Here is a 55,354-nt window from a genome sequence, read left to right as displayed (position 1 = left end):
GGCTTGTGCGCGCGCACGCGCACGCGTAGACGCACCTGGCGGGCGTGCGCGTGAAGTCCGTGAAACGCGTGAAATACGCGCCCGCACCCGTTACATTGCGTGACGGGTGCGGGCGCATTCGGGGGTGCGCAGGAGGCGGGGTCAGCCGGTGCCCATGCACTTGCGGCAGCTTCCGCCGAGCCGGTGGAACTGGCGCGGGCGGCGCCAGACGCGGCAGCGCGGACACCGGACCTTAACGATGCGGGCGGTGTCGCGAGGTGCGGGTCGCCAGGCGGCGGCCTGCCGGATCCTGGCGGTGAGGGTGGCGACGGTGGGCAGGGTCATGCGGCAGCCTCCTTGATGGTCGGCCGCTGGTGGGGTGGGGGCGGAAGGTCAGGCCGCGGGAGCGAGTGCGGCCGTGTCGTCGCCGGGCTCGGGTCCGACGATCTCGTAGACGCCGCGCTCGGCGGAGCGGCGCAGCAACGGGTTCGGTCCCTGGCAGAACTCGCCGAGGATCTTCGTGAGGGTGGGCGGTTTGAGCCCTTCCTCACCGACCACACCGACAACGGGTGCGAAGTTCGACGGCCGGACGGTGCGGATGCCGTTGCTGCGTGCGGTGAGGATGCCCTTTCGGATCATGGCGCGGATCTCGGCCGGGCTGTACTGCCGGCCACCCTCGCCGGGCAGGTCGAGGGCGATGCGCCGCCGGTTCGGTACCTCGATCGGCTCGTACGGGTCGGCGCCGTCCTCGTCCGGCGGGCACTCCGGATCATGGCTGGGCGGGGCGCACTCGACGTCCCGGCCGGCTTCCGGATCGTCGTCGTCCTCATCCGTGGCGGTGTCGGTGGCGGCGGTGCGGATCACCGGCGCCGCGGGTGCCGGACCACCGGTCGACGGCGCTTCGCCGATGCTGGCCAGGTAGGCCACAAGTTCGTCGATGACGCCGTCGCGGTCCGGCTTGTAGGTGCGGCCCGGTAGTGACCAGTCGTCGGGGTCGGTGCCGGGCAGCTCGACGTAGAGGGCGCCGGGCTTGCGGTTCTTCCAGCCGGGGTCGGCGCCGGCGTCGATGGTTTCTTCGGATAGCACGCGGGCGGCTTCGCCCACGTCACGGACTCCCATGCAGATCACTCCGCCGATCGTGGACTTGACCGAGGTGGGCAGCCGGTCACCGGTGGCCCGCTGGATGCCGAGCAGCATGAAGATCCCGACTGAGCGGATCGACTCGGCGAGCTCGACCAGGGTGTCCTCGGCCTCGATGAACTTGGACGCCTCGTCCACGATCACGACCTGGAACTTGGGGCACTTGGCGCATCCCTTGGTCCATTGGTCGTGGCCGTGCCCGCCGATCTGCGCTGCCCGCCGGGCGACCTCGGGGATCAGATTGTCGAGGTAGCGTTCGCCGTCGTCGGCGTTGTGGATCAGCAGGTGCATGGCGTCGCGGAACTTCTTCGGCAGTTGCAGACCCTTGCGGCCGTCGATGTAGACGACCTCCGCGTCACGCCGCGACCGTGCTTCGGCGGCCAGGTAGAGCTGCAACTCGGTCTTGCCGGACCCGGCCTGGCCGAGCAGGATCAGCACCCCGATCGCGTTACGGCCGGCGGCAGCGTCGCCGGGCAGCACGAGCGGGATGACCGATCCGGTCTGATAGACCGCCAGGCGGATCGGGTCGCCGATCGACCCGCCCGGCGCCGACAGGCCCGGCCACGGCGGCGGGTTCTCCAGCATGTCAACCGGCGAGATCTCGATCCGGCCGATCCGCGGCGTACTGCGGTCGGGCACCATGCGGACCCCGTTGACCGGGACGTCGTGCTGGGAGGCGATCGCGGTGCGGACCTCCTGCTTGGCCAGGTCACCGAAACTGGCGCCGGGCAGCATCTCCACCCCGGTCACCACCCTGCCGTCGAGCACCTTCGGCCGGGCGGTCTTGCCGATGTCCTGCAACTCGCGGACCCGCTCGCCGAGCTCACCGAACGCGTGGTGCCGGGCGTCGGTGCCGTCCCCACGCAGCAGTTTGGTGGTGGCGAGCAGGATCGACGCGGTGGCCATGACGATCAGGTAGACCATCACCGAATCGAGCGTCCAGCCGCGGAAGGTCAGCACGAACAGGCCGACACACGAGCCGGTCGACATGGCCAGGGACGCGACCCGCAGTTCGATCTTGCGGGCTCGGCCGACACCCCACGTGGTCCAGATGATCGCCGCCGCGCAGCCGACGATCAGCGCGGCCCGCCACGCGGCCTCCCACACGGTGGGCTGGGCGTAGGCGCCCCACATCAGCGACAGGATCCCGGACAGGATCAGGTTCACGATCGCGGCGACCGGCGGCACCACGTACGGCAGCGGGTTACCGCGGACCTCGTGGGAGGCGCCGCGGGCCAGATCACCCCCGGCGTAGCGCCGCATCTGGCGGGCCATCAGGCGGCCTTCCCGCGCTGCCGGCGACCGGTGACGGTGAAGTCGGTGTTCCCGCCGGGCTGTTCGTCGTCGAGGGCGATCAGGAACGCCTCGAACCGGTTGCGGCACACCCGCGCGAACGCGGCCACCACGAGCATCTCGTCGGCGGCGCGCACGAGCGGCCGGGCGACTTGCCGGCCCCAGAACTTTGCCCGGATCCGGGACAGGCCCTCGCGGCGGCCGTACCGTTCGATCTTCATTCGGATCAGGCCGGCGAATTCGTCGATCTCGTCGTGCGCGGCGATCCCGACCTGCCGAATCCCCTCCAGGAGGTTCAGCAGATCCTCATCGTTCTTGATCTCCATGTCGGGCATCAGACGGCGAGCCATCAGACAGAAGTCCTCTCTTCAGAGCAGGGCGGCCAGGGCCGCGGTCAGGGCGATGCCGGCCAGGCCGGCGAGTAGCAGATCCACGGCGGCACGGACCCGCCGGTACTTGGCGACCGCCAGCCGCGACAGCGCCACGAGCGCGGCGGCCTCGCGTCGTTCGTGGTCGGTACGCGACTGGCCGTCGCCCTGCTCGATACTGTGGAACTCCTCGCACAGCTCGGCCGGATCACGCCGGGCGTAGCGCACGAGGCCGTGGCCACCGGTCAGGTTCGGCCGGATCGCCAGGGCCAACAGCAGCACCGCTGTGGCGATCAGGCCGGCGGTCAGCCAGCCTGCGGCGACAGCCAGGCCGGGCAGTCTCGTGCGGGCCAGCAGGGCCAGCAGCACGGTCAACGCCGTCCCGGACAGCGCGAGCAGGGTGGATGCTTTCGTGTCGACGCGGGCCAGCTCCGCCCGCACGTGGGTGGTGGCGCCGCCGACCGGCGACGCCTCGGTCTGCACAGACATGCGGATCTTCTCCAGACGGAACAGCGGCAAGGGGTGACGGTGTGCGGCACCGCCGCGGCACGGCGCACCCGGCCGCGGCGGCGCGGGGATCAGCGCGGGAGGTACTCGCGGCCCTTGGCGGTCAGCGCAGCGTCGAAGATCACGCCATACACGCCGGGGACCAGGGTGACCTCTTCGGGGTCGGCGGTGAATGTGACCTTGAGGTGCCCGAGTTTCTGGAGTTTGATCACGTCGTCCATGGCGATGTTGTTGCCGTCGAACAGCTTGGTCAGCTTGATCGGAGCGGCGTAATGGCCGAGCGTGTAGCGGATCTGGTTGAGAGGGCTGTCGAGCACGGTTGCGAGCCCGTGCGCGCTGAGCCGGATCCGGATCTTCTTCAAGACTGTCGGGCTGGTACGGCCGCGGCCCGGCTTGATGACCTTGTGCAGGTCGATGTCTTGGTCGCCGATCTGCGCCCAGATCAGGCCTTCGTTGTCGAGGTCGACGAAATGGTCGTACCAGACGTCTTGTGACTTGCTGACGTGCGTCAGGTACGGGCGGACGGTGTGTAGCGAGTGCTGGTAGAGGTAGTTCAGGACGCGCCAGTGAGTGGCCGGTCGCACAGTTCTGGTGTCCTTTCCGGAGGGTGGGATCACGGGTGTGCGACGTAGGAGGCGCCGAGCTTGGTTTGCACGGCGTAGGCCAGGCCAGGGATGGTCTGCACGTCGCGGATGTCGCTGACGGGGATGCCGTCGTCGACCAGGAACGTCTCGAACAGGAACCGCCCGGCCATGTCGGCCAGTTCGCCGAAGGTGATCCGGGGCGGGATCTTTCCGGGGGCCGGGGTCGGGCAGTGCGGTACATGCTCCAGGCGGTACATCAGGTCCCAGAGCGTGAACTGGCCACGAGCCGAGTGCCGCAGGGCACGCATGACGGCCAGTTGCGGGTCGGTGGAAGCCCGGTAGATCCCGGACTTGGTCAGCCGCAGGCGGATCGCTCGGTCAGGCAGCTTCTTGAGCAGGGCGTGAGCGCACTCCTCGCCGCCGAGCCGGGCCTGAACGAGGCCGCGTTCAGCGACCTCGATGACGTCGCTGCGGTCCACGGACTGCTTGTTGATGATCAGCGCGAGCGTCGGGCTGATACGGCGGCCGAACTGCTCAGGTTCGTACAGGTAGCTGATGATCCGCCACTGCGCGGCGGTGAGTTGGTGCCGCTTGCTCACGAGCGGTTTCTCCGATCATGGGTCAATGCCGGGGCACAGATCGGCCACCGGCGGCGGCCGGTCAGGGCGTAGATCAGAACGGCGGTTCGTCGTCGCCGGCGGTCGCGGTGGCGGTGCCGGCGGGCACCGACCACGGGTCGTCGTCGGCAGGCCGGGCGGCCGGTGTGGCGAAGCGGGTGCCGCCGGTGCGGGTCATCTTCTGGATCTTGGTGGTGGCGTAGCGCAGCGACGGGCCGATCTCGTCGACCTCCAGCTCATAGACGGTGCGTTTCTCCCCCTCTTTCGTCTCGTACGAGCGCTGCCGCAGGCGGCCCTGCACGATGACGCGGGTGCCGCGGTGCAGCGACTCGGCGACGTGCTCGGCGGCGTCGCGCCAGATGTTGCAGCCGAGGAACAGCGGGTCGCCGTCGCGCCACTCCCCGGACTGCTTGTCCAGGTAGCGCGGGGTGGATGCGATCCGGAACTTGGCGACGGCAGCGCCGGACGGGGTGAACCTGAGTTCCGGGTCGTCGGTGAGGTTCCCGACGATCGTGATGGTGGTTTCGCCGGCCACGATGGGTGGCCTCCTCTCGCACGGTGGGCGAGGCTGCCTCCTGGCAGCCACCGCACGAAACCGGGCTCAGCCGCGGTTTCGGCGGTGCGCCGTCAGGCCGCAGGCTGCCGCCGCGCGGCGCCCTCGGTGACCGTGCGCCGGTAGTCCTCAGCACGCGGATACTGCGCACGAGGGTCGGTGTAGGGCCGCGACTCGGAGTCGACCGCGGCCAACAGCCGCGCTGTGGCGAGGTCGGCGGGGCGGCGGCGCATCAGCGAGTCCGCGGCCGGTGCACGTAGCGCCGATGGTCCGGCGTGCTATCGCAGCCGTGCGGACAGCGGGGCACGGTGGTGGTTTGCGGGAGCAGGGCGGTGTGCCCGCAGCCGGCGAACGTGGTCTCTTTGAGGGGTCGGGTCGGGGTGGTCTCGGCTGCCATACTGGGCGCCTCCAACGGTTCCGAAAAGGGCTGGTGGGAGACCGGCGGCACGGCATCTGCTTGGCGGTAGGGGCCGTGCCGCCGGGCGGACTCACTGCTGTTCGGCGTGCATCAGGTGGGCCAGAGCGGCGCCCATGCCGAGGACGGCGACCGGGATGCAGGCGACGATCGCCGTGATCGGCCACGGGGCTGTGGTCCAGCCGGCCGAGGCCATCAGGTGGTAGGTGATCTGCCCGAGGCCGCCGAGCACGAGAGAAAAGATCGCCGAGCCGCGGGCGAACCGGCGTGCAGTCTCGTTAACCCGGCCGGACAGCCACACGTACAAGGCGTACGCGGCGTAGGTCTCGACGCCGATCGGCAACGTGATCGCGGTGTCGAGCTGGAAGTCCGAGATACCGGGCAGGAGCGTGACGACGCCGAACCCGGTGAACCTACCCATCTCGACCCACCCTCCCCAGATCGCGACGAACGCCGGCAGGCACAGAATCAGCACCGGCCAGACCAGCGGCTTGCGCCGCGTGGCGGCCGTTTCCGCCATGGCGACAGGAGCATCGGTCACGGCGACCGGGACCGGGTCCACAGCCGGGGTATCCAGTGGCGCGGTGGAAACTTGCGTGGTGTCGAAGTTCGACTCGACGGCCGATTCGGGTTCGGTCGGCTCGATCACCGGATCCGGGTCCGTGGTGAGTTCGTCGAGCGGCACGGGCGGGTCCGCCGGCGGGGCCGGGGTGATCGCTTCAAGCAGCGCCCTGGCCTTCGGGGCGCCGACACGTAGGGTCCGCTTGAGTTGGTTGCGCGACGGCAGCCTGCCGAGCTGAGCAGCCAGCTCGCGGGCGTGCGGGATCAGGTCTTCGACCGCCGCCGGGTACACGCGGTCAGGGTTGGTGACGGTCACGCGGCAACCTCCGAAGGTGCGCAGGAAAGGCACTCGCCGAGCGAGCGCGGGATGACATATGGCCGCTCGATGCGGCAGGTTGGACATGTGCGGCGTGCGCGCATCGCCGTGGCGAGCGCTGCCAGCACGGCCGGGGTAGCGGTCCGCTTCGGGCGTGCGAGATCAATCCGGTAGAGGTAGGCGACGCGCTCGCCGCCCACGCCGCGCCACAGGATCTGCGCGGCTACCGGCTGTCCGCCGGGGCGCAGGCCGCGAGCACGGAGCTGGCGACGGGTGGCGTAGCCGTCCGGGGCGCCGCGCCACCAGAAGGTGGGCAGGCTGTAACGCTCGCTGTCGGGATCCCAGTACGCGGCACGAATCCGACTCATCAGGCCACAGGTCGCAGCTCGACGGCAGGTCGCACGGTGTGGGTCGCGGTGCGGGTCAGCGCGGCCTCCGAGCGGCGGGTACGTCGCCAGTCCAACTCGCTCGGGCCGCGGTCGGCCAGGTTGAGGGCTCGGATCTCAGCATCCAGCTCGATCAGTCCGACCTCGATCTCGGGCCACTCGGCCTCGATCGCGGCCAGGTCGCTCAGCGACGGTTCGACGTCGCCCAAGTCGTCGTACAGCATGAAGTCGGGAATCCTTCCGGTGCTCACGCGGCCCGCGGGAGCCGGCGGCGCACAATGCGCTCCGCGGGCTCGGACCGGCAGTCCGCGCACTGGGTCTCACCCGGCGCAAGCGGCGCCAGGTTCAGGCAGGTCGCGCACTCCGTCCACGTCGCGTTCGAGGCGACTGAGAGACGGACCAGGGAAGCAAAAGTGGCCATGTTGATCACGCCTTCCGGCTCGATCGAATAGGCGAAGAGAAGGGGCACGCTGCGCGACCCCGGCCTCCTCGATCGAGGGGACGGCCGGCCGCGCAGCGCTACGAAGATCGAGAGAAGCGACGGGGTTCCGGTCTTGCTCGCCTCGCTCGCCCGGGACCTACCGAGGTCAACCGCCATGCGGCTCAATGCGAGGTAACTACTGCTCACGGCGAACCCTGCCGCTGTGTCGCTGGCGCCGCCCTGATGCCGTCTCCCGACGAACCGGGTAGGGACGCCTGACCGTTCACGATGCAGAACCGGTCAACGCTGCCTCTGTGGAGTTCTCAAGTAACGAGCCCCGCCTTTGTGCGGTTAACCCCCCTCAACTCTTCAGTCGAGGGGGATGCACAGAGAACACCATGGACCGTGCCGCGCCGTCAACCCCCCTAAACAAACTCGTTCAGCCGGATCACCTACCCGCCGGAAGTGACCCCGGTGAACCTCCGTGCGCTACGATTAGCCCCCTTGACAGCGAAGGCGAGGCACTGCGTGGAAGACGTAGCCGCGATCGAGGCGCTAACTGACCCGCGCGAGCGGGCGTTGACGGCACACCAGACCATCGACGGGTTGCAAGCGACCATTGGGGAGCTGTCACGCATCCGCCGTACAGCGCTGGAAGAGTTGCTGGCCGCGAACATGACACAGACTCAGATTGCTGAGATGCTCGACGTCTCCCGCTCGCGTGTTTCGCAACTTTTGTCCGCCGGCACCCGTCCCGAGCGTGCGTTCCTAGGCACAGGAAAACTGACCCTGGCAATTGGGGGGAAGTTCGAGGTAGGCAGAAGTGACCCCGGTGCCGTCTTGTCAGCGGAGGCCTTCGCGGCCTACGAGATCCTTGCTGAATTGGCGCGCACCGTGGGGCTCGACGCCGGCTACGAAGTTGTTCCTCCGCCCGGCCATGTCCACCTCAACCGCTCTAATCTCGTCGTGCTCACTAACCCTAGGTTGCTCCCCTTCTTGAGCCAGATCATGGAAGCCGATCCCCACCTGAGGTACGTAGAAGACGATCGCGGTTGGTTCATCAAGGAGCCTGACAGCGGAAAGGAATACCGGTCCCCGCGAGATGAAGGCGAGTGCGCCGACTACGGCTACCTGGGCCGCCTACCTCGACCGGACGGGAAGGGATCCTTTCTGTACATCGCCGGCACCCACGCGCAAGGAACATTGGGAACGGCACGGTATGTAGCCGACAATCTTCCCGAGCTGTATCGCGAACTCAAAACGCGTCGATTCTCCGCCGTCGTGCTGTGCAAGTATGATGTGAAAGACCGCCGGAAGATTCTCTCCGCAGAACGAGTAACGCCCCTCTTCAAGCACGAGAGCTGAGGCAGATGCGCACTACCGTCGCTTCATTGGCCTCGGACACCAATGGCGAGAACGAGGATTGGTACTCGGCGTCAGCACATCTACTTGTGGTTCTGGACGGCGCGACGGCGAGGACTGGCACCGGATGTCGGCACGGGATTTCCTGGTACGCCGCCCATCTCGGCGCAGCTCTCTCCGAAGGTGCACAAGATTCCACGCTAGATCTGCCTCAAATCCTAGCTAGGGGCATCAAGCGGGTCGCCGACCTTCATCCCTCCTGCGACCTCACACATGAGGGCACACCCTCTGCCGCCGTGGCGATCGTTCGCCGCACAGGTACGTGGATGGAGTATCTGGTATTAGGCGACGTCTCCATCGTGCTGGACGGCACTGATGGAGTCGTTGCAATCTCGGATGACCGCGTCAGCCAGACCGCGACCGCCGAACGTCGCGCCGCCGACGCTCTGCCGATAGGATCCTCCGAAAAGACAGCTGCAATGGTTCGGATGAAACGTGCAGAATTGGCGATGCGAAACCGCGAAGGCGGATACTGGATTGCGGCAGCCGATCCAGCGGCGGCGGAGCACGTAATTACCGGCCAGGTCAGAACAGAAGAAATTCGACGTTTTGCTGTCCTTACTGACGGGGCAGCTAGGATTGTAGACCCGTTCGGCGAAATATCCTGGACTGAGCTGCTTGATATAGCGGAGCACGATAGCCCGGAAGCAATTCTTCGACGGGTTCGCGCACTGGAAAGCGATGACCCGGCTGGCATACGGTGGCCCCGCAACAAGCGCAGTGATGACGCAACGCTGCTTCTTGCCGTCGATATCTAGCCCTGTTAGCGAAGTATCGTCGCCACGAGTGAGCAAGCCACCCGATGTTTTACTCCGGCCGCAACTATAAATAAGGCGTACTAATCCGCAGCTGTTATCGGCGCAAGCGGGCGAGGGTGACACTGGACACACGTTCGATCAAGACATCTACTGATGCGCCCTTGAGCGCCGACGCTGCTGTAAGGTGCCTCCAAGTCCCGAGGCGCACGGTGCGCTTGCGGGGGCGGGACAAGTGAATAAGTTGGGAGGTACCGGACGTGATCCGGTACGAGATCCGGAGAGGTTCTAGCCTCTACCAGCCGTACTACTGCCGGGCTGTTTCCACGGGTAACCACGCAGTCTTGATGACTAGCGAGACTTACCGGGCAAAGAGCGACGCGATTCGGGTAGCGAACCTGATGAAGCAGGGCAGCGTCGGGGCGACCCTCGTCGACCTGACGTAGTTAGCGCGGAGAACGAAACAGGCCCGCGGGTTCCGAGATGCTATCGACACCTCGGAGCCTCGCGGGCTCTGTCGTTCAACGACGTTTCCCGTGAAGCGGCACGCAAACCGTACGCACGTCCGGGTAAGTCGCCTTCAACACTAGGGGCGGGCGCGCCTTCCCATCAAGGCCCCACCGGTCACACTTTGTGTGAAGTCCGCTCAGTGGCACTCCGAACCCAACCGAGTCACGCAGTTGCTCACGGGTTGCTCACGCACGCGTTGGCAACGGACGACTCTGGGCGACAGTCAGCAACAACGCGGATTAGCCCTGACCTGTTGCGTTGCCACGTGCCAACCCAAAGCTGCCATCAGCCGACACGCACACTCGCGGCCTGAAAATCGGAAGGTCGGCGGTTCGACCCCGCCCCTGGCCACCAGGCCTCTCGCCGGGCTCTGAGCATCGTCCACCTGCGGAAACGCACGGTGGACGTTCTGCTTTCCGGGGTCTTTCGGTCCCCTCCAAGTGACCCGCCGTTGACCGCTTCGACGGGAAGGCGTGGGATGGGCCGACCAAGCTTGGCGCATCGCGGTTGAACCCATTTGTCAGCGGCAGCGGTGAGCGTCAGGCCGGGGACAGTTGCAGGAGGCTTTCGACGGTCCTGGCGACGCCGTCGGCGCTTGTTGTGCCGTCGACCGTGATGACCGGATAGCCGAGTACGCGTGCCTGGCCGCCCCCACCACGACGATCGGCTCGTCGGCATCGGCCAGGTCGCGCACGATCAGCGTCGCCTCGCTTCGAGCCCAGGGCATCTATGCGGTGAAGCCCAGCCCGCGCAGAAGGTCGAGCACCAGATCATTCCGTGGGTCGACGAGCGCGAGCGGGGTCTTCTTGTCGTTGTTCTCGGCGTTCGGGTTCGCCCCCGCGCGGAGCAGGATCTGGATGCAGGCCTTGCCCCGGTCCAGAGCCAGCGCATCATCGACATAGCGCACCAGATGATGCATGGCGGTCTCGCCGTTCATGTCCGTCGCACCCACGTCGGCGCCGTTCTCCACCAGCGCGGTGATCACGGACGGGCGGACGTCGAACGACGTGCCGATTCCCTTGACGGCCCACATCAGAGCCGTACGCGAGAACTCGTCCCGATCGTCGATGCGCGCGCCCGCACGGACCAGCGGCGCGATGTTCGCCGAAGTGTCCGATCCCCTGTGGAACTGGGGGTCGACCATCCACATCAGCGGCCGCTTCATGTCGCGGTCGCCGAGGTTGGGGTCCGCGCCGTTCTCGAGGAGCAGCAGGATCGACTCGCCGCCCCGGCCGCTCGCGGCGCAGATCAGGGCCGTCTCGCCCAGCGTGGCCTGCAGGTCGATCGAGGCGCCCGCGTTCAGCAGGACCTCCATGATCTCGATGAAGCTGCGCATCGACGCCGACATCAGGCCGGTCCGGCCGCCGGGGCTGCGCGCGTCGACGTCCGCGCCGGCCTCCAGAGCGGCTATCACAGCTTTGAGATCGAAGGCCTCAACGGCCGCCAGCAGTTCCTCGTTGTGAGCGGACATGGGTGCCTCCTTCGAGGAGTCACGAGTGTGACCAGCGTGACAGAGGGAACCGCCCGGCCAGTCCACTTCGTCTCGAAGCCGACGGTCCACCCGGCGGGATAACCTGCGTCGAAGCCGCGGGGATCGGAGGGGTCGATGGACGACGTGCTCGGATATTTCGAGACATTGTCGAACTGGGGACGGTGGGGCGACGACGATCAGCTCGGCACCCTGAACCACCTCACCGACGACGTCCGGCTTGCCGCGGCGCGGGCCGTGCGCCACGGCCGGAGCGTGTCGTGCGCGTGGGAGATCGCCGCACCGGCGGACATGGAGCGGTCGACGACGACGTGCCCGTACGCGGTCGACATGCCGGGCGCCGAGAACATGCCGGCCGCCTTCCACGCCGACCGGCGCTGGGGCTTCTCGTCCGAACGCCTCGGCATCACGTTCCACGGCAACACGCTCACCCACCTCGACTCGCCGTGTCACATCTTCTGGGACGGCCGGATGTACAACGGGCGGTCGCACTCGCTGGTCGACGCCGAGACGGGATCGGCGTGGGCGGCCGTCACCGCGGCGGCGGACGGGATCATCACGCGTGGTGTCCTGCTGGACATCGCACGGGTCCGCGACGTGCCGTGGCTGGAGCCGGGCCAGGGCGTGTTTCCCGACGATCTCGAGGAGGCCGAGCGCCGCCAGGACGTGCGGGTGGGAGCCGGCGACGCCGTACTTCTGCGAACCGGCCACGGCCGCGCCCGGCGCGAGGGCGCCGCGGCCGGCGGCATCGCGCAGCCGGGCTGGCACGCGTCCTGCCTGCCGTGGCTGCACGAACGCGGCGTCGCGCTGATCGGCGCCGACTCACCCCAGGACGTGCAACCTTCGGGGTACGAGGACGTGCTCATGCCGGTCCACGCCGTGAGCCTCGTCGCGATGGGCCTCTGGATGCTCGACAACTGCGACCTCGAAGCGTGCGCGAAAACCGCCGCCGAGCTCTCCCAGTGGGACTTCCAGCTGGCCGTCGCTCCGGTGCGCCTCGCCGGCACCTCCGGCAGCCCGGTCAACCCGATCGCCACGTTCTGACACGCCGAGGTCAGGCCGGAAGCCAGTCTTCCGTCTCCCGGTGGCGGCCCAGCCCCACCGCGTCGAACTCGTCCGAGTCCCCGACGGGTTCGACGCCGAGACGCCGTAGCAACTGTGAGATCGGACTGCCCTCGAACAGCGGCCCGAGCACCAGCTCACCCGCGTCCCACAGGACAGCCCGCTGGCTACCCACACCCCCGAAGTATTCCGCCTCGACGTAGCCGACCGGCCCCGCTGACGACCACGACGCCAACTCCCGGTCGAACCCGGGCGGCAGCTTCCAGAACCCCAGCGGCCGCTCCGCCGTTCCGTCCGTGACGGCGTCGAACAGTGGGTCCGTCATCGGCACCATCGCGAGATCAGACCGGAGCGGCACGATCACAGCGGCCGGCAGCAGTCGCCCCGCCGCCTGCAGAGCGTTGGGGACACCGATTACAGCCTCAAGTGTGTAGCCCAACAGTGTTCACACTCCTTGCGACGAAGCAAAGGAGGCCCGCGCCGTCACGGGGGAAACGGCGCGGGCCTCGCGATCAACGATAGCCACCGAACCCACCACATTCGATGAAACCATGCGAATCCATAGCGAACACACAGGAACTCAGCAGGCCAATTCGGCCCCGTAACGGCTGGGCGTAGCCCGCATCACGATCCACACCCGCTCCACCCCGGCCATCTCCCGGATCCCCGGGACCGAGCCGCAGTCGAAGCCGCGCCCGGCCGCCACGAACCGGAACGACTCCGACATGCTCTCGATCTGGATGCCCTCGACCCGATCAGGCTGGTGCTTCCACGTCTCCTTGAGCCGCGCCAGCGCCTCGTCCCGAGTCTCCAGGCGCACCTCGCCGGCGTCCGGGAACGTCGAGAGTTCCGCGAGGATCGTCTCCTTCTCCGACTCCGACACCTCGGGCTCCAGGAAGACCGCGACCTCGAACTTCCGCTCCGGGGTGTAGCGCCACCCGGCGAACAGCATCACGGACGTCGAGGCGACCGCACCGAGGGCCAGCGCCGCCGCCGTGATCGCCAGCGTCTGGACGAATCGCCGCGACGGCTCGGTGGGAGAAGACACAGGCGCGAAGCTATCTCAGGTACTCCACTCCTCAGTAGAGGGAGAGCAGCCCCACTCCGCTCAAACCTATGCCCGACCATGCCATGGCACGCCCGCCGCTCTGCCGAAGACCCGCGATGCCGCAGATCAGCGCGCCGGCCGACGCGAGCAGCAGCGGATTGGCGATCAGCGCCACCAGACCGAGAATCATCGCGAAGAAGGCGGGACCGTTCGATCCGGTGAAACCCCATGTCGATCCGGCCGCTGGCACCGGGCGGGCGAGCGACATCTCGAACGGCGGCGGCTGCACGTGGCCGGTCCACCGCAGGCCGTCCCACCAGCGCTGTCCCCGCACGCCGGACGGGTCCGCGTACCAGCCGGCCGGAATTGTCGTCTCGTTCATCGTGTCGGTGATCGGACGCCACCCACGTCACTTGAGGAAAGAGCCGAGGAAAGAGCCCTTGAAGGGTGCCGCCGCGTCAATCAGAGTGTTATCGAGATCGGCCAAAGGAGGCGACGTCGTGCAGACCTTCACGAACGAAGCGGAGCAGGCGGCCTACACCCTCGCTGAAGCTCTGCTGGACAAGGCGATGTCCTGCATGCGCCACGCCGAGGAGGCCGCGGAGGCGTTCCGTTCCGGCCGGATCGCGATGCGCCGGCAGTTCAAGGCGCGGGGACTGTCCGAAGCGGAGGCTGACATCCGCTGGTCCGGCACGTCACAGGCGGCCCGGGCGATCGCCGACAACGGCTTCTTCATGTCGCAGGCCTCGATGTACAACAACGCCGCCGCCGCGCAGTACACGAAAGCGCTGTACCTCAAGAATCGGTGACCGCGACGCCGCCCAGATCGGCGTTCTGACCGGCGCGGTATCCGCGAGTCCGGCCGCTGCCCTGCAACCGGCGCGGCGGCATCTTGGCAAGCTGGGGATAGAGGTCGTCGCGGCGCCGTTCGACCATGTCGGTGCGGTCCACGAGAACCAGCTCGGCGCCGGGTGTCTCGGCCACCGCCGACCGTTCCGCCTCCCAGAGCCGGGCGCTGATCGCCTGGCTGTACCCCACCAGCCACGACCTGCGATAGGCGGCCGGATGCTCACCCCACGGCACCGGGCTGCCGACCAGACCGTGCGCCGCCTGCACGAGCAGCGAGGTGAAGAGCAGCTCGACCCGTTCGAGGTCGGCCGCGTGCCCGAAGAGGTGGCTGCGCGCGAGGCTGCGGCGTTCCAGGTGCACGACGCGGCAGCGCAGCGGTGCGGCGACAGCGGCGAGCAGACCGGCCTTGTCGCGGGCGTAGGGCGGGTCGATCGTGACGACGCGGTCGCCGATCGGATCGGCTGCGGGGTCCTTGACGGCAAGCATGGCCTGGTCGACGCCGTATTTGGCGATCAGCTCGGTGGCTTTCGCGGTGAACGCCTCGGCTTCGCCGGGCGTGCAGGCCGGGTCCTCGGCCATGGCGAGCAACTTACGCACGCGTGCGAGCAGGGCTTCAGACATTTGAGATGTACGCCGAAAGCAGCTCAGGCGGCCCGATGACGCAGTGTCGCGACCGTGGATCCAGCGAGTGCGAGCAGGCAGTCCGGCAGCCGGCCGTCCGCGATCGCCGCACCGAACAGCGCCTCACCGGTCGGGAAGTCGCCGTTGACATAGGCGCTGACGAACCGCGCCACCCACCTCTTGTCGTAGCGCGCGTCGTCGATCTCGGGGAACTCCAGCGTCCACGCACCGCCCGGCGGCACCTGACCGACCATGGTCGCTGCGAGGCACCAGGCCACATCCCACGCACCGACCACGCCGACCCGGCTGACGACCGCGTCGAAGGTGTCGGCGACGGCCGCGCTGTCGCCGTTGAGGGCGCAGCGCAGGATCTGCGCGGCGTCTTCGAACGCGTCCTGTGGAACTCCGGTCACGTCAGAAAAGGTACGTCCAACCGTCAAGGAACGCTCGCCGACGTGGGGTTTTTCAGGCTCCTCGAAGAAGGCAGGTAATCCTTGCGGTGCACACCCGGTCGCCACCCTCGTCCTCGATGACCACCTCATACGTCGCCACGGCACGCCCGCGGTGAACTGGCACAGCGATTCCCGTCACCAGCCCGGAGCGCGCGGCCTTGTGGTGCGTGGCGTTGATGTCGACGCCGACCGCGAACGGCCGGTCCACCGTCTGGCCGTGCAGGACCGCCCCGACCGAGCCGAGCGTCTCCGCGAGCACGCAGGAGGCACCGCCGTGCAACAGCCCGTACGGTTGGGTGTTGCCCTCGACCGGCATCGTGCCGACCACCCGCTCAGCCGTGGCCTCGGTGATCTCGATGCCCATCCGCTCGGCGAGCGCACCGCCCCCGCTGCTGGTGAACAGGTGCTGCATGCCGTCTTCCGCGATATCCACGTCGGCGTACGTTACCGGCGCGTCACGAGCAGACCAGCGACATCCGTCACAGCGGGGTTGACTGACACGGCGATCATTCGGGTACAGACGGGCCGTCGGGCCGGACCGACCGGCCAGAGGAGGAGCATCGTGAGCGAGCCGCAGGAGATCATCGAAACCCGCGGTGACCACCGCGTGGACCTGGTGACCAGCGACGCCAACGGCGACGGACGTACCGATGTCTGGGTCTCCGACACCGACGGCGACGGCAAACCCGACCTGTTCCAGTTCGACACCGACGGCGACGGCCGGGTCGACGTGACCATGGTCGACCTGGACGAGGACGGCAACCCCGACCTGATCGTCGACGGCGACGGAGGCCTCCCGCCGGCGTAACTAGCCGTTCCCCAGGAAGGACAGGGCCGCCCAGAGCACCGCGACCGCGACCACCGTCGTACCCACCGTGGAAACGGTGTGCCGCCACGACGGGTCGCCCTCGACGGCCTCCGGGTGGCCCAGTTCCGTCAGGGCCGTACGCTGCCTCTGCACTTCGGCGGAATGCCGCAGGTCCGGGTCCGCGTCCCGGCTCAGCTCGACCGCCAGGCGCGCCTGCGCCCGCTGCAGCCGGCGCACCGCCGCCCGGCCGCGCCGCCCGGCCCGCGCCGCCGCATGCCGCCGTGCCGCCGCCCGGCGGGTTCCCGAGCCGAGGACGCGCAGTTCCCCGTCGGTGATCAGAACCGGATCGCGCAGATCCGCCAGCTTGGCCACGTAGTAGGCCGCCTCGCTGTCGTGCGCGCGCCGGACCAGGTACAGGATCAGCAGCAGCGGCGGCAGCCCTTTGAAGACGAGCACGGCGAGCAGGGCCACCGCGCCGTCGCCGAGCCCTTCGCGGAAGAGCGGCGAGTTCCAGAGCACGTGTGACGCCCACGCGCCAAACAGCGCCAGCCCGGCCATCGCGAGCCGGTGCGCGCGGGTGCGGTCCGGGTTGACCACGAGGTATCCGATGCCCGCGCCGGCCAGCGCGCCGAAGAGTGTGTGGCTCCAGACTCCGGCGAGGAAGCCGCGCACGAGGAACGTCGTGATCACCGGCTGAATCTGATCACCCTGTCCCGCCTGGGCGACCGCGCCGACCGCGAACACCACGTCCTCGACGATCTGGAATCCGAGTCCGACCAGGGCGCCGTAGACGACGCCGTCCAGCACGCTGTTGACCTGCGGCCGGGCGATGAGCACGATCGCCACCACGCCGAGTGTCTTGGCGATCTCCTCGACCGTCGGCCCGGCCAGCGCGGCTCCCCAGTCCGCCGCGAGGTTGGGCGAGCCGAGCTTGGCGATCAGGTTCTCCAGCGAGTTGCTCCCGGGGATGGAGACCGAGGTGGCGACGAGACCGCCCCAGGCGAATGCCAGGATGCGCAGGCTGGCGGGCTCACGCTCGAGGAAGTCAAGTTCAGAGAGAAAGAGCCAGAAGGGTACGGCGAGGAGCGCGAAAAGCAGCATGGCCGTGACTGTCGCGAGCGGGTAGACGCCGAGGAACCTGCCGGTGATCTGTGCGATCCGCACCGCGCCGGCGGCCAGCAGCGCGGCCACGACCCAGAAGGCGGGCTGGCGGGTCAGCGTGGCCGCCCGGACAGCGCCGGGGCGGACCGGGTCGCTCACCGGCCACCCTCGAAGCGGAGGGTTCGGATGCTGGCGTCGATCGCCGGCAGGGTGTTCCCGAGTTCCTGGTCGTCGCCGCTGACCGTCACCTCGATGGTGAAGCCGTGCGCCACGAAGACCGTGTAGCGGCCGTCCCGGTCACCGGCTGAGTAACCGCCCTGCAGACCGGCCAGGCCACCCGCTGTCGAGGCGGCGAGCTGAGTGCCGTTGACCTGGTATCCGGAGGTGCCGGTGATGCGCTGTCGCAGCCGCACGGCAGCCGCGGTCAGGTCGCCCTTGAAGGGCTGGACGGCGATGGCGTACTGAACCGGCCCGAGCCGGAACAGTGCCGTGCCGCGCTCCCTGCCCGGGCGGGTGCCGGTCAGGTCGAGTGTCGCTCCGTGCGGCGGGACGATCGTGACGCCCGCACCCACCTCGTAGGGCTCACCGGACGGCACAGCGCGCTCGGCCGGCACGGACTGGTCCAGCACCGGAAGGCCGAAGGCGAGACCGGCAAGGATCAGTGCGATGAGAAGCGCGACGGGCAGACCGAGTGCACTGGGGAGATCGGTGAGCTGACTCCGTGTAACCCTCCCCATCCGTCCAAGCTAACGGCGGTTCCGGGCTGCTGTCCGGAGAACCGATCGCCGCCCACAGTGGATGGTCGATCAACCTGGCAGATTACGGATTTGTCCGTTTTACCGAAAGATGCGCGGGTGGCACGGAAGTGGTCAGCCACACCCCGTTGTCGCTGCGGTGGAAGACGTGGCCCTGGCCGGCAAGCACCCCGGCGGCCACCGTGAGCACCACGACGTCACCGGACCGCCGGTGGCCCACCCGCAGAGCGGTCGGCACGTCGGCCGACAGGTGTACGTGATGCCGGCTACGCGGGCGCAGCCCGTCACGCAGGATCGAGTCGAGGTTCGCCCGGGGCGTCCCGTGGAACAGCTCGGCCGGCGGATCGGACGGCGGCAGGTCCAGGTCGACGGCCACCCGCCGGGAGTGGCCCTGGCTGGCGCGGATCCGGTCCACGCCGTCGGGCCCGGTGACGATCGCGAACCGGGACTTGTCGTTTCCGGCCACGACCACGTCGAGCTCGGCCCGGTTGACGCCGAGCGCGGTGAGCAGCGTGTCGACCGGCACCCAGCCGTTCGCGTCGAGGATCAGACCGGCCGTCTCGGGCCGGTGCCGCAGAACCAGGGAGATCCGCTTGCTGAGGCGGACCTGGTCGCGGGTCAGAGGGGTCATATGTCTAGCTCCATGACCGCAACGTAATACGGGTGGTCTTTGCCGTCGATCGATTTCACCCGCCAGCCGGTGCCCTTCACCAGGTCTTCCAGCTCGTCCGTGGAGCAGTTCAGGTAGTCGAACCAGTCGGTGGCCAACTCCCGGTACCGCAGCCGCAGCCGCAGCTGGCCACCGAGCCGCCCGCGCTCCCGGTTGCGCTGGTGGTAGGCCACGTGCAGCGAGTCACGCGTACCGTAGGGATCCGCTCCCTGAGCCACGATCCGCGCGCCCGGTGCGGCGAGCCGGGACAGCGCGGCCAGGAACACCGGCGCCCGCTCCGCGCTCTCCAGCAGGCCGAGGTTGTTGCCGAGCAGAAGGAACGTGTCGTACCGGACGCTGGCCCGGGAGAACTCGTCGACCGTGTTGAGCACCGTGTCCCGCAGACCCCGTTTACGCGACACCTCGATCGCACCGGCCGAGGTGTCCAGCCCGGTGACCGCGACGCCGCGGCGCTGCAGTTCGAGCGCCACCCGGCCGGCACCGACCCCGATGTCGAGCACCCGGCCCCGGCACAGGCGCAGCGCCCGGCGGTCCCACGGCTGCCAGTCGCCCGGCTCGTCCAGGTAGTGGTCGGCGGGCGCTCCGTTGATCAGCCCGTCGTCCCGTTCGATCACCTCGATGACCGGCCGGGGCAGTCGCCCGCCGGCCAGCGGCCGCGGCCCGATTCCGGTGCGCACCGCGTACGCGTCCCGGATCATCTCGCCGAAAGCGTCGCCGATGCTGGGCTGATCCATGGTCCTTACTCTTGAGGACGCGACCTCGGCCCAGCAACTCGGAGCGCGAGGCGGCGCCCGAAAAAGATCAAAGAAAAAGCCGGCACCCCGATCACCTGGTGCCGGCTTGATCGTTTCTTCTAGTAGGAACGAAGAAGGGGCGATCGCCTTCCCCGACGCTCGCCCCTTACGACGTTCTCAGTCGACTCGCGGTCAGTCGCCCTGACGCTGCGTGGGGATCTGCCCCTGCAGCAGGGCGCGGACCTCCGACTCCCGGTAGCGACGGTGGCCACCCAACGTGCGAATAGCGCTGAGCTTGCCCGCCTTTGCCCACCGAGTAACGGTCTTCGGGTCGACACGGAACATCGACGCCACCTCGGCCGGCGTTAGTAGCGGCTCAGGATCGTGCGTACGCGATGCCATCGGTCACTCCTCCACAGGTACCTAAAAACATCGGCCGGGGTCCCGCCGGCCGGTGCGTCTCTCATGGTCCGGCTAGTCCCCGATGTCCGACATGGGCCGAACGGACGAACGTCCCCAGATAGACGGATGAAGCATGCCCGATTTTTGCGCGTTTTATACGCCAGATAGTGTCTCGTTTAGTCCGATTATCACGCTTCGCCGGTCGCCGATTACGAAGAGTGTTCGCTTCGGGAGCGCTCTCCGAAGCTGAGATACGGACGGGTCTGTCCTATTTCCCCAGGTCAGTTGCATCGCTCCAGAAGCTGCACCACACGCCACCGCGCGACCAGCTTCTCGTACGCCTCACTTGCTGACTCAGCGTCACCACGGGAAAGTGCCGAAAGTCCGGCTGCCACCAATCCGGGGGAATCGTCCTCTGCGAGGTTGTCCTCCGGAAGGAGGTTGACCAGGCCGCCGTAGTCGAGTTCGACCACTGACCGTGGATGAAACTCCTCCAGCCAGCGCGTTCCCTCCTCCACCGCCTCGGTGATCGGGGCGTCGCCGAGCGACTTGCGCAGCACCGAGACCGCGCGGTGAGCCCGCCGGCGCGCCTTGGAGATCTCCGTGCGGTACCGCAGCACCCGCCGCCGGCTGGAGAGCGAGATCTCCCGCTCGTCCAGGTCCACGAACGCGAACCACCGCAGCGGCACACCCCAGGTGGAGATCTGCTCGTGCACCCTCGGCACGCCCTGCTCCAGCACCTTGGAGCCGCTGCGCCAGTCCTCCACGACCGCCTTGGCCTGACCGGCCAGCACCGGGGGCACGAACGCGTCGGCCAGCACCGCGGGCACGCCGTCGCGGGCGTTGAGAGCCGCCTCGGCCACCCGCAGGCGCAGGTTCCACGGGCAGACCAGTACGGCGTTGTCCCACTCCAGCACGTACGCCTCGTCGGGCAGGTCGGGCAGCCGGGTCCACCCGGCTCCGAGCGCCTCGAGCACGGCGGTGCGCTGGCGCGCGGGGCCCTCGACGAGGCCGAGATCGCGGCCCTCGCTCGCGTACTGGCGCCAGAAAGTCTGCCGCTCACGGTCGAAGGCGGTCAGCGGTTCGTAAACCCGTAGGTACGACGCGAACAGTGACGGCACGGCGCGATCCTTTCACGAATTCGCCCGGGTGGAACTTCCCGCGCGGACGTAATCGCCGTGGCATTCACACGACTACGCTCGCAGTGTCCGGCTCACCCCGCCGGGCGCTTCCAGGCCCCACGAAGGCCACCAAGATCAGGAGAACAAACGATGGGTGTGTTCGACACCGACGGCAACGACGCCACCGGGCACGAACAGGTCGTCTTCTGCCAGGACCGGGCTTCCGGCCTCAAGGCGATCATCGGTATCTACTCGACGGCGCTCGGGCCCGCTCTGGGCGGGACGCGCTTCTATCCGTACGAGAGTGAAGAGGCCGCACTCGCCGACGTGCTGAAGCTGTCGCGCGGTATGGCGTACAAGAACGCGATCGCCGGGCTGGACCTCGGCGGCGGCAAGGCGGTCATCTGGGGCGACCCGGTCCGCGACAAGAGCGAGGCGCTGCTCCGGGCGTACGGCCGGTTCGTCGAGTCGCTCAATGGTCGCTACTACACCGCCTGTGACGTCGGCACGTACGTGCCCGACATGGACGTGGTGTCCCGGGAGACCCGCTACGTGACCGGCCGCAGCCGGCAGAACGGCGGCGCCGGCGACTCCTCCGAGCTGACCGCCTGGGGCGTCTACCAGGGAATGCGCGCGGCCGCCGAGCGGACCTGGGGCAGGCCGTCGCTGTCCGGCCGGACGGTCGGCGTGGCCGGCCTCGGCAAGGTCGGCAAGTACCTGGTCGGTCACCTGCTCTCGGACAGCGCCACGGTGGTCGCCACCGACGTCAATCCGACAGCTCTCGACTGGGCCCGCACCTACCACCCCGACATCACCCTGGTGGCCGACACCGACGCGCTGATCACCTCCGACATCGACGTGTACGCGCCGTGCGCCCTGGGCGGCGCGCTGAACGACGACATCGTGCCGGTCCTGCGCGCCAGGGTGGTCGCCGGCGGCGCCAACAACCAGCTCGCCCACTCCGGGATCGGCAAACTCCTGGAGGACCGCGACATCCTCTACATCCCGGACTACGTGCTCAACGCGGGCGGCGTGATCCAGGTGGCCGACGAGATCCGGGGCTTCGACTTCGAGCGGGCCAAGCTGCGGGCGACCGGGATCTTCGAGACCACCGGGCGAATCCTTCAGCTCGCCGCCGACGAGGGCGTGCCGCCGGCCGTCGCGGCTGACCGTCTCGCCGAGCGCCGGATGGCCGATGTCGGCCGCCTTCGGTCGATCTACCTCGGCTGAGACGGTTAAGCGACAGGGCCGGACGGGGAGCACCGAGACCCATAACGCCCGGTTTGATGGCTGCCGCGCGGCGCCGGAGAAAATGAACCGCGACGCGCGGCAGTGTCACACGCAACCCGAGGTGCCGAACGCGCCGTCGTCCATGTACCGTAAGACCCACGAGAGATGCCTGACGTCATCGGGGCCCGCCTTCGGGCTGCCCCGAATTCTGTGCGAGGGGGTCGAGCCATGGGGCGCGGCCGTGCTAAGGCCAAGCAGACGAAGGTGGCCCGGGAGTTGAAGTATCACTCCCCGAACACCGACCTCACCGCCTTGCAGCGCGAATTGGCGGGTGCCCGTCAATCCGACCGTCATTTCGACGACGACAACGATGAGTTCGTCGACGATGACGAGGATGACGCTGAAGACGACCAGGATTCCTGGTCGCCGACAAGGCGGCATTGACCCGTTCTGCACAGAGCACGCGGACTGACCGCGTGCTCCCGTGTGTCGTGGTCACTCACGTCCTACGGTTACGACGTTGAGGCCCACGCGGGCACTCTGCCGCGTGGGCCTCGACTCGACCGGGTACGCCCTTCAGCGTGGCCGGTTGTTCCAGTTGTAGAACGTGGGAATGTTTTCGAAGTGGTTCCAGGCGCAGACCGCGGAGCCGCCGTCCTGCGGCGTCTCCTCGGCTCGTCGCTGTCGCGCCACTTCCGCCTCCGCGATGAGCGCGGCCAGGCCGGCCCGGGCGTCGTGCACCCGTGCCGTCACCGGATCCGTCTCCACGCCGTCAGACAGCCGTGGCTTCGTGATCTCGGGCATGGTCCAGCACTCCCTCCAATAGGCGAATCTTGCTGTTACGGCAGTGGTCCGTCTCGGTGACGTCGAACCGGCCGTGTTCGAAGTAGCGGTTGGCCGCGTGAGCGCCGCCACAGAATCCGAAGTAGGGGCAGGTCTCCCGGCACGCCTCGATGCCGCGCAGGAACTCGCCGATCCACTGGGTGTTCGCGGCACCTGCCAGGATCTCCGGCAACGGTGTGCTGAGAACGTTCCCACTACTGAAGTCGCCGTACCGGGGATCGCGGAAACCGGCCAGCTCGGGTGAGAGCAGCACGACCGAACCGTCGTACGCGATCGTCGGTATCGGGTCGAGCTGGCGCGGAAGCAACTCGTCCGCGGTGCCGTCGAGGACTGCACCCGCATATCGCAGCGACCACTCCACCTCGCGCAGGTGGATCCGGGGGTCGCGCCGCCAGGCGGCCACCAGCTCGGCCCAGAACGCGCTCACCGCGGCCGGATCGTGGCGGTTGAGGCGGGTGTTGACGCCCTCCAGCTCCTCCACGTTGATGCCGAGCACCTCGCAGCCGAGGTCGAGAAAATACTCGTACAGCTCGGTGGCCACGCCTGGTCGCGGGTCGCCCACCACACAGAGTGTGGAGAACGGGATGCCGTGCCGTCGCAGCGCTTCGACGCCCTTGAGGATCTGGTCGTAAGCCGGTTTGCCGCCCCGGTCCACCCGCTCGCCGTTGCGCTCCCTCGGGCCGTCCACGCTGACGCTGACCCGCACGTCGTGGGCGGTGAAGAACTCGCACCAGGCGTCGTCGATCAGAGTCGCGTTCGTCTGAACGTGATGCTCGACACCCGGGCCGAACGGCGCGAAGAGCTCGCCCAGATAGGAGAGGCCCGCCGCCAGCGGCTCACCGCCGTGCCACACCACGGAGAACCTGCCGTTCTCCGCGAAGCTGGCCACCCCGTCGGCGACTGCCCGGGCGACCGCCACCGGCATCTTCTGGTTCTCCCGGCGGAACGGCAGATAGCAGTAGTCGCACGCGAGATTGCAGAGGGTAGTGGGCTGCATGACGACGTAGCTGGGCACCGGCGAGATGCCCCGCATCCCACTCCACGCAACCGTCATGTCACGCACACTCCCGTCCTGGATGCGACTCAGGTCAGGCTAGGCCCCCCGATCCACACGAAAGATCCGCATGTGCCGGACATCGACACACACGGATCATTTCACGTGGGGTCTATTGCGAACCAGAATCACTTTTCCGGTTGGTCGCCCGTCTCAGCCCCGGGTGTAGGAACCCATCATCTGGACCTCGCCGGAACCCTCCAGGACCTCGCCGACCTGCCACGCCTCGACACCGCGACCGGTCAGGTACGCCATGGCGCGGTCCGCGTCGTCGGAGGAGACGATGGCGAACATGCCGACGCCCATGTTGAAGGTGGCCTCCATCTCGGAGTCCTCGATCCGACCCTTCGCCTGGATCAGGTCGAAGATCGGCTGCGGGCGCCAGGTGGAACGGTCCACGACGGCGTCCACGTGGTCCGGCAGGATCCGCACCAGGTTGCCCGGGATGCCGCCGCCGGTGACGTGTGAGAACGCGCGGACGTCGGTCTCCTCGATCAGGCCGAGGCAGTCCTTGGCGTAGATCTTGGTGGGGGTGAGCAGTTCCTCGCCGAGAGTGCGCTGGGTGCCGAAGTCGTCGACCACGGTGTCCAGCCGCATCCGGCCGGCGCCGAGCAGCACGTGGCGCACCAGCGAGTAGCCGTTGGAGTGCAGGCCCGACGAGCGCATCGCGATCACCGCGTCGCCCACCTCGACCCGGTCACGGCCGAGGATCTCGCTCTCCTCCACCACGCCGACACCGGTCGCGGACACGTCGTACTCATCCGGGCGCAGCACGCCGGGGTGCTCGGCCGTTTCGCCGCCGAGCAGGGCGCACCCGGCGTACCGGCAGCCGTCGGCGATGCCGGCGCCGATCTCGGCGACCTTGTCCGGCACGACCTCGCCACAGGCGATGTAGTCGAGCAGGAAGAGCGGCTCGGCGCCGCAGGCCACCAGGTCGTCGACGACCATGGCGACCAGGTCGATGCCGATCGTGTCGTGGATGTCGAGCTGCTGCGCGATCACCAGCTTGGTGCCGACACCGTCGGTCGACGAGGCCAGGATCGGGCTCTTGTACTTCTGGGTGTTGAGGCGGAACAGGCCGGAGAAGCCGCCCAGGTCACCGATCACCTCGGGCCGGGTGGTCTTCTTGACCTTGGACTTGAGCAGCTCGACGGCGCGGTCACCCGCGTGGATCGAGACACCCGCGTCGGCGTACGTGACGGACCGCTTGCGCGTGGCCCCACGGCCGGAACCCGCCGTCCACAGCTGACGGTCGGCGCCGCCTTCGGCGCCGTTCGACCCGGCACTGCTGCGCTCGGACACGTGCGTCACGGTTCTCCCCTTAGTGGTTCTGCGAAAACGTCGAAGTCACGGGTGGTGCAGCGCGTTCGCGCCGCCCGGGCTGGCGACCAGCGGCGCCGGTGCCGATCGGTCGTCGTCGGTGTACTCACGTGCCTCGTAGTCGGACTCGAGCTCGGCGACCGCGGCCGTTGCGGCCTCGGCCGAAGCGCCCGGCATGGCCGCGCGGCGGCCCACACCCTCCAGTACGTGCTTACCGATCAGGTCGCCGGCCGGCAACTCGATCGGATACTGCCCGTCGAAACACGCCATGCAGAGCCGGGTCTTCGGCTGCTCGGTGGCCTGGACCAGCCCGTCCAGGGAAACATAACCCAGGCTGTCGGCTCCGATCGAGCGGCGGATGCCGTCGATCTCCAACCCGTTCGCGATGAGCTCGGCGCGGGTGGCGAAGTCGATGCCGTAGAAGCACGGCCACTTCACCGGCGGTGACGAGATCCGGACGTGCACCTCCAGGGCGCCGGCCTCGCGCAGCATCCGGATCTGGGCGCGCTGGGTGTTCCCGCGGACGATCGAGTCGTCGATCACCACGATGCGCTTGCCGCGGACGACCTCGCGCAGCGGGTTCAGCTTCAGCCGGATGCCGAGCTGCCGGATCGTCTGCGACGGCTGGATGAAGGTCCGTCCCACGTAGGCGTTCTTCATGAAGCCCGCGCTGTACGGAATACCGGAGGCCTCCGCGTACCCGATCGCGGCCGGGATGCCGGACTCCGGAACGCCGATCACCAGGTCCGCCTGGACCGGGTGCTCCTTGGCCAGCTTGCGGCCGACCTCGACCCGGGCCGAGTAGATGTTGCGGCCGGCGATGGTGGTGTCCGGGCGGGCCAGATACACGTACTCGAAGAGGCAGCCCTTGGGCTCCGGCGCGGCGAACCGGCTGGAGCGCAGGCCGTGCTCGTCGATCGCGATGATCTCGCCGGGCTCGACCTCGCGGACGAAGTTCGCCCCGGTGATGTCGAGCGCGGCGGTCTCACTGGCGATCACCCATCCGCGCTCCATGCGGCCCAGCACCAGCGGGCGCACGCCCTGCGCGTCGCGAGCCGCATAGAGGGTGTTCTCGTCCATGAAGACGAAGCTGAAGGCACCGCGCAGGGTCGGCAGCAGCTCGAGCGCGGCGGCCTCGACCGACAGGTCGGGGCGGCTGGCAAGCAGCGTGGTGACCAGGGCGGTGTCGGAGGTGGCGTCACCCACCTCGAGGCCGCGGTCGGCGACCTCCTTGGCAAGCTCGGCCGTGTTGACCAGGTTGCCGTTGTGTGCCAGCGCGATCGTGGTGCCGGCCGGGGTGGCGCGGATCGTGGGCTGCGCGTTCTCCCAGTTCGACCCGCCGGTGGTGGAGTAGCGCGCGTGGCCGATCGCCAGGTGGCCGCGCAGGCTCGCCAGGGTCGGCTCGTCGAAGACCTGGGAGACCAGGCCGATGTCCTTGTAGACGACGACTCCGGAGCCGTCGCTCACCGCGATACCGGCTGCCTCCTGGCCCCGGTGCTGCAATGCGTAGAGACCGAAGTAGGTGAGCTTGGCCACCTCTTCCTCGGGGGCCCAGACTCCGAAGACGCCGCAGGCATCCTGGGGGCCGCGTTCCTGGGGGTCGAGATCGTCGGTCAACCGGCCGTCGCCTCGGGGCACCTGGTTGCTCCCTCATTATCCGAACTGCGCTGCCAGATCTGCATAAACGGCTCGAAGCGCTGATCTGCTCGAAACTCGCTGGTCCGCTCCGACCGCCCAGTGTACGCGAGCCGCCGGGTACCCACCCTGGCTCATCATCCGCTCAGCGGCAGGTACTCGCTCAGATCGGTGCGGATTCCGCTCGCCCGGAGACGCCCGTCACGGAGTGCCTCGTTCCAGTCGACGCGGCCGGTGGCCACGAGCAGCCACGTCACCGGATCCGTTTCGACCACATTGGGCGGTGTGCCGCGCGTGTGCCGAGGACCGGGTACGCACTGAATCGCACCGAAAGGTGGAATACGAACCTCCACCGAACGGCCAGGTGCGCGTTGGGACAACTCGGTCAGCAGGGCTCGGACGGCGTCTCGCAGCACCGGACGCTGGGGTTCCTCACCCCGGTCCAGCGCGTCCAACGCCTCGGACACCGACTCGGATTTATTGTGCGCAGGGGACACGTCGGGACGATACGACCCCCTCTGCCGACATCGGCACACGGCCCTGGGTCGCGCAGAGGACGTGTGGCAAGGCATAGTGGCCGACGGTGTAATAGTCGCGGGGTATCGCCGGTCGCCGAATCCGGGGACCGCGACCGGAAGGCGGTGGATTTTGACAACGCACCTACGAGCCCGGACCACTCAGGCCGGTGCGTTCCTGGCGCTGGTCGCCGGCCTGGTGGCCGGTGTGCAGACTTCTGCTCTGGCGGCTCCACCGAACGTGAACATCGAATCACTGTCTGCTTCCGAGGCTACCTCGGGAAGTACTGTAACCATTCGGTACACGGTTAGTAACCCCGGGGGCGAGGGCGGCGAGGGGCAGAACCGGGTGAGCATCCGGGTCAGCGGCATCGACTGCCGTGACGGTTGCACCCCGGTCGAGAACATCCAGGATTCCGCGAGCTTCAACGCGACCCTGGTCGCGCCGAACGTGGACGCCGGGCAGAGCCGGCAGTTCACCATCACGGTGACCGCCACCAACGTGGCGACCAACGAGGCCAACTCGGCCACCGAGAACATCACGGTGAAGGGCCCGGACGCGCCGCAGACGGTGCGCCAGGTCTCCGGCCGGATCAAGAGCAGCGACGGCGAGCGCCTCTCGGGCGTCCAGGTCGCGATGACCGACAGCGCCGGCCACCAGTACAGCACCACCACCGGCGGCGACGGCGGCTACGCGTTCAGCTCCTCGGACGCCCAGCCCATCGCGCCCGGCAACATCACGGTCGGCGCGGTGAAGGACGGCTTCCAGGCCAAGACCGTGAACGCGCAGGCCGGCGCCGGCAAGTCGGTGAACGTGCAGATCACGCTGAAGAAGCTCGCCACCGAGTCGCCCTCCGCGTCGCCCTCGGCCTCCGTCTCGGCCAGCACCGAGCCGCTGGACGAGGAGCTGACCGACGAGGAGACGCCGACCGACGAGGAGAGCAACGCCGCCGGCGCGCCGGACACCGACAACGCGTCCGACGACAGCGGCACCAACTGGCTGCTGATCATCATGGGCGTGCTGCTGGTCGCGGCCGGTGTCGGCGCCTTCGCGCTGGTCTGGCTGCGCCGCAAGAACGAGGACGACGAGCCCGGCACCGCGGCCGCCACTCCCGGGTTCGGCGGTCCGAGCCCGGCGGGCGCGGGCGGTTTCGACGCGACCCGGGTCGCCTCTCCGGTGGGCGCGGCACGCGGCGGCGACGCCACGATGGTCGCCCCGGCCGGCCGGATGCCCGGTGGCATCGGCGACGCACCGACGATGGTGCACCGGCCCGTCGAGGACGAGTTCCCCGATCCGTACGGTGCTCCGCCCCCGCCGCAGGGCGGCTTCGGTGGCGGCCAGGGCCAGTGGGACAACCAGGGCAACAACGGCTACGGCGGTCAGCAGTACGGCCAGCAGGGCGGATACGGCGCTCAGGGCGGCCAGGGCGGCTACGGCAACGAGCGGTACGACGAACACACCAACCTGTACCAGCCCGACCAGCCGCAGCGGTACGACGAGCACACCAACCTGTACCAACCGGACCAGGGCGGCGGTGGTTACGGCGCTCCGCAGGGCGGCGGCACCTACGGCGGTCAGGGTGGCCAGGGCAACCAGGGCGGCTGGGGCGGTCAGGACGACGGCTACGGCCCGCAGGGTGGCTACGACCAGCAGGGCGGCGGCTACGGCGGCTACGACCAGCAGCAGGGTGGCTACGGCGACCAGGGCGGCTACGGCGGCGGCAACCAGTACGGCGGCGGTCAGTACGGCGGTCAGGGTCAGGGTCAGCCCGGCGGTTACGACCAGCAGCAGGGTGGCGGCTACGGCGGCTACGACCAGCAGCAACAGCAGCAGGGTGGCTACGGCGACCAGGACGGCTACTACGGCCCGAACAACGGACCGCAGGGCCAGCAGCGTCCCAACCGCAACAACTGGGACGACTGAGCTCCGCCGCAACGACAAGAAAGGGCCCCGCGCGATTCGCGCGGGGCCCTTTCTTGGTATCGGGGTCAGGACCCGATCGGCCCGCCCGGCTTCTTCGGGTCGGTCAGCTCCAGCGTGACCGAACGGCCCGTCTCCGCCGAACCGGAGAACAGGTCGTGCATCGTCGCCGACCAGGCCTCGCGCAGTTCGGCCAGCGGGATGGTGAACTGGTCCCGCACGTCGAGCGCCGCTTCCTCGGAGGTGGTGCCGATAGCGGTGCACGGCACGCCGAACTCCGCCGCGAGGGCGGTGAACGCCTTGTCGTGCCCGCGCGGCACGGCGACGAGCGCGCGGCCGGCCGACTCGCTGAACAGGTAGACGAACGGCGACGTGCCGTCCTCCGGGAAGGTCACCTTCGCGCCGACCTCACGCCGCAGGCAGCTCTCCACCAGGACCTGCGACAGGCCGCCGTCGGATAGGTCGTGCGCGGCGCTGACCAGGCCCGACTTGGAGGCGCGGGCCATCAGCGCGGCGAGCGCCTGTTCGGCCGCGAGGTCCACCTTGGGCGGACGGCCACCGAGGTGCTCGTGCGTCACCCAGGCCCACTCCGAACCGGACAGCTCCTGGCGCGTCTCGCCGAGCAGGAAGAGCAGATCACCACCGGCCTTGGCGGGCGGCGGGAAGCCCATCGGGATGCGCCGGGTCACGTCGTCGAAGATGCCGAGCACGCCGACCACCGGGGTGGGGTGGATCGCCGCGGCGCCGGTCTGGTTGTAGAAGCTGACGTTGCCGCCGGTCACCGGGGTGCCCAGCTGCTGGCAGCCGTCCGCGAGACCGCGCACGGCCTCGGCGAACTGCCACATCACGGCCGGGTCCTCGGGTGAGCCGAAGTTCAGGCAGTCGGTCACCGCGACCGGCTCGGCACCGGTGACGGCTACGTTCCGGTACGCCTCGGCGAGCGCCAGCCTGGCACCCTCGTACGGATCCAGGCGCGCGAACCGGCCGTTGCCGTCCACCGACAGCGCCACGCCGAGCCCGGTCTCCTCGTCGATCCGCAGCACGCCGGCGTCCTCCGGCTGGGCCAGGACCGTGTTGCCGAGCACGTACCTGTCGTACTGCTCGGTCACCCAGGTCTTGTCGCAGAGGTTCGGCGAGGCGATCATCCGCAGCACGGTGGCCCGCAGCTCGTCACCGGTCGACGGCCGCGGCAGCGTCTCCGCCCGGTCGGCCTGCAGCAGGATCAGGTCACCCGGCTCACGCAGCGGCCGGGAGTAGACCGGCCCGTCGTCGGCGAGCGAGCCCGGCGGCACGTCGACCACCACGTGATCGTTCCAGGTGATCAGCAGGCGGCCGGGAGTACCGTCCGTCTCGGCCGCGGTGACCTCGCCGATCGCGGTGGCCCAGACGCCCCACTTCTCGGCGACGTCCAGGACCGCCTTCAGGTTCTCCGGCGTGACGATCAGAAGCATCCGCTCCTGCGACTCGCTGGCCAGGATCTCGGTCGGCGACATCGACGGCTCGCGCAGCGGCACCCGCTCCAGCCAGACCCGCATGCCGGTGCCGGCCGCCGCGGCGGTCTCGGTGAGCGCGCAGGTGAGGCCGGCGCCGCCGAGGTCCTGGATGCCGGAGACGAGCCCGGCGTCGTACAGCTCCAGGCAGCTCTCGATCAGCAGCTTCTCCATGAAGGGGTCGCCGACCTGCACCGACGGGCGGCGCTGCTCGGCCTCCTCGTCGAAGGTGGCCGACGCCAGCACCGACACACCGCCGATGCCGTCCCGCCCGGTGCGCGCACCGAGCAGCACGACGACGTTGCCGACGCCGGTCGCCTCCTTCTTCTGCAGGCGCTCGACCGGCAGCACGCCGATGCTGAGCGCGTTGACCAGCGGGTTGCCCTGGTAGCAGGGGTCGAAGACGATCTCGCCACCGATGTTCGGCAGGCCGAGGCAGTTGCCGTACCCGCCGATGCCGGCCACCACGCCGGGCAGCACCCGCGCGGTGTCCGGGTGGTCGGCCGCGCCGAAGCGCAGCGGGTCCATCACCGCGACCGGCCGGGCACCCATCGCCAGGATGTCCCGGACGATGCCGCCGACGCCGGTCGCCGCACCCTGGTACGGCTCGACGTAGCTGGGGTGGTTGTGCGACTCGACCTTGAAGGTGACCGCGAGCTTCTCGGAGATCTGCACCACACCGGCGTTCTCACCGATGCCGGCCAGCATCCGGGTGTTCGCCGGGACCTTCTCGCCGAACTGGCGCAGGTGCACCTTGCTCGACTTGTACGAGCAGTGCTCGCTCCACATGATCGAGTACATCGCGAGCTCGGACGCGGTGGGCCGCCGACCGAGGATCTGGCGGATCCGCTCGTACTCGTCGTCCTTGAGTCCCAGGTCCGCGTGCGGCTGGAGCTCGTCCGGCGTGGCCTCCGCGCGCTGCACGGTGTCCGGGCCGTCCTCGAACTCGTTGACCAGCACGTCGGTGGCGGCGAAGCCGCTCGGCTTGTTCGTCGGACCGGCGGCCGCCGCCGGCGGCTGGTTGGGCACGCCGCGCGAGGTCTCGGCCCCGGTGCTGGCGGCCGTCTCCGGCTGCGTGGTCATCGCTGTTGTCCCCCTGCGAGCTGACCGTCCGCGGACGCCCCGGCCAGGGCCTGCAGGACGGAGGTGAAGAAGCCGAGGCCGTCGAGCGACGGGCCGGTCAGCGCCTCCACGGCGTGTTCCGGGTGCGGCATGATGCCGACGACGTTGCCGGCCTCGTTGGTGATCCCGGCGATGTCGCGCTGCGAGCCGTTCGGGTTGCCGCGGATGTAGCGGGCGATCACCCGGCCCTCGGCCTCCAGGCCGTCCAGCGTCTTCTGGTCGGCGACGAAACAGCCCTCGCCGTTCTTCACCGGGATGAGGATCTCCTGGCCCGCGGTGAAGCGGTTGGTCCAGGCCGTATTGGTCGCCTCGACCCGCAGCCACTGGTCGCGGTTGCGGAAGTGCAGGTGCTGGTTCCGGGTCAGCGCGCCGGGCAGCAGATGCGCCTCGCAGAGGACCTGGAAACCGTTGCAGATACCGAGCACGGGCAGGCCGCCACGTGCCGCGTCGATGATCGACTCCATCACCGGGGCGAACCGGGCGATGGCGCCGCACCGCAGATAGTCGCCGTACGAGAACCCGCCGGGCAGCACCACGGCGTCGACTCCGTGCAGGTCCGCGTCGCCGTGCCAGAGCCGGACCGACTCCGCGCCGGCGATCCGGGCAGCGCGAGCCGCGTCCCCGTCGTCCAGCGAACCAGGGAAGGTGACCACACCGATGCGCATGGTCAGGCGACCTCCGCCGCGGCGTCCTCGACGATCCGGACCTCGAAGTCCTCGATCACCGGGTTGGCGAGCAACTTGTCGGCGATCTCGCGAGCCCGATCAAGGTCGGGTTCACCGGTGAAATCGATCTCGATCCGGCGACCGATGCGAACAGACGAGACATCGGTGACGCCGAGCCGGGGCAGCGCGTTCGCCACTGCTTGACCCTGCGGGTCGAGGATCTCCGGCTTGAGCATGACGTCGACCACGACGCGAGCCACGGGCACTCCTGACTGATAGGTGTAAGCACGCGAAGCCTACCTGGTAGGGCGTGTCCGCGAGCCACGGGCCGGTGTCGGCGAACCGACCCGACGCTTCCTGAGCTGGGCATCTCGGATGCGTCGCGGGGCCATCACACCGTGATATGTGTCGATTGAATGGTGGGCGGATCGCCGATCTTCCTCTAGGTTGCATCCATCGGATTCGATTTCCCGCGCGCGCAACTCGTCGACCCATCCCCAGAAAGGAATCTCGACGTGCGCATTCGACTTGTGGCCGCCCTGGCCGGCCTCGCGGCCGCCCTGGTGGTGCCGAACGCTGCCCACGCTGACGACGACGTCACGCCCTACATCATCGGCGGGAGCACTGTCTCCTCCGCGCCGTGGGCGGCTGCTGTCCTGAGCAACGGCAGTTTCACCTGCTCCGGGACGATCATCTCGGCCAACTACGTGCTGACCGCCCGGCACTGCATCAGCGGCACCATGTCGGTGCGCGTCGGTAGCGTCAACCGCACCTCCGGCGGCGTGACCCGGACCGTGGCCTCCACGTCCACCCGCTACGACCTCGCCCTGATGCGCCTGAGCAGCTCGGTGAGCACCAGCTACATGCCGCTGTCGAGTGCCTACCCGCCGGTTGGCTCGACCAACTCGATCTACGGCTGGGGCATGACCTGCTACTCGGGCTGCTCGGCGTCGACCACGCTGAAGACCGCCACCGTGCAGGTCACCTCGACCAACCAGACCGACGCGTACGGCGGACGCGCGATCGGCAGCACCCGGATCAACGGCAACGCCTGGCGCGGCGACTCCGGTGGTCCGCAGGTCTACAACGGCGCCCAGGTGGGCGTGGCGTCGACCGCCGACGGTTCGAGCCGTCAGTACTACGGCAGCGTGGCCTACAACCGGGCCTGGATCACGTCAGTCGCCGGCGTCTGATCCTCGCCGAAGAGCGCCCGCCCGTTCAGAGGAAGAGAACGGGCGGGCGCCACCATGTCCGGGGTCAGAGGATCGGCGCGGGCGCGTAACCGGCGGCCTCGGGGTGCCGCTCGGCGATCTCCGCGACCCGCGCGGCCACCGCGGTGACCTGGGCCGGCGCCGCACCGACGAAGGCGGCCCGGTCGGCGACCAGGGTGTCGATCTCGGCGCGGGACAGCCGCAGCCGCCCGTCGGTCGCGAGCCGGTCGAACAGGTCGTTGACGGCCGCGCCCTTCTCGCGCATGGCCAGCGCCACGGCGACCGCGTGCTCCTTGATCACCTCGTGCGCCACCTCGCGGCCGACACCCTTGCGCACGGCGGCGACCAGGACCTTCGTCGTGGCCAGGAACGGCAGGAAGCGGTCCAGCTCGCGGGCGATCACCGCCGGGTACGCCCCGAACTCGTCGAGCACGGTGAGGAACGTCTGGAAGAGCCCGTCGGTGGCGAAGAACGCGTCGGGCAGTGCGACCCGGCGAACCACCGAGCAGGAGACGTCGCCCTCGTTCCACTGGTCGCCGGCCAGCTCGCCGACCATCGACAGGTAACCGCGGACGATCACCGCGAGCCCGTTGACCCGCTCCGACGACCGGGTGTTCATCTTGTGCGGCATCGCCGACGAGCCGACCTGGCCCGGCTTGAAGCCCTCGGTGACCAGCTCCTGGCCGACCATCAGCCGGATCGTGGTGGCCAGCGACGACGGGCCGGCGACGATCTGGGCCAGCGCCGAGACGACGTCGAAGTCGAGCGAGCGCGGGTAGACCTGACCGACGCTCGACAGCACCCGGCTGAAGCCCAGGTGCCCGGCGACGCGCCGCTCCAGCTCGTCGAGGGCCGAGGCGGAACCGTCGAGCAGGTCGAGCTGGTCCGCGGCGGTGCCGACCGGCCCCTTGATGCCACGAAGCGGGTACCGCGCGATCAGGTCGTCCAACCTCTCGTACGCGATGAGCAGCTCCTCGGCGGCCGAGGCGAACCGCTTGCCCAGCGTGGTCGCCTGCGCCGCGACGTTGTGCGAGCGGCCGGTCATCACCAGGTCGGAGTGCTCGACGGCCAGCGCGGCGAGCCGGGACAGGGTGGCCACCACCCGGTTGCGCACCAGCTCCAGCGACGCCCGGATCTGCAGCTGCTCGACGTTCTCCGTGAGGTCGCGCGAGGTCATGCCCTTGTGGATCTGCTCGAATCCGGCGAGCTCGCTGAACTCCTCGATGCGCGCCTTCACGTCGTGCCGCGTGATCCGCTCGCGGGCCGCGATCGACTCCAGGTCGACCCGGTCGAGCACCGCCTCGTACGCCTCGACGGCACCGTCGGGCACCGCCACACCCAGGTCGCGCTGCGCCTTCAGAACGGCGAGCCAGAGCCGCCGCTCCATCCGGATCTTCTCCTCCGGGGACCAGAGCGCGACGAGGTCGGCGGAGGCATAGCGGGCGGCAAGCACGTTCGGGACGGTCACGGCACCGATTCTGTCACGGTGCGGATCAGCTGGTTGCGGGCGGGAAAGCACACGGCATAGCGCCCACATCCGCCAGCGCCAGAATTTTTGTGAGTGGCACACTGCACGAAAACGCGGCAGCCTCGCTAAAGTTACCGGCGAGTAGGTCTGATGCTAATCCCGAAAGGTCCACTGATGACTGATTTCAACCCCGAGGCGCTCTCGTCGATCGGCCCGAAGGAGTTCGCTCAGCTCGTCAAGTCCACGCCGGACGCGAAGATCGCCGAAGTCATGGCGTCGGACGCGCGCACCAAGATCCTCGACGAGGTCTTCAACCGGATGCCGTCGCTGTTCCGCGCCGACAAGGCCGGTGCCACCTCGGCCGTCATTCACTGGGTCATCACGGGTGGTGCCGACGGCTCGAACGACACCTACGAGACGGTGATCGAGAACGGCGCCTGCACCGTCACCAACCAGCCGGCCCGTGACCCGAAGCTGGCCATGACCATGGACGCCGTGACGTTCCTGAAGACCGTCTCCGGCGACGGCAACCCGATGATGCTGTTCATGACCGGCAAGATCAAGGCGAAGGGCGACCTGTCCCTGGCCGCCAGCATCGCCAAGCTCTTCGACATCCCGAAGTCCTGAACGACCCGGCGGGACGGCCGGGGTCTCACAGCAGACCCCGGTCCCTCGCATAGATCGCCGCCTGCGTACGGTCCCGCAGCCCGAGCCGCTCCAGGATCCGCGAGACGTGGTTCTTCACGGTCCCCTCGCTGACGTGCAGCCGGGCGGCGATCTCCCGATTCGTCGCGCCGCCGGCCACCAGCCGCAGCACCGCCTGCTCACGATCGGTCAGATCGACCCGCGGTGTCGGCGGCAAAGCTCGGTCCAGAGCCGCGAGAAGCCGCCGCGAGGCCGCGCTGTCGTGCTGGTCGACACCCTCGTTCACCAGCCGCACCGCCCGCGCCAGCTCCCGCGGCGGCAGATCCTTGAGCAGATATCCCCCGGTGCCCGCCCGCAGCGCCCGCACGACGTACTCCTCGTCGTCGAACGTGGTCAGCATCAGCACCCGGCAGGCCGGCAGCTTCTCCCGCAGCAGCTCGGCCGCGCGCAGACCGTCGAGCACCGGCATCCGGACGTCCATCAGCACCACGTCCGGGCGGGTCTGCACGGCCAGCGCCACCGCCTCCCGGCCGTCCGCCGCGGTGCCGACCACCTCGATGCCGGGCTCGATGCTCAGCAGCGACGCGATCCCCTCCCGGATCAGCGCCTGATCGTCCGCCACCAGGACGCGGACCACCTGGTCACTCATGCGACCGGCAGCCGGGCGACGACGCGGGTCCCGGCGCCCGGCGCGGACTCGACTCGCACGCTGCCACCCAGGGCGGCCAGCCGCTCGCGCATCCCGGACAGCCCGTTGCCGTCAGCGGACTCCACCGCGAAGCCCCGCCCGTTGTCGGCCACCTCCAGCACCACCGTCCCGTCCGCGCAGCGGAGAACCACCGACACCCGATCGGCGCCGGCGTGACGGCGAGCGTTCGTCAGTGCCTCCTGAGCCACCCGGTAGAGGGCCACCCGATCATGCTCGGGGACCCCAGCGTCGATCTCCAGGGTCACCCGGAAACCCGGGTCGTCGAGGTTCCGGGCGAGTGACTCCAGCGCCACGGCCAGGGAGAAGGGCTCCGCACGCAAACTGCCGACGGATTCGCGTACCTCTTGAAGAGCCCGGCCCGCAGCCGACCGTGCGTCGGCGACGGCCTGATCCGCCGCCGCCGCGTCCCGTTCCCGGAAGGCCTCCGCCTTCGCCAGCTGCACGCTGACCGCGGTGAGGTGATGTCCCACGCTGTCGTGGATGTCGCGGGCCAGCCGGTTCCGCTCGCTCGCCGCGCTCAGCTCGGCCACCTGCCGCTGCGCCAGCCGCAGATCCGTCACCAGCCGCTCGGCCCGCATCCGGCTACGCCGCTGCTCCGCGGCGATGGCCGCCGCCGCGACCGCCAGCACCATGCCGATGAAGAGCATCAGCAGATCCGAGACGATCTCCGGCTCGGTCCACCACCGGGGCACGAACGACGCCCGGGCCACCGCCGCCACCAGGTAGGCCGCCGCCAGTCCCAGCCCGGCACGCGGACCCAGCGAGAAGTACGCGAAGAACGGCACCAGCACGTAGAGCGCGCGAGCGAACCCACCCGGATCCGCCGCGTTCACCAGCTCGAGCAGCACCACGCGCGCGGCGACCAGCACGATCGCCCACATCCGCGCCCCGCGCCGGTCCACCTGCTCGACCACGAGCAGCCCGAGCAGCGCGACGACGAACACCGTCAGCCGCCCCGCCGACGTGTCCGGCGCCAGCCCGGCACCGGCGAAGTAGAGGCCGGTGATCAGCACCGCGACGTACAGCAGCGAGGCCATCCACCGCAGCGGCGGCGCATCCACAGCCATGCTCGTCAGGCTAGGCAAGCGACCCGGGATTTCCTACCCGCCGATGGTCATGTGCCGTTCGGCGGCCACCGGCCCGAGGTCTGGCCGCGCGGCACTGCCCCGCTCCCGCGCCGACCGGCACCTTGACGGCATGAACGATCGCGACCTCTACCGCCTCGCCGGCCTGGCCGGACTCATCGGCGGCCTGCTGACCCTCATCGCCGTCACCCGCCGGGCCGGCCTGATCCCCGAGAACGCCTTCACCCACGCCCTGGCGCCGCCCGCCTCCGCGCTGCTCCTGCTGACGCTGACGGCTCTCTACCTCTGCCAGCGACACACGGCCGGCCGGCTCGGCCTGACCGGTTTCGTGCTGAACCACCTCGGACTGAGCGGCCTGTTCGCCATCGAGTTCCTGACGCACGCGGTCCTGCAGTACCAGGACGCCGCCACCCGCGAGGCCGTGCTGACCGGCCCCGGCCGCCCCTACTTCCTGACGGTCGCGCTGATCTTCATCCTCGGCGTCCTGCTCTTCGGCATCGCGTCCTGGCGAGCCGGAGTCCTGCCCCGGCCCGCCCTGGTCCTGTACGTGGTGGGCCTCTGTGCCGCCGCGCTTCGAGCCGCTGTACCGGAAGCCGTCTATCTGACCGGTCTCACCCTGGGCAGCGCCGGCGTCCTCTACCTCTCGACGGCGCTGCTCCAGACCAAGGACATCCTGGTCAGATCGTGATCCGGCCCTCCACGGCCTTGAGGGCGATGTCCCGGCGGAACTGAGCACCCTCCAGGCGCACCTCGTCCACCAGCGCATATGCCGCATCCCGGGCACCCGCCAGGTCCGCACCCACAGCCGTCACGCTCAGCACCCGGCCACCGGCGGACACCAGCTCACCGGCGTCGTTGAGCGCGGTGCCCGCGTGGATGACGCCGGGACGCTCGCCGCCGGAGATCACGTCGCCGGTCCGCGGCACACCGGGGTAGTTGTGGCTCGCCACGACGACCGTGATCGCCGAGCCGCCCTTCCACCGCAGCGGGGGGTGGTCGGCGAGCGTTCCGGTGGCCGCGGCGTTCAGCAGCCCGGCCAGCGGCGTGTCCAGCAGGGCGAGGACCACCTGGGTCTCCGGGTCGCCGAAGCGCGCGTTGAACTCGATGACCTTGGGCCCGGCCGGGGTCAGCGCGAGGCCGACGTAGAGCAGGCCGGCGAACGGCGTACCGCGGCGGCGCATCTCGGCGAGCGTCGGGTGGACCGTCTCGCGCAGCACCCGCTCGACCAGGTCCGCGGGCACCCAGTCCAGCGGGGCGTACGCGCCCATGCCACCGGTGTTGGGGCCCTCGTCGTTGTCGGACAGGCGCTTGAAGTCCTGCGCCGGCATCAGCGGCGCCGCGGCGGTTCCATCGGTGACCACGAAGAGTGACACCTCGGGGCCGGAGAGGTATTCCTCGAGGACCGACGAGCCGCACGCCTCCGCGTGGATCAGTGCCTCGTCGAGGTCGTCGGTGACCACGACGCCCTTACCGGCGGCGAGGCCGTCGTTCTTGACGACGTACGGCGCACCGAGCTCGTCGAGTGCCGCGCGGACGGCGGCCATGTCGGTGCAGGCGAACGAGCGAGCGGTGGGAACGCCGGCGGCGGCCATGACCTCCTTGGCGAACGCCTTGGAGCCCTCGAGCTTGGCGGCGGCCGCGCTCGGGCCGAAGCAGGCGATGCCCTTGGCCCGGACCGCGTCGGCGACGCCGGCCACCAGTGGGGCCTCCGGGCCGATCACGACGAGGTCGGCACTCAACTCGACGGCGAGCGCCGCGACCGCGGCGGGATCGGTGGCCTTCACCTTGTGCAGCTCGGCGACCTGGGCAATGCCCGGATTGCCAGGCGCTGCGGCCAGGAAGTCGACGGACGGGTCGGCGGCTAACCCGACGGCGAGCGCGTGCTCGCGCCCACCGGAGCCGATCAGAAGTACGCGCACGACACCCAATCCTACCTAGCGTAAACTTCGGCAGTACCCGGGCTCCTCCAGGTACGACCTTGGGGAAAGGCATCACGCAAGTGCCGGTGATCGTGTTGGTCGGCGCCCAGTGGGGCGACGAGGGCAAGGGCAAAGCCACAGACCTGCTGGGTGACCGGCTCGACTACGTGGTCAAGTTCAACGGTGGCAACAACGCGGGCCACACCGTCGTCATCGACGGTGAGAAGTACGCACTCCACCTTCTTCCGAGTGGAATCCTCTCCCCGAACGTCGTACCCGTGATCGGCAACGGCGTCGTGGTGGACCTCAACGTCCTGTTCCAGGAGATCGACGGCCTGGAGGCCCGTGGCATCGACACGTCCCGGCTGCGGATCAGCGCGAACGCGCACGTGATCGCGTCGTACAACCGGTCGATGGACAAGGTCAGCGAGCGGTTCCTGGGCGCGCGGCGGATCGGCACCACCGGCCGCGGCATCGGCCCGACGTACGCGGACAAGATGAACCGGATCGGCATCCGGGTCCAGGACCTGTTCGACGAGTCGATCCTGCGGCAGAAGGTGACCGCCGCGCTGGCGTTCAAGAACCAGGTGCTGTCGAAGATCTACAACCGGAGCGCGGTGAAGGGCGAGGAGGTCGTCCAGGAGCTGCTCTCCTATGTCGAGCGGCTCCGGCCGTACGTCGCCGACACCGCCCTGGAGCTGTCCCAGGCCATCGACGGTGGGAAGGTCGTGCTCTGCGAGGCCGGCCAGGCCACCCTGCTCGACGTGGACCACGGCACCTACCCGTTCGTGACCAGCTCGAACGCGACGGCCGGCGGCGCCTGCACCGGCTCCGGCATCCCGCCGACCCGGATCGACCGGGTGGTCGCGGTGCTCAAGGCGTTCACGTCGCGCGTCGGTGAGGGCCCGTTCCCGACCGAGCTGCACGACAAGTTCGGCGACTACCTGCGCGAGGTCGGCCACGAGTACGGGACGACCACCGGCCGCCCCCGCCGGATCGGCTGGCTCGACCTGGTGATCGGGCGGTATGCGCAGCGCATCAACGGCGTCACCGACTTCGCGCTGACCAAACTGGACAATTACGACGGGCTGGACGAGATTCCGGTCTGTGTGGCGTACGACGTGAACGGTGTCCGGCACGACGAGATGCCGATCAACCAGACCGACTTCCACCACGCGAAGCCGATCTACGAGACGCTGCCCGGCTGGAAAGAGGACATCTCCGGCTGCCGCAAGTTCGAGGACCTGCCGAAGGACGCGCAGAACTTCGTCGAGTTCGTCGAGCAGCGGATCGGCGCGCGCATCTCGATCGTCGGCGTCGGCCCGGGCCGCGAGGCGGTCATCGAGCGGAACTCGGTTCTCTGACCGTGTTCGACGTCGTACTCCTCAGCCTGGCGGAGGGTGACTCCTGCAGCGGCCGCGCTCCGCGTACCCCGATGCTGGCCTGCGCCGACGCCTTGCGCGCGGCGGGCGCGAAGGTGGAGACCGTCGTGGCCTCCTCCGACCAGGAGATCGACGCGGTGCTCGCCCGGTTCGACGGCCCTGCCCGCCCGGACGGCCTGACCTGGCCCTCTCTCGACGAGGGCAAGCGGCTGGTGGTGGCCACCGCCACCGACGGGCAGTTGCGCGCCGTCGTGCGCCGGCTGGTCCGCAGGTACGCGCCGCCGCCGAGCAAGCGGCCGGCCGACCTGAACACCGACCGGACCGTGCCGGACCTGCCACCGCTGGCAATCCTGCCGCTCGACCCGGGCAACTCCGAGGACCTCGCCGCTCAGCTGGGCCTGCCCCGCACTCCGGCCGCCGTGGCCGAGGCCGTGCTGAACGGCACGGTCCGCCGGCTCGACCTGCTGCGCAACGACGGCGGCTCGATCACGCTGGACGGCGCGCTGCTCGGCGGTGCGAACGACGACGGCAAGGCGGTGCCGTGGCGCGGCCGGGTCGAGGTCGACGACGCGCTGCTCTCCGACGGCGAGGAGCCGATCCTCGCCTGCGTGGTGGGCAACGCGGCGGGTTACGCCGAGTTCGACGGGCTGCGGCTGCTGGCCGAGGGAGATCCGACCGACGGCCGGGTCGAGGTCGCGGTTGCGGTCCCGGTCGTGGTCAAGCAGCGTTTCAAAGGCACGAGGGTACGGGTGGAGGTGCGCCGCGCCCGGGGAAGGGCGGTGTCCGTGCTGCCCCGCGAGGCCGAGTTGCAGTTCCTCGACGACGGAGTGGCGGGTTCGACCAACCGTAAGCGAAGCTGGTGGACCGAGCAGGGCGCGTGGGCGGTGTACGCGGGGTAACCCGCTGGATGGGAGGTCACATCCGTGGAGGACGAGAACGCCGACCGCGTCCACGTCCCGAATGACTCCGGGCCCGCACGGGACGTGGAGCCGTTCTGGGCCGAGGACGAGCCGGAGGAGACTCCGGTGCACGGCCGGCCCGTTCCGCTTCCGCCCGCCGGGGTGGTCGAGGTCGAGCCGGGCGTGTTCCAGCCGCCCGGTCCGCCGGGGGTGCACGTCCCCCAGCAGCGGGTGACGTTCGAGGCGCCGACGCAGCCGTGGCCGGTGGTCGACGGCCGGCCGGTCTCGCCTGCCCAGCCGCCGGTGCCACCGCCGGTCCAGCCGGTCACCTTCCTGCCGCCTCACGGACAGCCGCCACCGCCTCACCAGGGCCAGCCGCCGGGGCAGAACCAGATGCCGCCGGACTCGCCGTGGGCCCAGCCGTTGCGGCGAGCGCCGGAGCCGCCGCTCCCACAGGTCACACCGCCTCCGGCCGAGCCGGGCGTCTATCAGGTCGGCGCGCAGCCGCCCGGGACGGTCTACCAGCCGCCGGAGGAGCCACCGCCGGCCGCGCCAGTCGACCCGTTCGAGGAACTCGCCCTGATCGCCGACGGCACGCCGACAGCGGAGGAGTTCGCCCGCCGCAGGCTGGCCCGGCCGATTCAGCAGAACGCGACCATGGGCCCGCGGGCGATGCTCAAGAAGGGCACCCTCGGCCTGGTCAAGCTCGCGCCCGGCAAGCGCGAGGTGGAGTACAAACAGGACGTCGAGAAGGTGCGGCGCAACTTCGGTGGCCTGCGCCAGGTGACCGTGGTCAACCCGAAGGGCGGCGCCGGCAAGACGGTCGCCGTGCTGCTGCTCGCGATGACGTTCGGCCAGAAGCGTGGCGGTTATGTGCTGGCCTGGGACAACAACGAGACCCAGGGCACCCTCGGGATGCGGGCGCAGCAGGACTTCCACGCGCGGACGGTCCGGGACATGATGCGCGACCTGCATCTCTTCCAGGGCGCGCAGGGCCGGGTCGGCGACCTCTCGCAGTACGTCCGGGCGCAGGGCGAGGGCATGTTCGACGTGCTCGCCTCGGACGAGTCCGCGACCGCCGGCGAGATGCTCACGGCCGGCGCGTTCGCCGAGATCCGCGACGTGGTGAGCCGGTTCTACAAACTGATCTTCGTGGACACGGGCAACAACGTGCGCGCCGAGAACTGGATGGCCGCCATCGACGCCACCGACCAGCTGGTGATCACGATGTCGGCCCGCAACGACTCGGCCGAGCCCGCCGCCCGCATGCTCGACCACCTGGAGCAGGCGGGCCGGCGCCGGCTGGTCCGCGAGGCGGTCACCATCGTGACCGTGCCGCCGACCCGCAAGGACATCGACCTGCCCGCCATCGAGCAGCACTTCGCCGCCCGCACCCGGGCGGTTCTGCTGGCCCCCTACGAGAGGCTGATCGACTCGGGCGAGCCGATCCGCTACGGCGAGCTCTCCGGCAACTCGAAGGACGCCTGGCTGAAGATCGCCGCAGCAGTCGCCGAGGGCCTCTGAAGAACAAAACAAACCCGTGTGTGGATTTCGGCCTCGGTACGAGCCCGAAATCCACACACATTGGTTGGTCAGGAGAGGGCGTCGGCGGCGGCCGGGTCGCTGTCGCGCAGGAACTGGGTGCACCGCGCGGCCTCGTCGGCCTCACCGATCGCGGCGGCAGCCAGCGCCAGGGCGTGCAGGCAGCGCAGGAAACCGCGGTTCGGCTCGTGGGCCCAGGGCACCGGCCCGTGACCCTTCCAGCCGTTGCGGCGCAGTGCGTCCAGGCCGCGGTGGTAACCCGTGCGGGCGTACGCGTACGCCGTGACCGGCTCGCCGGCGGCGAGCGCGTCGGTGGCCAGCGGCGCCCAGGCGGCGCTGTAGGCGGGGTGGTCGGCGGCGACCGCCTTGAAGGCCTCGACCGTGCTGGCCTCGGACAGCGCCTTGTCGGCGACGGCGTCGGCGGGCAGGAGGGTGGCCGGCGGCTCGGGAAGGAGGTTCTGCATGACCTCATTCAACCCGGCCGCCCGGGGTAAATTCCGTCGGACCCGCTCAGTCCCAGGCGCGGCCCAGACGGAAGAGCCGATCGGCGTACTCGATCTGGGTCTGCCACTCGTCCGGCCACGCACTCAGGCCCAGTGACGCACCGGCGAAGGCACCCGCCAGGCACGCGATGGAGTCGGAGTCGCCGGAGGAGGCCGCGCCGCGGCCGAGGACCGCGACCGGCTCGTCCGGGGAGATCAGATAGACGTAGAGCGCGGTGGCCAGCGCCTCCTCGGCGATCCAGCCGGCACCGGTGACCAGGCACGGGTCGCCGTCGAAGCGACCGGTGGCCAGCGCCTCGGCGACCCGGTCCAGCGCCGACGCGCACTCGTCCCATCCGGTGGCGATGAAGTCCTCCGGCGAGGCGGCTCCGGAGCGCTGCCAGAGACCTCCGAGCCATTCCGAGCGATAAATCTTGCGCTGCTCATCGCAGCGTTGGCGGAGGGCGGCGAGCAGGTCGGCCGGCGCGAGGCCGTCGATCAACCAACGGCATGCGTACGCGGTGAGCTCACTGGCGGCAAGCCCGGTCGGGTGCCCGTGGGTCAGCCCGGCCTGCAGTTGCGCCGCTCCGGCCCGCTGATCGTCGCTCAGCCCCGGCACCAGCCCGACCGGTGTGACCCGCATGTTGGCGCCGCAGCCCTTCGACTCGGCCTGGGTGGCCCGGGTCCAGGGCCGGCCGTCGGCGAGCGCCGCACAGGCACGCAGACAGGTCATGCCGGGTGCGCGGTCGTTCTCCGGGCTCGCCGCCCACTCCAGGAACCGCCGCCGCAGCACCGGCTCGAACGTCGCGGGCGTCAGCGTGGTCACCTCACGCAGAGCCTCACCGACCGCGAGCGCCATCTGGGTGTCGTCGGTGACCAGCGCGGGTTCACCCTCCAGACGGCGTGGCCCGCCGGGACCGTATCTGGCGACGATCTCGTCGTACGGCCGGAACTCGGTGGGTTTGCCCAACGAGTCCCCGTACGCCAATCCGAAGAGCGATCCCGACGCAGCACGCATGCCGACAACTCTAGGGGCTGTCCTGCCGATGACCCGAGTGCGAGGCGAGGTCCAGGTGGTGGCTGGCGTCGGCCGGGCGAAGGTCGCATACCGGGGTTGTATGCGGCCTTTGACCGGACGCCGTCAGGCGCCGCCTGGGCCACGCCGCAGCCCCGGGTGATCGGCAGGACAGCCCCTGGGTAAAGGCCGGGGTCACCGAAACGGGCTGGTTCGCCCCGCGCAAGATGGACGGTATGCCGGATCCCCTGCAACCAGTTCTCGGCGGTGACGCGCCGTTCGACGCAGCCGAGTTCGAGATCGAGTCCCGTGCCGAACTCGACGTCCACCTCGCCAAGCACAACCTGGCCGGCCTCGCCGTCCTGGGCCTGCGCCTCGACCGCGAACCGCCGGACCTCTCCGGCGTGGACGTGCACGGCTCGCTCTTCGTCGGCTGCGAGTTCGCCTCGGCCGAGGTGGAGATCGACCTGATCCGCCGGGGCGCGCACGTGGTGCCGCCCTTCGACGACCTGCCCTATCCGACCCATCCGGCCCTGCTCTACACACCCGAGGACCTGGCGTCCGGATTCGCCGAGGGCGGGTTCGCCGGAATGTACGACACGGTCGTCTTCGACCACTTCGTCGCGCACGGCGGCGCGGTACCGCACCTGCGGGAGGCGCTCGCCCAGCGGCTGCACGACGCCGGGATCGACAACGCGCTCGGCAAGGCCCTGTCGGCGTGGGCGGCCACACACGGCCACGAGGGCGCGGTCGGGATCATGGGCGGTCACGCCGAGCCGCGCGGCTCGGCGGCGTACCGGATGGTCGCGGACCTGACCCGCAAGCTGGCCGGTGCGGGCCGGCTCGTGGTGACCGGTGGCGGCCCGGGCGTCATGGAGGCGGCGAACCTGGGGGCGTACTTCGCGTCGCGCACCGGGGCGGAGCTCGCGGCGGCGATCGACACGCTGGCCGGTGCGCCGCACTTCACCGACCACGACCCGTACACCGCGGCGGCGCTGGCGGTGCGGGAGGCGTACCCGGTCGCCGAGACCGACCTCGCCGGTCGCCTCCAGCACGGCGGCCTGGCCCTGCCCACCTGGCTGTACGGCCACGAGCCCGCCAACCTGTTCGCCGGCCAGATCGGAAAATACTTCTCCAACGCCGTCCGCGAGGACTCGATCCTGCGGCTGTCCCGCGGCGGCATCGTCTTCGCGCCCGGCTGGGCCGGCACGGTGCAGGAGATCTTCCAGGCCGCGACGAAGACCTTCTACCGCACCGACGGCCCGTCCGGCGCGTTCGTCTTCCTCGGCACCGGCCACTGGTCGAAGCTGCCGGTGGCGGACCTGCTGGGGCCGCTGTTGGCTCGCTCCCCGCACGGCGACCAGTCCGGCCTGATCGTGGTGACCGACTCGCTGGACGAGGCGTTGGCGGCCCTGCACGGATGATCTGGCGGGCATACCGCACACTGCCCTCATGGTGAGCTTCGTGGTGGTGGTCGCGTGCCTGTTCACGACGGCGTTCTTCGCGGTCGCCCTGGCCGCGTCCGTGATCATCTTCCGTAAGGCCCGGCGGGGCCGGGACAGCGGCCGGTACGGCCACGGCCACAAGGGCCGCGGCCACTCCGGCGGCGGCGCCTACTACGACAGCAACTCGTCGTCCGACTGGGGCGACTCCCGCCATGACGACGGCGGCAGCTCGTGGGGCGACAGCGGCGGTGGCTGGGGCGGCGACAGCGGTGGCGGGGGTGGCGACAGCGGCGGCGGCGGAGGCGGTGGCGGCGACTGACCGGCCACAGTGGCGCGAACCGCTCACACTGCAGCCATGCTGACGATGACGCTCTTCCTCCTGGGTCTCCTGGTGGCCGTCTCGCTGATGGTCTACGTCGCCGGTAAGGCGAGCCGGGAGAACCGCCACCAGCGCCACGCCGCCACGGGCTACATCGGCGGCTCGGCCTACCACGGAACCGGCGAGACCGGCTTCTCCGGTGACTCCTGCGACAACAGTGGCTCCGGCGGCGGCTGGGGTGGCGGCGACTTCGGCGGCGGCAGCAGCGGCGGCGGGGACGGCGGAGGTGGCGGCGGAAGCTGCTGAAACGGCCTAGTGACGGACTGGCGCGGGTACCGCACACTGCAGCCATGGTGATGATTCTGCTGTTCGTCGCGGTAGTGGTGATCGCCCTGATGGTCACGCTCCACCGGAGGCAGCGCCGGGCCGGCTGGGTCGCGGGCGCCGAGCACCAGCCCGACGCGAGCCGCTACCTGGGCTACACGCCCTACCATGGCGGCCTCGACGGTGGCGGCAGCGCGGCCGCCGGCGGCGGGGGCTGCGACGGCGGTGGCGGCGGAAGCTGCTGATCAGGCGCCGCGGACGCGGCTTGATCAGGCGATATGGACGCGGCGCCAGTGCACGGCCGGCAGGTCCGCCTCCGGCACGTCGGTGAGGCCGTTCTCGTCCATCGCGTTGTAGATCGCGAGGCGCGCGCCGTCGAAGAGGAACTCGACGGCGTGCAGCACTCGCGGCCGCCAGTCCGCCGAGGTGGTCCGCTCGATGACGTTGACCGCCCGCAGCGGGCGGCCCCGGGCGTTGCGCAGCGCGGCGTGCGGGTCCGAACGCCAGTCGAAGTGCTCGTACCAGTCGATCGGGATCGACATGTCGATCTGGTCCCAGGTGATCGCACACTCGTCGAACTTACGGTGAGTGATCTCGATCTGACTCATCCCGAAGTCGAGGATCACCGGGCCGTCGGCGAACCAGCCGCGCTGGCTCATGTCCCACATCAGCCAGCTTGATCTCAGCTTGCGTCCGATGAGCCGGACGAACATGTGTCGATGCGCGGCGGCGAGTGTCTCGGCGTCGTGGTGCCATTCGGGTTTCCAACCCTCGATGCCGAGCAAGATCACCGTCCCTAGATCAAGAGGGACGATGGTACCCACGCCGCTGCGTGACATCGCAAGACAACGACGGCCGGTCCCCGCGTACGGGGACCGGCCGTGGCAGTTTGATTACTTCGAGAGAGTGGTTCCGGTCGACCGAAGGTGCTCGCACGCCTCGATGACGCGCTTGGCCAGACCGTTCTCGGCCAGCTTGCCCCAGGCGCGCGGGTCGTATGCCTTCTTGTTGCCGACCTCACCGTCAACCTTGAGGACGCCGTCGTAGTTGCGGAAGAAGTGGTCCGCGACCGGGCGGGAGAACGCGTACTGCGTGTCGGTGTCGATGTTCATCTTCACCACGCCGAAGTCCAGGGCGCCGTGGATCTCCGAGAGCAGCGAGCCGGAGCCGCCGTGGAAGACCAGGTCGAGCGGCTTCTCCTTGCCGTACTTCGCGCCGATCGCGTCCTGGATCTCCTTGAGGATCTCCGGGCGGAGCTTGACGTTGCCCGGCTTGTAGACGCCGTGCACGTTGCCGAAGGTGAGGGCGGTCAGGTAGCGGCCCTTCTCACCCAGGCCCAGGGCGGCGGCGGTGGCCAGGCCGTCCTCGACAGTGGAGTACAGCTTGTCGTCGATCGCGGCCGAGACGCCGTCCTCCTCGCCACCGACGACGCCCACCTCGATCTCCAGGATGATCTTGGCGGCGGCGGTCGCGGCGAGCAGTTCCTCGGCGATCTGGAGGTTCTCGTCCAGCGGCACGGCCGAGCCGTCCCACATGTGCGACTGGAACAGCGGCGCCTTGCCGGCGGCCACCCGCTCCTTGGAGACCTCGATCAGCGGGCGCACGAAGGAGTCGAGCTTGTCCTTCGGGCAGTGGTCGGTGTGCAGCGCGATGTTGATCGGGTAGTGCTTCGCGACCTCGGTGGCGAACTCGGCCAGCGCCACGGCGCCGGTGACCTTGTTCTTGATGGTCGGGCCGGACACGTACTCGGCTCCACCGGTGGAGATCTGGATGATGCCGTCGCTGCCGGCCTCCGCGAAGCCCTGCAGGGCGGCGTTGAGGGTCTGCGAGGACGTCACGTTGATCGCCGGGTAGGCGAACGCGCCGGCCTTGGCGCGATCGATCATTTCGGCGTAGACCTCGGGAGAAGCGATAGGCATCAGTGCGCTCCTTGCTCTTTGGTACGGGAAGCAGAGGGCAGGACCGCGCTGTCCTCCAGCAGGAAGTATTCCGCAGTCGCGCTGCGTAGCGGAAACGACCCCGAAACTCGTAACCGGCGAACCGGCGATCTGTCGGCTCGTGCCGGTTTGTGCGGCATCTTCGCTGGGGAAGGCGGACCATGGACGAGAGTCGTCGACAGAGAGGGGAGCCCACATGACGCGCCCGATGGACGAGGTCGACCTCGAGACGCCCGAGGTGGACGCGGCCGAGCAGTCCAGGCTCGCCGTTCCGGGCCTGCTCGACGACGAGCCCGAGGAGATGCCCGCGATCACCGAGGCCAACGAGTGGGACGCGCAGGAGCAGGGCCGCGTCGTCGAGTTCGACGACGACTACCGCTGACCCGGCACGCCGCAAATAGATCGCCGGGATTCGGCGGCGCTGCGACCATCGACGGGTGCTGCTCACACTGACGACCACACACCGGCCCGCCACCGACCTCGGGTACCTGCTGGTCAAGCATCCGGATCGGGTGCACTCCTTCGACGTGCCCACCGGTACGGCGTACGTCCTCTACCCCGAGGCGACCGACGACCGGTGCACCGCCGCGCTGATGCTGGATGTCGACCCGCAGCGGCTGCGCGCGCAGAAGGACGCCTTCGAGCTGAGCCAGTATGTGAACGACCGCCCGTACGCCGCCTCCAGCCTCCTCGCCAGCGCCCTCGCCAAGGTGTTCCGCACCGCCCTGCGCGGCGTCTCCCGCGACCGTCCGGAGCTGGCCGCCGGCGCGATCCCGCTGGAGGTCCGCGTGCCCGTGCTGCGCGGCACCGCCGACCTGGTCACCCGCCTGTTCGGCCCGCTCGGCTGGACGGTTGCCGCGGAGCCGATCCCGTTCGAGCCGGAGATCGGGGGTGACAGTCGCTACGTCGACCTGCGGCTCACCGGCGAGCTGCGGCTGGCCGACGCGCTCAACCACCTCTACGTGCTGCTTCCCGTCCTCGACGACGGCAAGCACTACTGGGTCGCGCCGGACGAGATCGAGAAGTTGCTGCGCTCCGGCGAGGGCTGGCTCGCCGGCCACCCGGAGAAGGTGCTGATCGCCCGGCGTTACCTGGCCCACCGCAAGTCGCTGGCGACGACCGCGCTGCAGCTGCTGGAGGCGGATCAGGAGCCGGCGGACACCGAGGAGGAGGCCGAGCTGCCGGTCGCGCGCAAGGCACCCCTCGCCGAGCAGCGCCGCGACGCGGTCCTGGCCGCGCTGGCCGAGGTGCGCGCCGCCCGCGTGCTGGACCTCGGCTGCGGCGGTGGCGCCCTGCTCACCGCGCTGCTGAGGAACAGGCAGTTCACCGAGATCGTCGGCGCCGACGTGTCCAGCCGCGCGCTGGATCAGGCCGCCCGCCGGCTGCGGCTGGACCGGCTGCCGGAGCGGCAGAGGGACCGGATCCGGCTGATCCAGACCGCGCTGACCTACCGCGACGACCGGCTGACCGGCTTCGACGCGGCGGTGCTCATGGAGGTGATCGAGCACGTCGACCTGCCCCGGCTGCCCGCTCTGGAGTCGGCGGTCTTCGGGCACGCGCGGCCCGGCGCGGTCGTCGTGACCACGCCGAACGTCGAGTACAACGTGCACTACGAGGGCCTGGTCGGGATGCGGCACTCGGACCACCGCTTCGAGTGGACGCGCGCCGAGTTCGCGGCCTGGGCCCACCGGGTCGCTTCGGCGTACGGCTACACCGTCACGATCCGCGGCGTCGGCGACCCCGACGAGTCAACCGGCGCGCCCACCCAGCTCGCCCTGTTCACCACTGATGAGGAGGTGTCCGCATGATCCTCGACGTACCCGAGCTCAGCCTCGTCGCGCTCGTCGGCATCTCCGGCTCCGGCAAGTCGACGTTCGCGCGTGCCCACTTCAAGCCGACCCAGGTGCTCTCCTCGGACTTCTTCCGCGGCCTGGTCGCCGACAACGAGAACGACCAGTCGGCCTCCGGTGACGCCTTCGAGGTCCTGCACTACGTGGCCGCCAAGCGGCTGGCCGCCGGCCGCCTGACCGTGGTGGACGCGACCAACCTGCAGCCGCACGCCCGCGCCGGCCTGGTCAAGGTCGCCAGGGAGCACGACGTGCTGCCGGTGGCGATCGTGCTGGACGTTCCCGAGCCGCTGGCCTGGGAGCGCACACAGGCGCGTGCGGACCGCACCTTCGGCCGCCCGGTTCTCGCCCGGATGCACCGTGACCTGCGCCGGTCCCTCGGTCAGCTGGCCAAGGAGGGCTTCCGGAAGATCCACGTGCTGCGCGGGCCGGACGAGATCGCGGCCGCCGGGATCCGCTACGAGAAACTCTTCAACGACCGCCGCGACGAGCACGGACCGTTCGACATCGTCGGCGACGTGCACGGGTGCCGGGCCGAGCTCGAGCTGCTGCTCGCCAGGCTGGGCTGGGACCTGGTCCGCGACGAGCAGGGCCGCCCGGTCGACGCCGTGCACCCGGAGGGCCGCAAGGCGGTCTTCGTCGGCGACCTGGTCGACCGCGGCCCGGACTCCCCGGGCGTGCTGCGCCTGGTGATGGGCATGGTCGCGGCCGGGCACGCCATCTGTGTGCCGGGCAACCACGAGCAGAAGCTGGCCCGCAAGCTGAACGGCCGCAACGTGCAGCTCACCCACGGTCTCCCGGAGACCCTGGAGCAGCTCGCCGCCGAGCCGGACGAGTTCGTGCGTGAGGTGCGGGCCTTCATCGACGGCCTGGTCAGCCACTACGTGCTCGACGACGGCAGGCTGGTGGTCGCGCACGCCGGGCTCAAGGAGGCGTACCACGGCCGGGCTTCCGGCCGGGTGCGCAGCTTCGCGCTCTACGGCGAGACGACCGGCGAGACCGACGAGTACGGCCTGCCGGTTCGGTACCCCTGGGCGAACGACTACCGGGGTTCGGCCGCGGTCGTCTACGGCCACACGCCGACACCGACAGCAGAGTGGATCAACAACACGATCTGCCTGGACACCGGCTGCGTCTTCGGCGGCGCGCTCACCGCGCTCCGCTGGCCGGCGCGCGAGGTGGTCTCGGTTCCGGCGGCGAAGGAGTACTACGCGCCGGCGCGACCGCTGGTCACGGTCGCGACCAAACCCGAGCGGGGCTTGGACATCGCGGACGTTACGGGCCGTCGTCACCTTGATTATGGGTACGGGAAGACGACCGTCCCCGCCGAGAACTCGGCAGCCGCCCTGGAGGTCATGGGCCGGTTCGCCGTGGACCCGGAGACGCTGGTCTGGCTGCCGCCCACCATGGCGCCGTGCACGAGTTCGACCGTGGACGGCTTCCTGGAGCACCCGTCCTCCGCCCTCGCCGACCTGCGCGCGGCCGGGGTGGACCGGGTCGTGTGCGAGGAGAAGCACATGGGCTCCCGTGCCGTGGTGCGCGTCTCCCGCACCGGTGACCGCGACGCGATCTGGACCCGGACCGGCCGGCCGTTCTTCGGGCCGGAACTCAACGATCCGCTGCTCGCCCGGGTCCGGGCCGCCGCCGAGCCGCTCCTCACCGAGCTGGACACCGACTGGCTGCTGCTCGACGCCGAGCTGCTGCCCTGGTCGGCCAAGGCCGGGTCGCTGATCCGCGACCAGTACGCGAGTGTCGGCGCCGCCGGCCGCTCCGCGCTGCCCGTCGCGCTCGCGCTGCTCGACCAGGCCGGCGCACGCGGGCTGGACGTGGGCGGGCTGCGCGACCACCTGGAGCTGCGGTCAACCGAGATCGACGGCTACTCGGCGGCATACCGGGCGTACGTGAAGCCGACCGACGGCCTCACGGGCGTCACACTGGCGCCCTTCGCGGTGCTGGCCGGCGCCGGCGTCTCGTACGCGAAAAAGGACCACGACTGGCACCTCGCGCTCGCGGACCGCCTGGTCGCGGCAGACCCGGAGCTCTTCACCCCGACCCGGCGGATGATCGTGGATCTCGCCGATCCGGCGGCGGAGGCGGCCGCGACCGACTGGTGGATGACGCTGACCGCGGCCGGCGGCGAAGGGATGGTGGTCAAGCCGTGGGCCGGGCTCGCCGTGACCGACCCCCGGGGACGGCTCGTGCAGCCGGGCGTGAAGTGCCGCGGGCGTGAGTACCTGCGGATCATCTACGGTCCCGAGTACACCCGGCCGGAGCAGCTGGACCGGCTGCGGCGACGCAACCTGGGCCGCAAGCGCGCGCTCGCCCTGCGCGAGCACGGGCTGGGCCTGGCGGCGCTGGACCGGCTGGCCGAGGGTGCTCCCGCATGGCGCGTCCACGAGCTGGTCTTCGCCATCCTGGCGGCCGAGTCGGAGCCGGTCGACCCGCGGCTCTGAGCTGTCCGGGGAGTTTCTCGGTGGGCACACGGTATCCACAGCGTTCATACAGGTTCCGGGTAATCGACTGCCGGTACCCTGGCTCCTCGTGGACACCCATGCGCTCACCGAGACGCTCGCGCTGAACCCGATGGACCCGAAGGACCTGCTCCAGGCCTTCGGGTTGCCGGGCGTTCTCGCCATCCTCTTCGCCGAGACCGGCCTGCTGGTCGGCTTCTTCTTCCCCGGCGACTCGCTGCTGTTCCTGGCGGGCGTGGCGGCCTCCTCGGTGGCCGATTCGATCTTCGGTGAGGGCGCCAAGCTGTCCATCGCCGGCCTGCTGATCGGCGCGCCGATCTGTGCCATCATCGGCGCCCAGCTCGGGCACTGGCTCGGCGCGAAGTATGGGCGACGCATGTTCGACAAGCCCGACTCGAAGCTCTTCAAGAAGGAGTACGTCGAGAAGGCGGAGTTCTACTTCGAGAAGTTCGGCCCGGCCAAGGCCGTGGTGCTGGCCCGCTTCATCCCGATCGTGCGGACGTTCCTCAACCCGGTCGCCGGCACCCTGGGCATGCCGGCCCGCCAGTTCTTCATCTGGAACGTGGTCGGCGCCATCCTCTGGACCGACGGCATCATCCTGATCGGCTACCTGCTGGCGCAGCAGATCTACGACGCCATCGGCGATCAGATCGACCACTACATCCTGCCGGTGGTCGCTCTGATCATCCTGATCTCGGTGCTGCCGATCCTCATCGAGATCCTGCGCGAGCGCCGGGCGAAGAAGCTGGGCCTGACCAACGAGGCGGACCCGGCCACTGCGATCGGCGTGGTCGCCGCGGCCACCGTCGTGGGCATCGCCGACGCCGCGCACCAGGAGTTCGAGGAGCGCGTCCACGGCCACCACGGCCATCACAGCCAGGGTCACGGGCAGGGTCAGGTTTACGGCCAGCCGCAGACTTACGGTCAGCCTCAGGACAACACCCAGCAGGGGTACGGGCAGCAGCCGGGCTACGGTCAACCCGGCTACGGTCAGCCCGACTACGGTCAGCAGCCCGGCCAAGGTCAACAGCCTGGGTATGGGCAGCAGCCCGGCCACGGTCAGCAGCCTGGGTATGGGCAGCAGCCTGGATACGGTCAACCGCCCGGCTATGGGCAGCAGCCGAGTTATGACGACCAGCAGCAGTGGCCTCGCGGCTGACTCTCGTCCTCTCGTCGGCAACGGAAAACGGCCGGTTCCGGATCTCTCCGGGCCGGCCGTTTCGTATGTCCGAGGTCAGACGCTCACGATGCCCTGGAGTCGATCCAGGAACTCCTCGGGGCAGTCCCGGAGGTTCTCCAGACGGCCCGCCGTCAGCGCCCGATAGGTGAGCGAGGCCGCTTCCTCGAGGTTGCGGGCCCGCTTGTGAGCCAGTTCGACCGAGTCGCCCATCACCACGCAGCCGTGCTGGCTCAGCACCAGACAGTCGGTGCCGTCAGCGGCCATCGCGGCGGTCAGCGCGGCAAGCTCAGAACTACCGGGCAGACGGAACGGCACAGTCGACACACGGCGCAGGTAGAACGCGTGGTCGGTGGTGACGATCCGGATGTGCTCGCCCAGCGCGTCCAGCAGCAGGGCCGTCTGCGGGTGCAGATGGACCACGGCGTTGACGTCGGGGCGGGCACGATAAAGCGCTAGATGCAGTGCGAGCTCACTGGTCGGCGCGATCCGGGGCGACGGTGTCGTCCCGATCACGGCGTGCTCACCGTCCGAGATCCGGACCGCCGCGAAGGAGGTCCGGCTGAGCCGGTCGAGCCAGGAGCCACTTGCGGTGACCCAGACGGCGTCCTCATCCGGGACACGGGCGGACAGGTTGCCACCCGATCCGCACACGAGGCCGGCCTGGACCACGTCGTAACCCACGTGCGCGAGCTGGTCACGCAGGTCACCGGGAACGTAGTTCACCTGATTGCTCCTCAGGT

At 69.5% G+C, this 55,354-nt stretch carries 62 protein-coding genes and 1 pseudogene; 22 read left to right on the top strand and 41 right to left on the bottom strand.

Annotated elements, in window-relative coordinates:
• Positions 1-141 precede the first annotated feature (141 nt).
• From AB0M02_RS41095 to AB0M02_RS41045, 11 genes are all read right to left on the bottom strand, one after another.
• Positions 142-324 carry a hypothetical protein gene (locus AB0M02_RS41095; RefSeq protein ID WP_364237619.1) on the bottom strand — a complete coding sequence of 61 codons (183 nt, stop codon included), beginning with the start codon at positions 322-324 and terminating at the stop codon, positions 142-144.
• Between the two features lie 48 nt (positions 325-372).
• Complete coding sequence (locus tag AB0M02_RS41090; protein WP_364237616.1) at positions 373-2,394, bottom strand: hypothetical protein; 2,022 nt, start codon at positions 2,392-2,394, stop codon at positions 373-375.
• Complete coding sequence (locus AB0M02_RS41085; protein ID WP_364237613.1) at positions 2,394-2,762, bottom strand: hypothetical protein; 369 nt, start codon at positions 2,760-2,762, stop codon at positions 2,394-2,396. The genes AB0M02_RS41090 and AB0M02_RS41085 overlap by 1 nt, the downstream gene beginning before the upstream one ends.
• An 18-nt stretch (positions 2,763-2,780) precedes the next feature.
• Positions 2,781-3,269, bottom strand: a complete 489-nt coding sequence (locus AB0M02_RS41080) for a Pycsar system effector family protein (RefSeq protein ID WP_364237610.1) — start codon at positions 3,267-3,269, stop codon at positions 2,781-2,783.
• 89 nt (positions 3,270-3,358) lie between these two features.
• Positions 3,359-3,871: a hypothetical protein gene (locus AB0M02_RS41075; protein ID WP_364237607.1), complete on the bottom strand. Its 513-nt coding sequence runs from the start codon at positions 3,869-3,871 to the stop codon at positions 3,359-3,361.
• A gap of 29 nt (positions 3,872-3,900) precedes the next feature.
• The gene (locus AB0M02_RS41070) at positions 3,901-4,470 is read right to left on the bottom strand and encodes a hypothetical protein (RefSeq protein ID WP_364237604.1); all 570 of its coding nucleotides are present in this window, start codon (positions 4,468-4,470) and stop codon (positions 3,901-3,903) included.
• A 73-nt stretch (positions 4,471-4,543) separates the two neighbouring features.
• The gene (locus AB0M02_RS41065; protein ID WP_364237601.1) at positions 4,544-5,023 is read right to left on the bottom strand and encodes a single-stranded DNA-binding protein; all 480 of its coding nucleotides are present in this window, start codon (positions 5,021-5,023) and stop codon (positions 4,544-4,546) included.
• Positions 5,024-5,115: 92 nt separating this feature from the next.
• Positions 5,116-5,274, bottom strand: a complete 159-nt coding sequence (locus AB0M02_RS41060; RefSeq protein ID WP_364237598.1) for a hypothetical protein — start codon at positions 5,272-5,274, stop codon at positions 5,116-5,118.
• Between the two features lie 255 nt (positions 5,275-5,529).
• A complete protein-coding gene (locus AB0M02_RS41055; RefSeq protein ID WP_364237595.1) occupies positions 5,530-6,333 on the bottom strand; it encodes an ABC transporter permease in 804 nt (267 codons plus the stop codon).
• A complete protein-coding gene (locus AB0M02_RS41050) occupies positions 6,330-6,701 on the bottom strand; it encodes an RRQRL motif-containing zinc-binding protein (RefSeq protein ID WP_364237592.1) in 372 nt (123 codons plus the stop codon). The genes AB0M02_RS41055 and AB0M02_RS41050 overlap by 4 nt, the downstream gene beginning before the upstream one ends.
• Complete coding sequence (locus AB0M02_RS41045) at positions 6,701-6,943, bottom strand: DUF6284 family protein (protein WP_364237589.1); 243 nt, start codon at positions 6,941-6,943, stop codon at positions 6,701-6,703. Before AB0M02_RS41045 ends, AB0M02_RS41050 begins: the two co-directional genes overlap by 1 nt.
• Positions 6,944-7,668: 725 nt before the next feature.
• Between AB0M02_RS41045 and AB0M02_RS41040 the strand changes: the two genes are divergently transcribed.
• Together AB0M02_RS41040 and AB0M02_RS41035 are read left to right on the top strand one after the other, a co-directional pair.
• Positions 7,669-8,505 carry a sigma factor-like helix-turn-helix DNA-binding protein gene (locus tag AB0M02_RS41040; RefSeq protein WP_364237586.1) on the top strand — a complete coding sequence of 279 codons (837 nt, stop codon included), beginning with the start codon at positions 7,669-7,671 and terminating at the stop codon, positions 8,503-8,505.
• 5 nt (positions 8,506-8,510) lie between these two features.
• Positions 8,511-9,320, top strand: a complete 810-nt coding sequence (locus AB0M02_RS41035; protein ID WP_364237583.1) for a protein phosphatase 2C domain-containing protein — start codon at positions 8,511-8,513, stop codon at positions 9,318-9,320.
• 1,234 nt (positions 9,321-10,554) lie between these two features.
• Here the strand turns inward: AB0M02_RS41035 and AB0M02_RS41030 are convergent.
• Positions 10,555-11,298: an ankyrin repeat domain-containing protein gene (locus AB0M02_RS41030; RefSeq protein WP_364237580.1), complete on the bottom strand. Its 744-nt coding sequence runs from the start codon at positions 11,296-11,298 to the stop codon at positions 10,555-10,557.
• A 135-nt stretch (positions 11,299-11,433) separates the two neighbouring features.
• Between AB0M02_RS41030 and AB0M02_RS41025 the strand changes: the two genes are divergently transcribed.
• Entirely contained in the window at positions 11,434-12,360 is a 927-nt protein-coding gene (locus tag AB0M02_RS41025) for a cyclase family protein (RefSeq protein ID WP_364237577.1), read from the top strand.
• A gap of 10 nt (positions 12,361-12,370) precedes the next feature.
• On the opposite strand, the gene AB0M02_RS41020 is transcribed toward AB0M02_RS41025, so the two are convergent.
• The 3 genes from AB0M02_RS41020 to AB0M02_RS41010 form a co-directional block, all read right to left on the bottom strand.
• Positions 12,371-12,703: a hypothetical protein gene (locus AB0M02_RS41020; protein ID WP_364237574.1), complete on the bottom strand. Its 333-nt coding sequence runs from the start codon at positions 12,701-12,703 to the stop codon at positions 12,371-12,373.
• Between the two features lie 255 nt (positions 12,704-12,958).
• Positions 12,959-13,426, bottom strand: coding sequence for a permease-like cell division protein FtsX (locus AB0M02_RS41015; RefSeq protein WP_364237571.1), 468 nt, complete (start codon positions 13,424-13,426; stop codon positions 12,959-12,961).
• Positions 13,427-13,457: 31 nt separating this feature from the next.
• A complete protein-coding gene (locus AB0M02_RS41010) occupies positions 13,458-13,808 on the bottom strand; it encodes a DUF2510 domain-containing protein (RefSeq protein WP_364237568.1) in 351 nt (116 codons plus the stop codon).
• A gap of 118 nt (positions 13,809-13,926) precedes the next feature.
• Here AB0M02_RS41010 and AB0M02_RS41005 point away from each other — a divergent pair, with 118 nt between their 5' ends.
• A complete protein-coding gene (locus tag AB0M02_RS41005) occupies positions 13,927-14,235 on the top strand; it encodes a hypothetical protein (RefSeq protein WP_364237566.1) in 309 nt (102 codons plus the stop codon).
• On the opposite strand, the gene AB0M02_RS41000 is transcribed toward AB0M02_RS41005, so the two are convergent.
• Genes AB0M02_RS41000 through AB0M02_RS40990 form a run of 3 tightly spaced genes read right to left on the bottom strand, consistent with a single transcriptional unit; the run spans position 14,222 to position 15,760 of the window.
• Positions 14,222-14,872, bottom strand: a complete 651-nt coding sequence (locus AB0M02_RS41000) for a DUF2786 domain-containing protein (RefSeq protein WP_364237563.1) — start codon at positions 14,870-14,872, stop codon at positions 14,222-14,224. The two genes, AB0M02_RS41005 and AB0M02_RS41000, sit on opposite strands and share 14 nt — an antisense overlap.
• Positions 14,873-14,919: 47 nt before the next feature.
• On the bottom strand, positions 14,920-15,309 hold the full coding sequence (locus AB0M02_RS40995) for a hypothetical protein (protein ID WP_364237561.1): 390 nt from the start codon (positions 15,307-15,309) through the stop codon (positions 14,920-14,922).
• A 52-nt stretch (positions 15,310-15,361) separates the two neighbouring features.
• The gene (locus AB0M02_RS40990; protein ID WP_364237667.1) at positions 15,362-15,760 is read right to left on the bottom strand and encodes a hotdog fold thioesterase; all 399 of its coding nucleotides are present in this window, start codon (positions 15,758-15,760) and stop codon (positions 15,362-15,364) included.
• Between the two features lie 150 nt (positions 15,761-15,910).
• Between AB0M02_RS40990 and AB0M02_RS40985 the strand changes: the two genes are divergently transcribed.
• The gene (locus AB0M02_RS40985) at positions 15,911-16,156 is read left to right on the top strand and encodes a hypothetical protein (RefSeq protein ID WP_364237559.1); all 246 of its coding nucleotides are present in this window, start codon (positions 15,911-15,913) and stop codon (positions 16,154-16,156) included.
• Here the strand turns inward: AB0M02_RS40985 and AB0M02_RS40980 are convergent, their stop codons facing one another.
• The 6 genes from AB0M02_RS40980 to AB0M02_RS40955 all read right to left on the bottom strand — a co-directional run bounded on the left by AB0M02_RS40980 (position 16,157) and on the right by AB0M02_RS40955 (position 20,939).
• Positions 16,157-17,416, bottom strand: coding sequence for a PrsW family intramembrane metalloprotease (locus tag AB0M02_RS40980; protein WP_364237556.1), 1,260 nt, complete (start codon positions 17,414-17,416; stop codon positions 16,157-16,159).
• A complete protein-coding gene (locus AB0M02_RS40975) occupies positions 17,413-17,994 on the bottom strand; it encodes a hypothetical protein (RefSeq protein WP_364237554.1) in 582 nt (193 codons plus the stop codon). Before AB0M02_RS40975 ends, AB0M02_RS40980 begins: the two co-directional genes overlap by 4 nt.
• Before the next feature lie 82 nt (positions 17,995-18,076).
• Positions 18,077-18,643 (bottom strand): RNA 2'-phosphotransferase, encoded by a 567-nt coding sequence (locus tag AB0M02_RS40970; protein ID WP_364237551.1) that lies wholly within the window; start codon positions 18,641-18,643, stop codon positions 18,077-18,079.
• The gene (locus AB0M02_RS40965) at positions 18,640-19,416 is read right to left on the bottom strand and encodes a methyltransferase domain-containing protein (RefSeq protein WP_364237549.1); all 777 of its coding nucleotides are present in this window, start codon (positions 19,414-19,416) and stop codon (positions 18,640-18,642) included. The genes AB0M02_RS40970 and AB0M02_RS40965 overlap by 4 nt, the downstream gene beginning before the upstream one ends.
• A gap of 192 nt (positions 19,417-19,608) precedes the next feature.
• Positions 19,609-19,818, bottom strand: coding sequence for a BldC family transcriptional regulator (locus AB0M02_RS40960; RefSeq protein ID WP_014687221.1), 210 nt, complete (start codon positions 19,816-19,818; stop codon positions 19,609-19,611).
• A 281-nt stretch (positions 19,819-20,099) separates the two neighbouring features.
• The gene (locus AB0M02_RS40955; RefSeq protein ID WP_364237546.1) at positions 20,100-20,939 is read right to left on the bottom strand and encodes a hypothetical protein; all 840 of its coding nucleotides are present in this window, start codon (positions 20,937-20,939) and stop codon (positions 20,100-20,102) included.
• Between the two features lie 150 nt (positions 20,940-21,089).
• Between AB0M02_RS40955 and AB0M02_RS40950 the strand changes: the two genes are divergently transcribed.
• Together AB0M02_RS40950 and AB0M02_RS40945 are read left to right on the top strand one after the other, a co-directional pair.
• A complete protein-coding gene (locus AB0M02_RS40950) occupies positions 21,090-22,169 on the top strand; it encodes a Glu/Leu/Phe/Val dehydrogenase dimerization domain-containing protein (RefSeq protein WP_364237544.1) in 1,080 nt (359 codons plus the stop codon).
• Positions 22,170-22,397: 228 nt separating this feature from the next.
• Positions 22,398-22,613: a DUF3073 domain-containing protein gene (locus AB0M02_RS40945; RefSeq protein ID WP_364237542.1), complete on the top strand. Its 216-nt coding sequence runs from the start codon at positions 22,398-22,400 to the stop codon at positions 22,611-22,613.
• Between the two features lie 132 nt (positions 22,614-22,745).
• Here AB0M02_RS40945 and amcA read toward each other — a convergent pair whose 3' ends face one another.
• From amcA to AB0M02_RS40920, 5 genes are all read right to left on the bottom strand, one after another.
• Entirely contained in the window at positions 22,746-22,973 is a 228-nt protein-coding gene (gene amcA, locus AB0M02_RS40940) for a multiple cyclophane-containing RiPP AmcA (RefSeq protein WP_364237539.1), read from the bottom strand.
• Complete coding sequence (gene amcB, locus AB0M02_RS40935; RefSeq protein WP_364237664.1) at positions 22,942-24,045, bottom strand: cyclophane-forming radical SAM peptide maturase AmcB; 1,104 nt, start codon at positions 24,043-24,045, stop codon at positions 22,942-22,944. Before amcB ends, amcA begins: the two co-directional genes overlap by 32 nt.
• 174 nt (positions 24,046-24,219) lie before the next feature.
• A complete protein-coding gene (gene purM, locus AB0M02_RS40930) occupies positions 24,220-25,377 on the bottom strand; it encodes a phosphoribosylformylglycinamidine cyclo-ligase (protein ID WP_364237537.1) in 1,158 nt (385 codons plus the stop codon).
• Between the two features lie 36 nt (positions 25,378-25,413).
• Positions 25,414-27,024, bottom strand: a complete 1,611-nt coding sequence (gene purF, locus AB0M02_RS40925; RefSeq protein ID WP_364237534.1) for an amidophosphoribosyltransferase — start codon at positions 27,022-27,024, stop codon at positions 25,414-25,416.
• 134 nt (positions 27,025-27,158) lie between these two features.
• Positions 27,159-27,518, bottom strand: a complete 360-nt coding sequence (locus AB0M02_RS40920; protein ID WP_364237531.1) for a sterol carrier family protein — start codon at positions 27,516-27,518, stop codon at positions 27,159-27,161.
• Positions 27,519-27,885: 367 nt separating this feature from the next.
• Here AB0M02_RS40920 and AB0M02_RS40915 point away from each other — a divergent pair, with 367 nt between their 5' ends.
• Positions 27,886-29,460 carry a carboxypeptidase-like regulatory domain-containing protein gene (locus AB0M02_RS40915; protein WP_364237528.1) on the top strand — a complete coding sequence of 525 codons (1,575 nt, stop codon included), beginning with the start codon at positions 27,886-27,888 and terminating at the stop codon, positions 29,458-29,460.
• A 65-nt stretch (positions 29,461-29,525) separates the two neighbouring features.
• On the opposite strand, the gene purL is transcribed toward AB0M02_RS40915, so the two are convergent.
• The 3 genes from purL to purS are packed head-to-tail and all read right to left on the bottom strand — an operon-like array spanning position 29,526 to position 32,994.
• Positions 29,526-32,030: a phosphoribosylformylglycinamidine synthase subunit PurL gene (gene purL / locus AB0M02_RS40910; RefSeq protein ID WP_364237525.1), complete on the bottom strand. Its 2,505-nt coding sequence runs from the start codon at positions 32,028-32,030 to the stop codon at positions 29,526-29,528.
• Positions 32,027-32,740, bottom strand: a complete 714-nt coding sequence (gene purQ, locus AB0M02_RS40905) for a phosphoribosylformylglycinamidine synthase subunit PurQ (protein ID WP_364237661.1) — start codon at positions 32,738-32,740, stop codon at positions 32,027-32,029. Before purQ ends, purL begins: the two co-directional genes overlap by 4 nt.
• Positions 32,737-32,994: a phosphoribosylformylglycinamidine synthase subunit PurS gene (gene purS, locus AB0M02_RS40900; RefSeq protein WP_364237522.1), complete on the bottom strand. Its 258-nt coding sequence runs from the start codon at positions 32,992-32,994 to the stop codon at positions 32,737-32,739. Before purS ends, purQ begins: the two co-directional genes overlap by 4 nt.
• A gap of 255 nt (positions 32,995-33,249) precedes the next feature.
• Here purS and AB0M02_RS40895 point away from each other — a divergent pair, with 255 nt between their 5' ends.
• Complete coding sequence (locus tag AB0M02_RS40895) at positions 33,250-33,927, top strand: trypsin-like serine protease (protein WP_364237519.1); 678 nt, start codon at positions 33,250-33,252, stop codon at positions 33,925-33,927.
• A 64-nt stretch (positions 33,928-33,991) separates the two neighbouring features.
• On the opposite strand, the gene purB is transcribed toward AB0M02_RS40895, so the two are convergent.
• On the bottom strand, positions 33,992-35,413 hold the full coding sequence (gene purB, locus AB0M02_RS40890) for an adenylosuccinate lyase (protein ID WP_364237516.1): 1,422 nt from the start codon (positions 35,411-35,413) through the stop codon (positions 33,992-33,994).
• Positions 35,414-35,587: 174 nt separating this feature from the next.
• Between purB and AB0M02_RS40885 the strand changes: the two genes are divergently transcribed.
• Positions 35,588-36,040 (top strand): SCP2 sterol-binding domain-containing protein, encoded by a 453-nt coding sequence (locus tag AB0M02_RS40885; RefSeq protein WP_364237513.1) that lies wholly within the window; start codon positions 35,588-35,590, stop codon positions 36,038-36,040.
• Between the two features lie 25 nt (positions 36,041-36,065).
• Here the strand turns inward: AB0M02_RS40885 and AB0M02_RS40880 are convergent, their stop codons facing one another.
• The gene (locus AB0M02_RS40880) at positions 36,066-36,707 is read right to left on the bottom strand and encodes a response regulator transcription factor (protein ID WP_364237510.1); all 642 of its coding nucleotides are present in this window, start codon (positions 36,705-36,707) and stop codon (positions 36,066-36,068) included.
• Entirely contained in the window at positions 36,704-37,834 is a 1,131-nt protein-coding gene (locus tag AB0M02_RS40875; protein ID WP_364237508.1) for a sensor histidine kinase, read from the bottom strand. The genes AB0M02_RS40880 and AB0M02_RS40875 overlap by 4 nt, the downstream gene beginning before the upstream one ends.
• A gap of 130 nt (positions 37,835-37,964) precedes the next feature.
• On the opposite strand from AB0M02_RS40875, the gene AB0M02_RS40870 reads away from it, so the two are divergent.
• The gene (locus AB0M02_RS40870) at positions 37,965-38,540 is read left to right on the top strand and encodes a hypothetical protein (protein WP_364237506.1); all 576 of its coding nucleotides are present in this window, start codon (positions 37,965-37,967) and stop codon (positions 38,538-38,540) included.
• On the opposite strand, the gene purD is transcribed toward AB0M02_RS40870, so the two are convergent.
• The gene (gene purD / locus AB0M02_RS40865; protein ID WP_364237503.1) at positions 38,530-39,771 is read right to left on the bottom strand and encodes a phosphoribosylamine--glycine ligase; all 1,242 of its coding nucleotides are present in this window, start codon (positions 39,769-39,771) and stop codon (positions 38,530-38,532) included. The genes AB0M02_RS40870 and purD overlap by 11 nt on opposite strands.
• A gap of 80 nt (positions 39,772-39,851) precedes the next feature.
• Here purD and AB0M02_RS40860 point away from each other — a divergent pair, with 80 nt between their 5' ends.
• Genes AB0M02_RS40860 through AB0M02_RS40850 form a run of 3 tightly spaced genes read left to right on the top strand, consistent with a single transcriptional unit; the run spans position 39,852 to position 43,576 of the window.
• Positions 39,852-41,135, top strand: coding sequence for an adenylosuccinate synthase (locus tag AB0M02_RS40860; RefSeq protein WP_364237500.1), 1,284 nt, complete (start codon positions 39,852-39,854; stop codon positions 41,133-41,135).
• Between the two features lie 2 nt (positions 41,136-41,137).
• Positions 41,138-42,052, top strand: a complete 915-nt coding sequence (locus tag AB0M02_RS40855) for a diacylglycerol kinase family protein (RefSeq protein ID WP_364237498.1) — start codon at positions 41,138-41,140, stop codon at positions 42,050-42,052.
• A 24-nt stretch (positions 42,053-42,076) separates the two neighbouring features.
• Positions 42,077-43,576 (top strand): ParA family protein, encoded by a 1,500-nt coding sequence (locus AB0M02_RS40850; protein ID WP_364237496.1) that lies wholly within the window; start codon positions 42,077-42,079, stop codon positions 43,574-43,576.
• 68 nt (positions 43,577-43,644) lie between these two features.
• On the opposite strand, the gene AB0M02_RS40845 is transcribed toward AB0M02_RS40850, so the two are convergent.
• The gene (locus AB0M02_RS40845) at positions 43,645-44,058 is read right to left on the bottom strand and encodes a DUF3151 domain-containing protein (RefSeq protein WP_364237494.1); all 414 of its coding nucleotides are present in this window, start codon (positions 44,056-44,058) and stop codon (positions 43,645-43,647) included.
• 46 nt (positions 44,059-44,104) lie between these two features.
• A complete protein-coding gene (locus AB0M02_RS40840; RefSeq protein WP_364237492.1) occupies positions 44,105-45,094 on the bottom strand; it encodes an ADP-ribosylglycohydrolase family protein in 990 nt (329 codons plus the stop codon).
• A 233-nt stretch (positions 45,095-45,327) separates the two neighbouring features.
• Between AB0M02_RS40840 and AB0M02_RS40835 the strand changes: the two genes are divergently transcribed.
• Genes AB0M02_RS40835 through AB0M02_RS40820 form a run of 4 tightly spaced genes read left to right on the top strand, consistent with a single transcriptional unit; the run spans position 45,328 to position 47,424 of the window.
• On the top strand, positions 45,328-46,515 hold the full coding sequence (locus AB0M02_RS40835) for a hypothetical protein (protein WP_364237490.1): 1,188 nt from the start codon (positions 45,328-45,330) through the stop codon (positions 46,513-46,515).
• A gap of 28 nt (positions 46,516-46,543) precedes the next feature.
• Positions 46,544-46,855: a hypothetical protein gene (locus tag AB0M02_RS40830; RefSeq protein WP_364237488.1), complete on the top strand. Its 312-nt coding sequence runs from the start codon at positions 46,544-46,546 to the stop codon at positions 46,853-46,855.
• 36 nt (positions 46,856-46,891) lie between these two features.
• Complete coding sequence (locus AB0M02_RS40825) at positions 46,892-47,161, top strand: hypothetical protein (RefSeq protein ID WP_364237485.1); 270 nt, start codon at positions 46,892-46,894, stop codon at positions 47,159-47,161.
• Between the two features lie 44 nt (positions 47,162-47,205).
• The gene (locus AB0M02_RS40820; protein WP_364237483.1) at positions 47,206-47,424 is read left to right on the top strand and encodes a hypothetical protein; all 219 of its coding nucleotides are present in this window, start codon (positions 47,206-47,208) and stop codon (positions 47,422-47,424) included.
• Between the two features lie 24 nt (positions 47,425-47,448).
• Here AB0M02_RS40820 and AB0M02_RS40815 read toward each other — a convergent pair whose 3' ends face one another.
• Complete coding sequence (locus AB0M02_RS40815; protein ID WP_364237481.1) at positions 47,449-48,003, bottom strand: hypothetical protein; 555 nt, start codon at positions 48,001-48,003, stop codon at positions 47,449-47,451.
• A 69-nt stretch (positions 48,004-48,072) separates the two neighbouring features.
• Entirely contained in the window at positions 48,073-49,098 is a 1,026-nt protein-coding gene (gene fbaA, locus AB0M02_RS40810) for a class II fructose-bisphosphate aldolase (RefSeq protein WP_364237480.1), read from the bottom strand.
• 214 nt (positions 49,099-49,312) lie between these two features.
• Between fbaA and AB0M02_RS40805 the strand changes: the two genes are divergently transcribed.
• The 4 genes and pseudogenes from AB0M02_RS40805 to AB0M02_RS40790 all read left to right on the top strand — a co-directional run.
• Positions 49,313-49,498, top strand: coding sequence for a hypothetical protein (locus AB0M02_RS40805; RefSeq protein ID WP_364237478.1), 186 nt, complete (start codon positions 49,313-49,315; stop codon positions 49,496-49,498).
• A 55-nt stretch (positions 49,499-49,553) separates the two neighbouring features.
• Positions 49,554-50,924, top strand: a complete 1,371-nt coding sequence (locus AB0M02_RS40800) for a 3' terminal RNA ribose 2'-O-methyltransferase Hen1 (protein ID WP_364237475.1) — start codon at positions 49,554-49,556, stop codon at positions 50,922-50,924.
• Positions 50,921-53,416 (top strand): polynucleotide kinase-phosphatase, encoded by a 2,496-nt coding sequence (locus AB0M02_RS40795; protein ID WP_364237473.1) that lies wholly within the window; start codon positions 50,921-50,923, stop codon positions 53,414-53,416. The genes AB0M02_RS40800 and AB0M02_RS40795 overlap by 4 nt, the downstream gene beginning before the upstream one ends.
• Positions 53,417-53,504: 88 nt before the next feature.
• Positions 53,505-54,266: pseudogene (locus AB0M02_RS40790) on the top strand (DedA family protein); the annotation flags it as partial.
• 402 nt (positions 54,267-54,668) lie between these two features.
• Here the strand turns inward: AB0M02_RS40790 and AB0M02_RS40785 are convergent.
• Entirely contained in the window at positions 54,669-55,337 is a 669-nt protein-coding gene (locus tag AB0M02_RS40785; RefSeq protein ID WP_364237471.1) for a class II aldolase/adducin family protein, read from the bottom strand.
• Between the last annotated feature and the right edge of the window lie 17 nt (positions 55,338-55,354).

This window comes from Actinoplanes sp. NPDC051861, assembly GCF_040681145.1.
Classification (GTDB): Bacteria; Actinomycetota; Actinomycetes; order Mycobacteriales; family Micromonosporaceae; genus Actinoplanes.
The sequence above is the reverse complement of the archived record's forward strand: the minus strand, read 5'-3'. Positions and strand labels throughout refer to the sequence as shown.

Coding starts and splice junctions, on each gene's coding strand:
- AB0M02_RS40960 (WP_014687221.1), bottom strand. CDS start 19,818: ATGGCATCGCGTACGCACGATCCTGAGCCGCTACTAACGCCGGCCGAG.
- AB0M02_RS40965 (WP_364237549.1), bottom strand. CDS start 19,416: ATGGATCAGCCCAGCATCGGCGACGCTTTCGGCGAGATGATCCGGGAC.
- AB0M02_RS40795 (WP_364237473.1), top strand. CDS start 50,921: ATGATCCTCGACGTACCCGAGCTCAGCCTCGTCGCGCTCGTCGGCATC.
- AB0M02_RS41010 (WP_364237568.1), bottom strand. CDS start 13,808: ATGAACGAGACGACAATTCCGGCCGGCTGGTACGCGGACCCGTCCGGC.
- purL (WP_364237525.1), bottom strand. CDS start 32,030: ATGACCACGCAGCCGGAGACGGCCGCCAGCACCGGGGCCGAGACCTCG.
- AB0M02_RS41090 (WP_364237616.1), bottom strand. CDS start 2,394: ATGGCCCGCCAGATGCGGCGCTACGCCGGGGGTGATCTGGCCCGCGGC.
- amcA (WP_364237539.1), bottom strand. CDS start 22,973: ATGCCCGAGATCACGAAGCCACGGCTGTCTGACGGCGTGGAGACGGAT.
- AB0M02_RS40885 (WP_364237513.1), top strand. CDS start 35,588: ATGACTGATTTCAACCCCGAGGCGCTCTCGTCGATCGGCCCGAAGGAG.
- amcB (WP_364237664.1), bottom strand. CDS start 24,045: ATGCGGGGCATCTCGCCGGTGCCCAGCTACGTCGTCATGCAGCCCACT.
- AB0M02_RS41035 (WP_364237583.1), top strand. CDS start 8,511: ATGCGCACTACCGTCGCTTCATTGGCCTCGGACACCAATGGCGAGAAC.
- AB0M02_RS40825 (WP_364237485.1), top strand. CDS start 46,892: ATGCTGACGATGACGCTCTTCCTCCTGGGTCTCCTGGTGGCCGTCTCG.
- fbaA (WP_364237480.1), bottom strand. CDS start 49,098: ATGCCTATCGCTTCTCCCGAGGTCTACGCCGAAATGATCGATCGCGCC.
- AB0M02_RS40990 (WP_364237667.1), bottom strand. CDS start 15,760: ATGCAGCACCTGTTCACCAGCAGCGGGGGCGGTGCGCTCGCCGAGCGG.
- AB0M02_RS40830 (WP_364237488.1), top strand. CDS start 46,544: ATGGTGAGCTTCGTGGTGGTGGTCGCGTGCCTGTTCACGACGGCGTTC.
- AB0M02_RS40840 (WP_364237492.1), bottom strand. CDS start 45,094: ATGCGTGCTGCGTCGGGATCGCTCTTCGGATTGGCGTACGGGGACTCG.
- AB0M02_RS41095 (WP_364237619.1), bottom strand. CDS start 324: ATGACCCTGCCCACCGTCGCCACCCTCACCGCCAGGATCCGGCAGGCC.
- AB0M02_RS41060 (WP_364237598.1), bottom strand. CDS start 5,274: ATGCGCCGCCGCCCCGCCGACCTCGCCACAGCGCGGCTGTTGGCCGCG.
- AB0M02_RS41050 (WP_364237592.1), bottom strand. CDS start 6,701: ATGAGTCGGATTCGTGCCGCGTACTGGGATCCCGACAGCGAGCGTTAC.
- AB0M02_RS41020 (WP_364237574.1), bottom strand. CDS start 12,703: ATGACGGACCCACTGTTCGACGCCGTCACGGACGGAACGGCGGAGCGG.
- AB0M02_RS41085 (WP_364237613.1), bottom strand. CDS start 2,762: ATGGCTCGCCGTCTGATGCCCGACATGGAGATCAAGAACGATGAGGAT.
- AB0M02_RS40805 (WP_364237478.1), top strand. CDS start 49,313: ATGACGCGCCCGATGGACGAGGTCGACCTCGAGACGCCCGAGGTGGAC.
- AB0M02_RS40970 (WP_364237551.1), bottom strand. CDS start 18,643: ATGACCCCTCTGACCCGCGACCAGGTCCGCCTCAGCAAGCGGATCTCC.
- AB0M02_RS40845 (WP_364237494.1), bottom strand. CDS start 44,058: ATGCAGAACCTCCTTCCCGAGCCGCCGGCCACCCTCCTGCCCGCCGAC.
- AB0M02_RS40975 (WP_364237554.1), bottom strand. CDS start 17,994: ATGGGGAGGGTTACACGGAGTCAGCTCACCGATCTCCCCAGTGCACTC.
- AB0M02_RS40950 (WP_364237544.1), top strand. CDS start 21,090: ATGGGTGTGTTCGACACCGACGGCAACGACGCCACCGGGCACGAACAG.
- AB0M02_RS41030 (WP_364237580.1), bottom strand. CDS start 11,298: ATGTCCGCTCACAACGAGGAACTGCTGGCGGCCGTTGAGGCCTTCGAT.
- AB0M02_RS40880 (WP_364237510.1), bottom strand. CDS start 36,707: ATGAGTGACCAGGTGGTCCGCGTCCTGGTGGCGGACGATCAGGCGCTG.
- AB0M02_RS41045 (WP_364237589.1), bottom strand. CDS start 6,943: ATGCTGTACGACGACTTGGGCGACGTCGAACCGTCGCTGAGCGACCTG.
- AB0M02_RS40820 (WP_364237483.1), top strand. CDS start 47,206: ATGGTGATGATTCTGCTGTTCGTCGCGGTAGTGGTGATCGCCCTGATG.
- AB0M02_RS40835 (WP_364237490.1), top strand. CDS start 45,328: ATGCCGGATCCCCTGCAACCAGTTCTCGGCGGTGACGCGCCGTTCGAC.
- AB0M02_RS40870 (WP_364237506.1), top strand. CDS start 37,965: ATGAACGATCGCGACCTCTACCGCCTCGCCGGCCTGGCCGGACTCATC.
- AB0M02_RS41080 (WP_364237610.1), bottom strand. CDS start 3,269: ATGTCTGTGCAGACCGAGGCGTCGCCGGTCGGCGGCGCCACCACCCAC.
- AB0M02_RS41025 (WP_364237577.1), top strand. CDS start 11,434: ATGGACGACGTGCTCGGATATTTCGAGACATTGTCGAACTGGGGACGG.
- AB0M02_RS40945 (WP_364237542.1), top strand. CDS start 22,398: ATGGGGCGCGGCCGTGCTAAGGCCAAGCAGACGAAGGTGGCCCGGGAG.
- AB0M02_RS40875 (WP_364237508.1), bottom strand. CDS start 37,834: ATGGCTGTGGATGCGCCGCCGCTGCGGTGGATGGCCTCGCTGCTGTAC.